Below are 57,232 nucleotides of genomic sequence, written 5' to 3' on the forward strand. Positions count from 1 at the left end.
CCGTACGCGACTTCGCAAGAGACTCCAGCAGTTCCCGCTGGCCGGGTTCGAGCACCAGTGGTGCGGCAGCACGTGTCACGTCTCGAGTCTACTCCAATGACTAGCTATTTACGAGACAGAACACTAGTATCTCGGGCGACCGAAGCCGGCAAGGCTGCCGACCGAGTCCATCCGCGCCATCTTGACCGGCTCACCGGCCGTGGAGGCGTGCACGATCCAGCCGTCGCCGACGTACATCCCGACGTGGCTGATCGGGGAGAAGTAGAAGACCAGGTCTCCGGGCTTCAGTTGGGAGCGGCTGACCCGGCTGGTGACGCTGTACTGCCGGGCGGCGTTGTGTGGCAGGGAGACGCCGGCCTGGGCCCACGACCGCAGGGTCAACCCGGAGCAGTCGTACGAGCCCGGTCCCTCGGCACCCCAGACGTACGGCTTGCCGATCTGGGCGCAGGCGTACTTGACCGCCGTACCCATGTCGCCGCCGGGGTAGGTCGCCGGACAGGGCGCGGGCCGCAGCGGGCCGCCGGCACCCCTGCCGTACGCCTCGATCCGCATCCGCTGCAGCTTGTCGATCTCGGAGTCGATCTGCTTCTTCTTCTTCGCCTGCTCGGCCTCGGTCTTGGTCAGCTCGGCGACCAGGGCGTCCAGCGGCGCCTTCTGCTCGGCCAACCGGTTCTTGAGGTCGATGACCGCCTGCACCTCGCGCTGCTCGCGGCGGGCGAACTGGTCGAGTACCGAGAGCTGGCCGATGAGCGTGCTCGGGGTCTTGTTGCTGAGCACGGCGTTCATCATCGAGGCGCGGTCACCCTTGTACGCCTCGACGGCGAACTCGCTGACCCGGTTCATCGCCGCGTCGATCTGCTTCTGCAGCGGGGCGATCTTGTCCTGCAGCTTCTTGGCCTGCTTCTTCTTCTTCGCCAGGTCCTCACGGGTGGCGTTGTGCTTTTCGATCAGCGGTTCGAGTTCGCGCCAGTTCTTGTCGATCTGGCTCTCGATCTCGGAGACCGACGGCTCGGCGACGGCGGGCGTCATGCCGACGAACAGCACGGCGACGCTGGCGATCGCGGCGAGTGTGGTGGTGAGGATGGACCGTCGCAAGCGGGTCTTCGTCGTCGGGGCGCCGGCCGGGGCCGGGCGCGGGGACGACGGCCGCGGGGCGGGGGCTGCCACCGGGGTCCGTACTCCTTCTTCCTCAAGTCCGCCTACCGGGTTAGCTGACGGGTTCGGGCGGGAAGAGATTCGCCCTACCGCTGACGCGCGGATTCACCCCATGGTGCCCGGGTCCCCGGTTCGTGTGAGTCGTTGATGTGTCGACGATTCGGCGGTGTCGAGACGTGGTCGCCGGACTGGCGGCCTGCCACCGCCTCGACGGTCCCCAACATTAGAGAAGCCTGTTATCCAAACGCAACCCGTGAAAGCAGCTAATTCGCACCGCATCGGCCCGGTCGCGGATTGTGCGGGGGGACGATCGACAATTCACCACGTCGTTACACAGCCGTGAAAGTTTCCTACAGGGCGACAAGCGCAGGTGGCAGCTATTGACGGCCACGGTGTCCCGGGTGGATGGTGATCATCAGCCATCCCCGGTGACAGGAGGTCCCATGCTCCGGACACGAAGGCCGCTGACCAGGAGAATCGCGATCGGCACCGCCGTACTCGGCGCCGCGGCGCTGGTCCCGGTCGGCGCCACCCCGGCGGCGGGCGCACCGCCCACACCCGGCCGACAACAGGAGTACGCCGCCGCGGCGGCCGAGTTCGGCGTACCGGAGAGCGTGCTGCTCGCCGTCTCCTATCTGGAATCCCGCTGGGACAGCAACGCCGGCACCCCGAGCACCAGTGGCGGCTACGGCCCGATGCACCTCACCGACCACCGCCACGTCCGCTCACTCGGCGGCGCCGAACCCGAGCATGGCGAGGACCGGCGCGGCGATCCCGCCCGACCGGGCCCGGTCACCGGCCAGGCCGCCCCCGACGCCACGAGCCGGCCGACGGTCCCCGGCCAACCCAGCCCGGCCACCGCCACGGCCCCGGACGACCCCAGCGCGGACAGCCCGGGCTCCCAGACCCTGGACACCGCAGCCGGGCTCACCGGCGCCACCGAGACCGCCCTGCGCACCGACCCGGCGGCGAACATCCGGGGCGGGGCGGCACTGCTCGCAACGTACCAGCGGGACCTGGCCGGGCCGACGGGGCGGGCCAGCGACCCGGCGGCCTGGTACGGCGCGGTGGCCCGGTACGCCGGCAGCGACCAGGCGGACGCCGCCGCGGCCTTCGCCGACGAGGTGTACCGGACCATCGTCGAGGGCGCCGCCCGGACCACCGACGACGGCCACCGGATCAGCCTCGCCGCCCACCCCGGCCTCGTCCCGCAGCGCTCCCGGCTGGACCGGCTCGGCCTCCGGACGCCGCCGACCCCGGCGACCGGGGCGGGGGCGGAGTGCCCACGCGACATCTCCTGCGAGTGGATCCCGGCGCCCTACGAGGCGTTCGGCGACGGCGACTACGGCAACCACGACCTCTCCGACCGGCCGGCCCGGCAGAAGATCGAGTACATCGTCATCCACGACACCGAGGAGACGTACGACAACACGCTCCGGCTGGTGCAGGACCCGACGTACGTGAGCTGGCACTACACCCTCCGTTCCGCCGACGGGCACATCGCGCAGCACGTCCGGGCGAAGGACGTCGCCTGGCACGCCGGCAACTGGTACGTCAACGCCAAGTCGATCGGCCTCGAACACGAGGGCTTCGCCGCCCAGGGCACCTGGTACACCGAGGCGATGTACCGGACCTCGGCCAAACTGGTCCGCCACCTCGCCGCCCGGTACGACATCCCGCTCGACCGGCAGCACATCATCGGCCACGACAACGTGCCAGGGGTGCTGCCCGGCAACGTCGCCGGCATGCACTGGGACCCGGGACCGTACTGGGACTGGTCGCACTACTTCGACCTGCTCCGGGCGCCGTTCTCCCGTACCGGCGGCCCGCGCACCGGCCTGGTCACCATCGACCCGGACGTGCGCACCAACCGGCCGGCCTTCACCGGCTGCGAGACCGCCGGCACGCCGTGCGCACCACACGGCTCCTCGGCGGTGGTCCTGCACAGCGCCCCGTCCGCCGACGCCCCGCTGGTCAACGACGTCGGGCTGCGGCCGGACGGCACCCCGAACACGATGCACATCGCCGACCACGGCGCCCGGGTCTCGGCCGGGCAGACGTACGCGGTCGCCGGCCGGCAGGGCGACTGGACGGCGATCTGGTACCTCGGACAGCGGGCCTGGTTCCACAACCCGGCCTCGAAGCCGACCGTGAAGTGGGCGACCGGCCTGGTCGCCACCCCGAAGCCGGGTCGCGCGACGATCCCGGTGTACGGGCGCGCGTACCCGGAGGCCGCCGCCTACCCGGCCGGGGTACCGGTGCAGGCGGTCACCCCGCTGCAGTACACCCTCGCCGCCGGTCAGCGCTACGCGGTCGGTGACGTGCTTCCCGGCGAGTACTACCGGGCCACCACCTTCGACGGCTCGTCCCCGGGTGACTGGACGGTGATTCGGGGCGACACCCGGTACGTCCAGATCCAGTTCGGCCACCGGATCATGTACGTCGACGCGGACGACGTACTGCTGCTGCCGTCCCCGGTCGGCGCGCCGCGCTGAACCCGGTCAGGTCGGGGTCGCCCGGTGCGACTCCGACCGGCCGGTCCGGTCGTCCCGCCGACCCGGCCGACCGCTCTGCTCCGGATCGGTCGGCGCGTCGACGACCGCGGTCAGCACGTCGTCGAGGGTGACCACGCCGAGCGGTACCCGGCCGTCGCTGACCAGCACCATGTGCCGGCGTTCCCGACGCATCGACAACAGCAGGTCGGCCAGGGTCCGGTCCGGGGGCACCGGGGCCAGTGGCCGGATCAGGTCGGCCGGCACCGGGGCCCGGCGCGCCGGGCCGGCGTACCCGAGAACGTCCTTCACGTGCACGAAGCCGAGCACCCGTCGGCCGGCCCGGGCGACCACCGGGAACCGGGACCGGCCGGTCCGGGTGGCCAGCACCTCCAGGGCGGCCGGCGAGACGTCCTCGGCGACCGTGGTGACCTCGGCCCACGGCCGCAACGCGTCGGCGGCGGTACGCCGGTGCAACGCCAGCGCCCCGGTGATCCGGGCGTGCTCCTCCGAGCCGAGCAGTCCCTCGGTACGCGCCTGCGAGACCAGCCCGGCGAGTTCCTCGGCGGTGAAGACGGTCTTCACCGCGTCGGCCGCCTCGATCCGCCACAACCGCAGGATCCGCGCCGAGATCCACTTCATCGCCAGCAGCAGTGGTTTGGTCGCCACGCAGAACGCCAGCATCGCCGGGCCGAGCCAGAGCGCCGACGGCTCCGGGCCGGCCAGGGTGATGTTCTTCGGCACCATCTCGCCGACCACGGTGTGCAGGAAGACGACCGCCGCGAGGGCGAGCACGAACGCGACCGGGTGCACCGCACCGTCCGGCATCCCGAGCGTGTGGAACGGCTCCTCCAGCAGGTGGGCGAGGGCCGGCTCGGCGATCGCGCCGAGGCCGAGCGAGCAGATGGTGATGCCGAGTTGGGCGCCGGCGATCATCAGCGGGATCTGGTTCATCGCCGACAGCGCCCAGCGGGCCCGCTTGGACCGGGTCGCGAGCGGCTCGATCACGGTACGTCTGGACGCGATCAGGGCGAACTCGCTGCCCACGAAGAAGGCGTTGCCGAGCAGCAGCAGCGCGGTGACCAGCAGATTGATCATCGCTGGTCCGGATCCTCCGGGCGGACCACCCGGACCTGCTCGATCCGGTGCCGTTCCACCTCGACGACGGTGAACTCGTACCCGGCCTCGGTCACCGTCTCCCCGGCGACCGGGATGTGGCCGAGCCGGGCCAGCAGGAAGCCGGCCAGGGTCTCGTACGGGCCGTCGGGCAGCCGGAATCCGCTCCGTTCGGCAAGCTCGTCGGCGCGCAGCACGCCGTCGAGCAGAGCCGTCCGGTCACCCCCCGGGGCGGTCAGCTCGACACCGGCGGCAGCGGCCGGCCCCGGAGCCGACCCGGCGACCGCGCCGGTCCCGCCGACGCCCGTACCACCGCCGGCGGCGGGCTGCTTCTGCCTCGGCACGGCGACCGGGTCGACGGCGTCGAACTCGTCGGCGATCTCTCCGACCAGTTCCTCCACCAGGTCCTCGACGGTGACCACCCCGTCGGTGCCGCCGTACTCGTCGACCACGATCGCCAGGTCGGCACCGGCCGCCCGGAGTGCGGCGAGCACCCCGTCGAGATCGAGGCTCTCCGGCACGTACACCGGTTCCCGGGCGATGCTGGCCACCGTCGTGCTCGCCCGCCGCGCCGGCGGTACGCCCAGCGCGTCGACCACCCCGGCCACCCCGGTCACCAGGTCGAGGGTCTCCTCGTAGACCGGGAACCGGCTCCGGCCGGACCGCCGGGCCAGGCCGAGCAGTTCGGCCACCGGGGCGGTGGCGCGCAGCGCGATCACGTCGACCCGGGGCGTCATCGCCTCGGCGGCCCGCTTGTCGCCGAACCGGATCGTCCGCTGTAACAGCATCGCGGTCTCCCGGGGCAGGGCGCCGGCCTGCGCCGAGATCGCCGCCAGCAGTCCCAGCTCCTCCGGCGACCGGGCGCTGGCCAACTCCTCCTGAGGCTCGACCCCGAGCCGGCGGACCAGCCAGTTCGCCGAGTTGTTCAGTCCACGGATCAGCCAGCCGAAGGTCCGGGAGAAGGCCCGCATCGGCCCGGCGGTGGCCAGCGCCGCCGGCATCGGCCGGGCGAGGGCCGCGTTCTTGGGCACCAGCTCGCCGAAGAGCATCGAGAGCAGGGTGGCCAGGGCCAGCGCCAGCAGCGGGGTCACCCGGTCGGTGTGTTCCCCGACGAGCGGCCGCAGCGCCGGGGCGAAGAGCTTGGCCAGCGCCGGCTCGGCGAGATAGCCGGTGAGCAGGGCGGTGATGGTGATACCGAGCTGCGCACCGGAGAGCTGGAAGGAGAGTTCCCGCAACGCGCGGTGGACCGTACGGGCCCGTCGGTCACCGTCGGCCACCCGGCGGTCCAGTTCCGCCCGGTCCACCGTGACCAACGCGAACTCGGCCGCGACAAAAAAGGCGTTTCCGCCGGTCAACAGGGCGAAGCCGAGCAGCGGTAGCAGCGTGGTCAGGAGTAGGGCGTCGATGGTCGGTTCACCTCTGCCGGAATTGCGGCCCGCCCGCGGTCACCAGCACACTACCGGCCCGCCCGGCTGGTCACCGCCCCGGTCACCGCCCCGGTCACCGCCCCGGTCACCGCCCCGGTCACCGCCCCGGTCAGCGTCCCGGTCGTCCCCGGTCAACGTCCATCGGCGCCGGTCAGCGCCGGTAGCAACGCCAACCGTGGGCGTCCCCCGGATCCGGGTTGTCCGGGAACGCGCCGTCGCCGTACGCGTCCCGGCAGGCGAGGTCCAGATCAACCCTTCGGGACGACAGCAGGAACCGGTCGCACTCCCAGCCGCCGTCGCCGCGGGGATCCGCCCAGCTCGCACCCCCGACGTGCCGGTCGCAGTACTGGTCGATCATCCGGGACAGCCCGCTCTGGTCGTCCGGACCGAGCAGCACCGGCGATGGTGGCGGGGCCGGGACCGCCGGCGGGGGCGGCCCGGCGGGGGCGCTGGTCGTACCGCCGGGGGTCGGGGTCGACGCGCCGCCCGCCCCGGACGGCCGGCTCGGGCTGGCCGACGGAGTGGCTGTCGCCCGGTCGTCCGGCTCGGTCGGAGTCGGGGACGGGGTACCGCTGGGCACCGCCCCGCTCGGCGTTTCCACCGGTACGACCGTCGGCGGCGGCAGCGACGGTGCTGGCGGCGGCTCGTTCCGACTTCCGTTCACCGGTACGCCGACCTGCGGTTCAGGCTCTCCCCAGATCAGCGGACGGACCGGGGTCGGCCCGAACGACACGGCGGCGGCCAGCACCACGACGCCGAGGCCGACCATCGAGAGCAGTCGGATCCGACCCCCGCCCCGCTCCCGGGTCACCGCGGCGCGCCGACCCGACCCGGCGGCCTGTCCCGCCGATCCCTGGGCGCGTCCCACCCGGTGCCGCCCCGTCGTATCCGCCTCCGTCGCGCCCGGTGCGTTAGCCGTCACCCGCCGCCAGCCTCCTCACAGTCCCGGGCCGTTCGTTCCCGTGGCCCCCGGTCGACGCCGGCCATCGGCCGCCGTCAGCACGTCCAACATCAACCTGTACGGCGGGACGCCGACTGCGGTTCACCACGCTGCGTGACCGCGGCCTCCGGAACGGCGTCGGGTGGCGATCCCCAGGTTTTGATCAGGTGCCGACGACTAGCGTCGAATTCGTGATCAGTCTCCTGGATTCGCCCGCTGACGAACCCACACCCCTGACCGGAATCGCCGGCTGGGCCACCGACCTGATGGATACGCTCGGTGCACCCGGAGCGGGTCTGGCGGTCGCGCTGGAGAACCTCTTCCCGCCGCTGCCGAGCGAGATCATCTTGCCACTCGCCGGTTTCGCCGCAAGTCGGGGCGAGATGAGCCTCGCCTCGGCGATCTTCTGGACCACCCTCGGTTCGGTGGTCGGCGCGGTCGCGCTCTACTACATCGGCGCACTGCTCGGCCGCGACCGGACCCGCGCCCTGGTCGCCCGGCTGCCGCTGGTCAAGCTCAGTGACGTCGACCGGACCGAGGCGTGGTTCGTCCGGCACGGCAAGGGCACGGTCTTCTTCGGCCGGATGATCCCGATCTTCCGTAGCCTGATCTCGATTCCGGCCGGAATCGAACGGATGCCGCTCGGCACGTTCCTGATCTGCACCGCGCTGGGCAGCCTGATCTGGAACTCCGTCTTCGTGTTCGCCGGGTACCTGCTCGGCGAGAACTGGCACGTGGTCGAGGGGTACGCCGGAATCCTGCAGAACGTGGTCATCGTGGCGGTGGTCCTCGGCATCGCCTGGTTCGTGATCTCCCGGTTGACCCGGCGCAACCGCCCGCCCCGGGGCCAGCACCGGGGCTGACCGGACCGACTGGTACGGCAGCCGGCCGGGACGACATCCCGGCCGGCTCTCAACTGCCCAGGTAGCGCAGTACGGCGAGCACCCGCCTGCTGTACGCGGTCGTCCGGGACAGGTCGAGTTTGTCGAAGATCGCGTTGACGTGTTTCTCCACCGCGCTCTGCGAGACGTGCAGCTGCTCGGCGATGCCGGCGTTCGTGTGCCCCTGCGCCATGTGGTCGAGAACCATCCGCTCGCGGGCGGTGAGCCGGCTCAGCGGGTCGGTGTGGCTGGTCCGGGCCAACAGTTGACGTACCACCTCCGGGTCGAAGGCGGCCCCGCCGGAACCGACCCGGAGCAGCGCGTCCAGGAACTCGCCGACCTGGGCCACCCGGTCCTTCAGCAGGTAGCCGACCCCGCCACCGGTGTCGGTCAGCAGTTCCACGGCGTAACGCTTCTCGACGTACTGGGACAGGACCAGGACCCCGACGGCGGGCCAGCGGCGGCGCAGCTCCAGCGCGGCGCGCAGCCCCTCGTCGGTGTGGGTCGGCGGCATCCGTACGTCGACCACCGCCACCTCCGGCGGGTCCACCGCGACCGCCGCGAGCAGCTCGTCTGCGTCCCCGACCGCAGCCGTGACCTGGTGCCCCTCCTCGGCCAGCAGCCGGACCAGGCCCTCCCGGAGCAGGATCGAGTCCTCGGCCAGGATCACCCGCACGGCAGCTCCGCCCTGATCCGGGTCGGCCCGCCGACCGGGCTGGTCACCGCGAACCGGCCGTCCACGGCGGCGACCCGCCGGGCCAGCCCGGAGAGTCCGCCGCCGGCCGGATCGGCACCGCCGACCCCGTCGTCGGTGATCGTCACCGTCAACCAGCCCTCCCTGTCTGTGACCTCCACGTCGACCCGACCGGCCCGGGAGTGCCGGGCGGCGTTGGTCACCGCCTCGGAGACCACGAAGTACGCCGCTGTCTCCACCGTCGGCGGCGGCCGGTCGGTCAACCGGCAGTCGACCTGGACCGGTAGCCCCGCCGATTCGGCGACCCGGGCCAGCGCGTCGGCGAGTCCCAGGTTGTCCAGCGCGGTGGGATGGACCCGCCAGGCCACCTCGCGCAGCTCGTCGAGGGCCCGCGCGGACTCCTCGTGTGCCTGCCGGAGCAGCTCCGCCGCCTTCGCCGGGTCCGTGCTGCGCCGGGCTCGCCCGACAAGCAGCCCGAGCGCCACCAGCCGCTGCTGTACGCCGTCGTGCAGGTCCCGCTCGATCCGTCGCCGTTCCGCGTCCACCGCCGCGACGATCCCGGCCCGGCTGCTGGTCAGTTCGGTGATCCGCCGTTCCAGCACCTCCCGGCCGCTCGGGCCGAGAAACCGTCGGGCCAGCCGACGGTCCAGCGCGGCGGTGCCGAGCCCGCCCTGCACCACCAGGAAGAGACCGACCAGCGCGAGCGCGAACTGGCCGAGGAGCAGCGGCAGACCGCTCTGTCCGTGCAGCGCCTCCCAGACCCAGATCCCGCCGGCCAGTACGCCCCAGCCGAACAGCAGCAGCACGGCGCCGCCGAGCAGTCCGACCACCCAGCGCGCCGCGAGGTAGCGTGCCGCCCGGCGGCCGCTGTAGTCGGCGGAGTTCTCGCTGTCGAGGAAGGTGGCCAGTCGCCACCGTTCGACCTCGGCGAGGTGCCGGGCGCCGAGCTCGACCCAGCCGACGACCCGGTGCCGGGTCTGCGGCGGGCCGTCGCCCCGTGCCCCGGCCGCGATCAGCAGCACCGAGCCGAGCCCGAGCAGGTACGTCAGCTCCAACACCCCGGTCAGCACACCGAGCAGCAGGCCGGTCCCGAGCCGGAGCCAGTGTCGGAGCAGGTCGCGCACCAGCGCCCCGGTTTCAGCTGCCGGTCTCGGCCGGGACCGGATCCGACGGCTTGTCCGGGTTGGTCGGCTTGACCGAGCGGAGCAGCACCGTCGCCACGTCGACGACCTCGACCTGGTCGGTGGCGCCCTTGCCGTTGACCCCGTCGTTGAGCATCGTCGAGCAGAACGGGCAGCCGACCGCGATGGTCCGGGCACCGGTGGAGATGGCCTCCTCGACCCGGTCCACGTTGATCCGCTTGCCGATCCGCTCCTCCATCCACATCCGGGCCCCGCCCGCGCCGCAGCAGAAGGAACGTTCCTGGTTGCGCGGCATCTCGGTGATCCCGTCGGCCGCCGCGCCGTCGGCCCGGCCGTCCTCGGCGCCACCCCGGATCGCGGCACCGAGCACCTCGCGGGGCGGGGTGAAGACCCGGTTGTGCCGGCCGAGGTAGCACGGGTCGTGGTAGGTCAGGCCGCCGTCGACCGGCTGGACCGGGGTGAGCCGGCCGGTGGCGACCAGGTGGGCCAGCAGCTGGGTGTGGTGTACGACCTCGAACTCGCCGCCGAGCTGGCCGTACTCGTTGCCGAGGGTGTTGAAGCAGTGCGGGCAGGTCGCCACGATCTTGCGCCTGCTCTTCTCACGGCCCTCGAACGCCTCGTTCAGCGTCTCGACGTTCTGCTGGGCGAGCGTCTGGAAGAGGAACTCGTTGCCGATCCGCCGGGCCGGGTCGCCGGTGCAGGTCTCGCCCTCGCCGAGGATGGCGAAGCTGACCCCGGCCTCGTGCAGCAGGGAGGCCACCGCCCGGGTGGTCTTCTTGGCCCGGTCCTCGAACGCTCCGGCGCAGCCGACCCAGAACAGGTACTCGAAGTCGTCGACCTCGCCGACCCGGGGCACCTCGAAGTCGAGTCCCTTGGTCCAGTCCTCCCGGGTGTTCGGCGGGGCGCCCCACGGGTTGCCCTTGTTCTCCAGGTTGCGCAGCATCACGCCGGCCTCGGCCGGGAAGCTCGACTCGATCAGCACCTGGTAGCGGCGCATGTCGACGATGTGGTCGACGTGCTCGATGTCGACCGGGCACTGCTCGACGCAGGCCCCGCAGGTGGTGCAGGACCAGAGCACGTCCGGGTCGATGATGCCGCCGTCTCCGGCGCCGCCGATCAGCGGCCGGTTCGCCTCGGCGAGCGCGAGGACGTCGACGTGGGCGAGCTGCGCCTCGGTCGCCTTCTCCTCGCCGGCCGCGTCCTTGCCGCCGCCGGCCAGCAGGTACGGCGCCTTGGCGTACGCGTGGTCGCGCAGCGACAGCACCAGCAGTTTCGGCGACAGCGGCTTGCCGGTGTTCCAGGCCGGGCACTGTGACTGGCACCGGCCGCACTCGGTGCAGGTGGTGAAGTCGAGCAGGCCCTTCCAGGTGAACTGCTCGACGTGCGCGACCCCGAACTGGTCGGCCTCCGGGTCGGCCTCCTCGAAGTCGAGCGGCTTGCCCTGGCTCATCATCGGCCGGAGCGCGCCGAGGCCGGAGCCGGCCCGGGCCGGCTCGCGCTTGAAGAAGATGTTGAAGAAGGCGGCGAAGCGGTGCCAGGCGACGCCCATCGTGACGTTCAGGGCGATGACGATGACCCAGGTCATCGAAATGGCGATCTTGACCAGGGCGACCACGCTGGTGCCGGCGTCCCAGTCCGGCAGCAGGCCGCCGACCGCGTGGCTGACCGGGGTGGCCCAGAACGGGAACTCGAAGTGGTCGGTGGCGACCTTGAAGCCCCGGATCAGGAATCCGCAGACCAGTACGGCGAGGACCACCGCCTCGACGAAGTAGCCCTGCCACATGGTCGACCCGGTGAAGCGGGACCGCCGTTCCGGGTTGCCCGGCCGGTTCGCCAGTCGGATCGTGATCAGCACCAGGATGCCGATCAGGCCGAGTACCCCGATCAGTTCGGTGACCAGGCCGTAGACCGCCCAGGAGCCGAGCACCGGCAGGCCGCCGGTGGGGGTCACGACCTCGAAGTACGCCTCCAGGACCAGCAGGGAGAGCACCACGAAGGCGACCATCACGAACCAGTGCGCGGCGCCGACCACGCCCCAGCGCAGCATCCGGGTGTGGCCGAGCGTCTCGACCAGCATGGTGCGGGCCCGGGTGCGGCGGTCGGTGAAGCGTTCCGGGTCGGGCTGGCCCAGCCGGACCACCGCCACCATCTTCCGCACCGCACGGGTCGCCAGCCACACCGCGACCGCGGTGATCGCGGCCGCGAGGACCGTGGTGACGATCTGGACGCTGCCCATGCCTTGCCCTCCCCGTCTGCTGCCCTGACCGGTCCGCTGCCCGGACGGACGGCGCATCGACCGTCGGCAGCGATGTGTGCAGCCTACGCGGGAAGGTTACTCGCCGGTAACGTGACCGTGGTCGCAGCCGACCCCATCGTCGCCTGCGCACACCTTAGGTCGGAACCCTGCCTGCCCAAACCGGGGCACCCGCCGGCGGAGGCCGGTCGGGGAGGGTCAGCGCCAGCGGGACAGCAGCCCCAGCGAACCGACCATGGCACCGAACCCGATCGCGAGGTTCCAGTAGCGCCAGGTGGCGACCGGGTACTCCATCTCAGAAAGGTAGAAAACGACCAGCCAGCCGATACCGAAGACGATCAACGACACCGCGGTGATCGGCAGCCAGACCGGGCTAGGCTTACGCGTCGCCGCCGTGGACGTCGGTCGTACGTCGGTCGGCGGTGTGTACACCTTCTTCTTACGAACCTGCGACTTGGGCACGGCGCTCTCCTGAGGGGGTGGTGATCCTCGTCCGGCCTACAACCGGACGCAAGGGCGACGGTCCATGGCCAATAATGTTCGACAGCTAGCGTAGTCGCGAGAACCCGTTCAGGCCACGGACCCCGGGCAGGTTGGATACGGCGACTGATCATACCGATCGTCGACCATATCCCTCCAGAACGGGACATAATCGACGAAACGACTGTACCCGGAGGGAGGGTCGGTGGAGTACACGACCGGCGGCGCCTCCTGGCAGAAAGCACTCCGTCGGGCCATCGCCGCACTGCTTCCCCGGCGGTCGAAATCACGCCGGACCGGCTGGTCGATCGGGGTGCCGGTGATCGCCCTCGCGGCCGGCCTGCTCTTCACCACCACGGCCACCACCGCCGGTGGCACCTCACTGCGCGAGGACCGCCGACCGAAACTCGCCCAACTCATCGAGGAGCGTCGGGAACAGGTCGCGGCGGGCCAGGAACAGGCCGCCGCCCTGCACGACGACGTCGAGAGTCAGACCGCCGCGCTCGGCGGCTCGGACAGCAGGGTCCGGGCCCAGCAGGACCGCGCGGCGGCGTACCGGGAGGCCGCCGGATTCACCGCGCTGAGCGGCCCCGGCGTCAGCGTCGAACTCAACGACGCACCCCAGCACGCCGACGGCAGCAAGCCGGCGGGCGCCAGCAACGACGACCTCGTGGTGCACCAGGGCGACGTACAGGCCGTGGTCAACGCGCTCTGGGCCGGCGGCGCCGAGGCGGTGGCAATCATGAATGTCCGGATCCTCTCCACCAGCGCGGTACGCTGCGTGGGAAACACCCTGCTGCTGCACGGCCGGGTGTACTCGCCACCCTTCCTGATCACCGCCATCGGCGACCCGGCCGCCCTGCAACGCGCCCTCGCCGCCTCCGAGGGGGTCCGGTTGTTCAAGGACGCCGTCGACCACTACCAACTCGGCTACCGGGAGACCGTGGAGCCGACAGTGACCGTACCCGCGTACGACGGTCCCGGCGGGCTGCGGTCCGCCAAGGTCATTCCGGAGTGAGCCCCATGTCTGGCGACCCGAATCCGGCGCGCAACGGTCGGCACCGTGCCTCGAACCACGACGACCCCACCATGATCATTCCCCGTCCGGTGGACAGCCCCCGCTCGGACCCGGAGGACACCATCGCGCTGCCCTCCGGGAGCCAGGGGCAGCGGCCGGCCGAAACCGGTCCGGTGACCCGGCCGGCCGGCACCGGACCCGTGGCGGGTGGGGCGGCTCCACCGACGTCACCGGCCGGGCCACGCCCGCGCGACACGCCGGACCGGGACGCCCGGCCACCCGCCGCCGGCGCCCAGTCCGAACAACGGCAACAGCCTCGGACCTCCCAGCAGCAGATGCCGCCCGGCCGGGCCGACCAGTGGACCACCCCACCCCGGACCGACCAGCAGCAGCTGCCGCCGCATCGGGTCGAGCAGCAGCGGCAGCCGACGGACCCCTATCGGGACAGCCCGCGCCAGGCCGGTTGGGATCCCGCACCCCGGGGCGCCCAGGACCGGTGGGAGCCGGCCCGCGCGACCGGCCCCGACCGCGACGACCGCGACCCCTGGCGGCCCACCCCGGCGCCCGACGCCGAGCGCTGGTCCCCCGCCGCCAGCCCCGAGTGGCGCCAGCCCGAGCCCGCCACCAGCCCCGAGTGGCGCCAGGCGGCACCCGGCGGGTCCGATCCGGCCGCCGGCCTCCGCCCGGCGCCGCACACGGGACAGATCCGGCCGTCCGGTCCGGATCTGCCGGACAACCACGGCCGTACGCCGCACGCTCAACCGTCGGCGCCGCCGCCCACCGGCGACCGCACCGGCACCGCACCGGCCGTCGACAGCCCGACCACCGTCATCCCGAAGATTCCGCCGACCCCGCACTCCGACCCGGCGGCCACCGCGCTGATCCCCGCCGTGTCCGCCCGGACCGGTGGAAGCGGCGGCACCGCCCGGGGGCAGCGGGAGGACATCGAGGCGACCGCACTCATCGGCGCCATCCCGCCCAGGCCCGCAACCAGCGACGAGCCGGACGACAACACCGGGGCGGCGGAGGCCGAACGCCGGCCACGCCGTGGCGAAAAGGTCGTCCGACTCCGCCCGGAGCAGGTCGGCGAGGGCTACAAGAGTGTCTACTCCGAACTGACCCGACCCACGCTCGGGTCCCGGATCCGCACCGGCGTACGGGCCACCGGCGAAGTGTTGATCACCTTCGGGCTGGTGGTGCTCCTCTTCGCCGCGTACGAGATCTGGGGCAAGTCGACAATCGTCAACGCCCACCAGGACGACCTCGGCCAGCAACTGGCCCAGCAGTGGGACGAGCCCGACCCGACGGTCTCCACCGGCCCGACCCCGACCGTCACCCCGTCCCCCGTCAAACCGGTCCAGGGCAAACCGATCGCCGGGCTCTACATCCCCAAGTTCGACAAGGAGTGGATCGTGGTCGAGGGGGTGACCCAGAAGGACATCCGGTACGCCCCCGGTCACTACCCGAAGAGCGCCCTGCCCGGCCAGGTCGGCAACTTCTCCGTCGCCGGCCACCGCAACCGTGCCACCTTCTGGCGTCTCGACGAACTGCGCAACGGCGACCCGATCGTCGTCGAGGCCAGGAACGCCTGGTACGTCTACCACGTCTCGCAGACCCGGATCGTCAAGCCGTCCCAGGTGGAGGTGGTCGCGCCGGTACCCGGTCAGCCCGGCGCCAAACCGAAGAAGGCGATGCTGACCCTGACCACCTGCAATCCCAAGTTCGACAACTACCAGCGCCTGATCATCCACGCCGAGCTGGTCCGGACCGATCCGAAGACACCGGGCAGCCCGCGCCCGGCCGAGTTGGGTGGCTGACCGTCATGTACGCCTGGATCTGGCGGAAGCTGCCGTTCGGCCTGCCGGGGAAGCTGCTCGGCTCACTCCTGATCACCGCGAGCCTGCTCGCCCTGCTCTGGTACGTCGTCTTCCCCTGGGCCGAGCCGCTGCTACCGTTCGACGACGTACAGGTCGAATCCGGTATCCCCGGGGACGACCCGGCCGGCGGCGAGGCGGGGGTCGACGGGGTCGGGGGAGAGCAGGACGCTCCGGGCGACGAACACGACATCCCGTACGACACCGAAGAGAACAACACTCCACCACCCAGCCCCACCAGGTAGGCGACCCGATGCGCGTCCTCGTGATCGACAACTACGACTCGTTCGTCTTCAACCTCGTGCAGTACCTCGGCCAGCTCGGCGCCGACTGCGAGGTACGCCGCAACGACGAGATCAGCGTGGCCGAGGTGGGCCGGCTCGACGTGGCCGGGGTGCTGCTGTCCCCGGGCCCCGGGGCGCCGGACCGGGCCGGGATCTGCCTCGACGTGATCCACGAGTACGCCGGCAAACTGCCGATCTTCGGCGTCTGCCTGGGGCACCAGGCGATCGGTGCCGCGTTCGGCGCCACCGTCACCCGGGCACCGGAGCTGCTGCACGGCAAGACGTCCGAGGTCCGACACCGGGGCGAGGGAGTCCTGGCCGGCCTGCCGGATCCGTTCACCGCGACCCGGTACCACTCGCTCGCCGTACCGTCGGAGACGCTGCCGGCGGAGATCGAGGTCACCGGCTGGACCGAGTCCGGGGTGGTGATGGCGATGCGGCACCGCACCCTGCCGATCGAGGGTGTGCAGTTCCACCCCGAGTCGGTGCTGACCGAGGGCGGTCACCTGCTGCTGGCCAACTGGCTGGCCGCCTGCGGTCTGCCCGCCGCCCTGGACCGGGCTCCGGCGCTGGCCGCCGAGGTAAACGCCCGGCGGCTGGCGGCCTTCGCCACCACCTGAGTCGCCGCCCCCGCTAGATTCCGGTCCGCGACCACGCCGGATCGTGACCACGGCCGGTCCGCGACCAAGGCCGGACCGGGGGCAGTCCCCGACCCGGCCGCGTCGTCAGCGGGTCCGCGGCGAACTGGTGAGCGGCGGCAGGATCCCGCCACCCCCGCCCGGCGGCTCGGTCGGCGGCGGGGTGGTCGGCGGCCCCGTCGGCGGGTTCTCGGGGAGCTGCTCTCCCGGCACCGTGACGGTGAGCACGATGGTCGTGCCGCGCTTGGTCGGCCTGGTGTGGCTCTGCTTCTCGACCTCCGGAACCTCGTCCGGGCCGACCTCCCTGCCGTCGGTCAGCCGGGACGGGAAGCCGGCCTCCCGCAGTCGGGCCTGCGCCGTCTCCGGCGAGAGTCCGACCACGTTCGGCACCGAGATGATGTTGCCCCGGGAGACCTCGACGACAACCTTGCTGCCCGGCTTCACCTTCTCGCCGGACCCAGGGCTGATCTTGACGACCTCACCCTCGGGTGCTTCGTTGTCGACGTCCTTGCGGTCGGCCTCCAGGTCCGCCTCTTTCAGCCGGGCCTCGACAAACTCGTACTTTCCGCCGACCAGGCCGAGCGGAACCTCGACGGTGCCCGGCCCGGTGCAGAGCACGATCTCGACCGTGGACTTCTCGGTGACCTGAGCACCGGCGGCGGGGGTCTGACCGGTGACCTGGCCCACCTCGCAGTCGTCGCTGGTGTCCGGCTGCCCGTTCTGCACCGTAAGCCCGGCCTGTTCCAGCCGCTGTGCGGCGACGTCGCGGCTGGCGCCGACCACGTCCGGCACCGGCACCTTCTGCGGCGACTCCCGCAGCACCAGGGCGGCGACCAGGGCGATCACGGCCAGCACGCCGAGCGCGCTCAGGGTGGCGATCACCCAGGCCGAGGAGCGGCGTCGACGGGCGTCGCCGACCCGGGCCGCCGGTGGCATCGGCCGCCCGCCACCGGAGACCGGGCGGGCCGGCGGCTGCTGCGCCATCCGGACCGTCTCGTCCTCCCGCAGCACCGGGGTCGCCATCACCGGGCGGCCCGCCGCCGCCCGGAGCAGGTCGGCGCGCATCTCGGCGGCGCTCTGGTAGCGGTTGAGCGGGTTCTTCGACAGCGCCTTCAGGACGATCGCGTCGATCGGCGGGGTGACGTCCGGGTTGATGTCGCTCGGCGACGGCGGGTCCTCCCGGACGTGCTGGTACGCGACGCTCACCGGGCTGTCGCCGACAAACGGCGGATGACCGCAGAGCAGTTCGAAGAGCACACAGCCGGCGGCGTAGACGTCGGACCGGGCGTCGACCGCCTCGCCCCGGGCCTGTTCCGGGGAGAGGTACTGGGCGGTCCCGATCACCGCGCTGGTCTGCGTCATCGTGGTCGCCCCGCTGGCCAGTGCCCGGGCGATACCGAAGTCCATGACCTTGACCTGGCCGGTCTGGGTCATCATCACGTTTCCGGGCTTGATGTCCCGGTGGATGATGTTGTGTCGGTGGCTGAACTCCAGGGCGGCGCAGACGTCGGCGGTGATCTCCAGCGCCCGGCGGGGCATCAGCCGCCCCTCGGCGGCGAGCACCTCCTTCAGCGTCCGGCCGTTGACGAACTCCATGACGATGAACGGCAGGGTCTCGCCGGTCGGGGCGATCTCCTCGCCGGTGTCGTAGACCGCGACGATCGCCGGGTGGTTCAGCGACGCGGCGTTCTGCGCCTCCCGGCGGAACCGCATCTGGAACGTGTCGTCCCGGGCAAGATCGGTACGGAGCATCTTGATCGCGACATCACGACCGAGTCGAAGGTCACGACCACGGTGCACCTCGGCCATGCCGCCGTACCCGAGCAGCTCGCCGACCTGGTACCTGCCTCCCAGCAGGCGGGCCTGCGCCGTCATCTCGTGTCTCGTCCTTCGCTCGTCTGGTAACCCGGCCAGGGATTGCCGGTCCGCTCCACCTGACGGTACGGCGCGTTCGGCGAATCGTCGCGTCCGCTTACCGACCAGGAGTCCGCTGCCGTCACCCTCGTCCCCGCCATCCCGCCGTTCAACTGTGCCTGTCGCCACTGATAGGCAATCACGCCCGAACAGATCAACACCATCAGGCCCAGTACGACGAAGAGCACGATCAGCAACGAGCGGTTTCCGGAGGGTGCGGTCGACGTCGGGCCGACCGGCCTCGCCGGGTAGGAGTAGGGGGCGTCGGCCCGGGGGCGGGGCGGCTGCGGCACCGCCGCCGCCCCACGGTTGTAACCGGCCGGACCGGGGGTCGCGCCGGCCGGCGGTCGGGGGGCCGGTACCGCCGGGTGCGGCGGGGCGGCCGGCGAGTGCGGCGGCGCCACCGGGGAGTGCGGTGCGACCGCCGGCGGGAAGTTCGGTGCCACCCGGGCGCTGTGCCCGGAGGTCGGCCGGGATGCGGGCGGGGTCGAGACCGGTCCCCGTGGCGGCGTGGGCGGACCCGGCTGCTGCGGGGGCATCGGGATCGCGACCACCGGTCGGGCGGGCTGGTGCGACGTACCGATGGTGGCGGCGGCCTGCCGGGAGACCGCGGCCAGCTCGGCGGCGCTCTGCCACCGGGTCGCCGGGTCCTTCGCCATCGACCGCTCGACGATCGCCCGGACCGCCGGCGGGATGTCACCGGGCAGCGGTCGCGGCTGGTCCCGGACGTGTTTCATGGCGATGTCGATCGGGGTGTTGCCCTCGAACGGCCGCCGGCCGGCAAGACACTGGTACGCCACCACGCCGAGCGCGTACACGTCGGAGGCGGGGGTGGCGACGGCGCCGGCCGCCTGCTCCGGCGAGATGTACGACGCGGTGCCCAGCACCGAGCCGGCGGCGGTGAGCTGGCCGACCATGTCCGAGCGGGCGATGCCGAAGTCGGTGAGGACCAGGGTGCCGTTCGGCCGGACCAGCAGGTTGCCGGGCTTGACGTCCCGGTGCACGATGCCCTTGTCGTGGGCGGCCTGCAGCGCGTCGGCCGCCTGGGCGACCAGGGCCATCGTCCGGGCCGGGGTGAGCCGGCCGACCCGGCTCAGCGTCCGGGACAGCGCGTCGCCCTCGACGTACTCCATGACCAGGAAGGCGATCTGCTGGTCGCTGCCGTAGTCGTAGACGTCGACCACCCCGGGGTGGTTGATGGTCGCCATGGTCCGGGCCTCGCCCCGGAACCGTTCGGCGAACCCCGGTTCGTCGAGCAGGGCCGGCAGCAGGATCTTGACCGCCACGGTCCGGCCGAGCACCTCGTCGGTGCCCCGCCAGACGTCGCCCATGCCGCCACCGGCGATCCGCTCGTCGAGGCGGTAGCGGTTGCCGAGCAGCACCCCGGGCTTGAGCATGTCACCGGCCTCCCCGGTCGGCGATGACGGCACGCATGATCTCGCCGCTGATCCGCGCCGCCTCGCCACTGCCGCCGGGGCCGGCGGCCTCCAGGAAGACGCAGACGGCGGAGATCGGCTCGCCCTTGTCGTTCAACGCGAAACCGATGAACCAACCGTGGTCGGGGGTGTTGCCGCCGTTCTCGGCGGTACCGGTCTTGCCGCCGACCCGGTAGCCGTTGATCCGGGCGTTCGTACCGGTGCCGTTCTGCACGACGCTGACCATCATGTCCTGCAGCGTCCGGGCCACGTCGCCGCTGACCGACTGGCGCAGCTGCTTCGGGGCCGCCTTGTAGTACTTGGTGGTGCGGTCCGGGCCGAGCAGCTGGTCCACCAGGTACGGCCGCATCTGCTGGCCGTTGTTGGCCACCGCGGCGGCGATCATGGCACCTTCGAGCGGGGTCATCCGGACGTTGTTCTGCCCGATCGAGGACTGGGCGACCGAGGGCGGGTCGTCCTGGCCGCCGGGGGCGACCATGTCGCCGGTACGGCTGGGCGCCACCGACTGGCCGCCCTCGTTCAGCCGGCCCACCGCGAGTTCCTCGTCCTCGAAGCCGAACTTCCGGGCCTCGTCCTTGATCTTCTGCGAGCCGAGCTTGACGCCGAGTTTGGCGAAGCCGGTGTTGCAGGATTCGGTGAGCGCGTCCTTCAACGTCACCTCGTCCTCCGGGCAGATGCTCGGCGCGGCGTTCCGGATCGGCTGGCCACCGGTCGGCGGCAGGTAGCTGGCACCGGCCGGGATGTTGGTGTTCGGGGTGTAGCCGTTCTCCAGGGCCGCCGCCGCCATGATGACCTTCATGGTCGAGCCGGGCGGGAAGACCTCGGAGAGCGCCCGGTTCTTCAGCGGGCCGTCCTTGTCCGCCAGCAGCTTGTCGTACGCCGCCTGGGCCTGCTTGGTGCTGGGGTCGACCAGCTCGTTCGGGTCGAAGCTCGGCATCGAGACCAGTGCCTGGATCGCCCCGGTACGCGGGTCGATCGCCACCGCGGCCCCCCTGGTCGCGCCGACCCGGTTCTCCGAGAGCTGCTTGAAGGCGGCCTCCTGGGCCCGGGGCGAGAGGGTGAGCAGCACGTCACCGCCGGCGGTCTGCTTGCCGGTGAACAGGTCCCGCAGCCGGTCGGCGAAGAGCTGGTCGCTGGTGCCGGCGAGGAACTCGTTCTCGCTCTTCTCGATCCCGGTGGCACCGAGGTTGACCGGCTTGTAGCCGAGCACGTGGGCGTAGACCTCGCCCTTCGGGTACGTCCGGAGGAACTTCAGCGTCCCGTCGGTCTCCCTGCTGGTCGCCAACGGGGTGCCGGCCGCCTCGATGATGCCACGCTTGCGCTGGTACTCGGCGACCTGGACCCGGCCGTTGTAGTCGCTGTTGCGGTAGTCGTCGGCCTTGAGGGCCTGCACGTAGTTGAGGTTGACGAAGAGCAGGCCGAACAGGACCATCACCACGACGCCTACCCGGCGCAGGGGCGCGTTCACGGTCGGATCACCTCCGTTGGGGCGCCGTGCAACTGGACCGGCGGTCCGGCGGGTGCCCCGCTCTGTCGTGGCGCGCCGCCGGACTCGACCGGTCGGCGGGCCGCGTCGGAGATCCGCAGCAGCGTCGCGATGAGCAGCCAGTTCGCCATCAGCGACGAACCACCGGCCGAGAGGAACGGGGTGGTCTGGCCGGTGAGCGGGATGAGCTTGCTGATCCCGCCGACGATGACGAAGACCTGCAGGCCCAGGGTGAAGGAGAGACCGCCGGCGAGCAGCTTGCCGAACGAGTCCCGGACGGCCAGCGCGGCCCGCAGCCCCCGCTGGACGACCAGCAGGTAGATCACCAGCAGCGCGGAGAGGCCGAAGAGGCCGATCTCCTCGCCCATGCCGGCGAAGATGAAGTCGTTGTGCACCTCGGGCACCAGGTCCGGCTGTCCACCGCCCGGCCCGGCGCCGAACAGGCCGCCGGTGCCGAGACCGAGCAGCCCCTGCACCAGTTGGTAGCCGGCGTTGTGCGGGTCGGCGAACGGGTCGAGCCAGATCTCGGCCCGGAGGTAGAAGTTGGCGAACGGCCCCCCGACGGTGCTGCCGAGGAAGTAGGCCAGGAACGCCCCGCCGAAGAAGAGCAGCAGACCGATGATCAGCCAGCTGACCCGCTCGGTGGCGATGTACAGGGTGACCACGAACATGCCGAAGTAGAGCAGTGAGGTGCCGAGGTCCTTCTCGAAGATCAGGACCAGCAGGCTGACCGCCCAGACCACCAGCACCGGGCCGAGGTCACGGCCGCGCGGAAAGTCGATGCCGAGGAAGCGCCGGCTGGCCAGCGACAGCACCTCACGCTTGCGGACCAGGTAGTAGGCGAAGAAGACCAGCAGGGCCAGCTTGGCGAACTCACCGGGCTGGATCTGGCCGAGGCCGGGGATGATGACCCAGAGCTTGGCGCCGTTGATCTCGGAGAACCTGCGCGGCAGCACCGCCGGCAGCATCACCAGGACGATACCGGCCAACCCCAGGGTGTACGAGTACCGGGAGATCGCCCGGTGGTCGCGCATCAGGACCAGCAGGACGGCGGCGAGCACCACCGCGGCCAGGGTCCAGGCGAGCTGTCGGCCACCGATACCGGCGAAGATCGGGAAGTCGGCCCGGTCCTGCGGCGCGAGTTCGGAGTCGACCAGGTCGAGCCGGCGCAGGAAGGCCACGCCGAGCCCGTTGAGCAGGGCGACCGCCGGCATCAGCACCGGGTCGGCGTACGGTGCCCGCCACCGGACCACCACGTGCAGGGCGAGGAAGACCACGGTGAGCGCGGCGGTCGGCACCCAGAAGTCGAGCGTCACCGTCTGGAGCAGGGTCGCCTCGACCGTCGCCGCGTACGCCGCCACCAGGGCCATGGCGAACAGCAGCAGCGCCAGTTCGGCGTTGCGTCTGGCCGTGGTCGACCGGACGCGCGGCAGCTCGCCCGTCGGCGCGGGCGTGGCTACCGATCCAGGCGGGGCGGTCACGATGAATCCCTCGGGTCGTCGGAGCTGACGCTCACTCGATCGACCGGCACTCCGCCGGGTCGCTGGCCGGCGGAAGCGGGTCGGACGGTGGGGCGTCGGGCGAGTCCGCCGGGGTGGCGGAGGCCTGCACGGATCGGCCGGGGGTGGGGGTGGGGGTACCGGCCCGCGGCGAGGACGGGGCGGAGGCACTCGGGGTGGCGGTGGCGGTGGCGGTGGCGCCCGGCGCGACGGAGGCGGAAACGCCCGGCGCGGGGGTCGACGGGCAGATCGGCTTCAGGTTGGGGTTGTTCGGGTCCTCGTTGGTCAGCTCGGCGAGCCGCCGCTCGGCGTCGGGCGCGTCCTTGGCCACGATGCCCTGCCGGACCTGCTCCTGCGCGGCGACGGTCAGGTCGTCGAGTTCGGTGGAGCTGAGCTGGTGCACGGTGTTGAGCTCGAGGCCGGCGATCCGTCCCTGTACGCCCTGGAAGACCGCGAGCTGGCCGTCGTCGGTGGCGCCGACGTAGTACTGCCGCTGGGTGTAGGTCCAGCCGCCCCAGAGGCCGCCGCCCACCACCGCGAGCAGAGCGACCACCAGCAACGCGGTCCGCAACGGCCGTCGGCGGGGCCGGTTGTTCTCCTCGTCGCCGTCGTCGGTGTTGTCGGTCTCGGTCTGCTCCGGGCTCGGCGGGCGGGGCGGGGAGAGCGCCGAGGCGCGGGCGGCCGGGGTGGAACTGTCGGCCGAGGTCGCCATGCCCCGGTCCCGGGACGCCGCACCGCCGACGATCGGTGCCGCCTCCAGGATGTCCTGGTCACTCGCGTCGGCGATGATCACCGTGATGTTGTCCGGTCCGCCGCCGCGCAGGGCGAGCTGGACCAGCCGCTCGACGCAGTGCTGCGGGTCGGGGTACTCCCGCAGGGTGTCCCCGATCGTCTCGGCGCTGACCACCCCGGAGAGACCGTCGCTGCAGATCAGGTAACGGTCACCGGGCAGCACCTGGCGTACGGAGTACTCGGGGTCGATGTCCCGGCCGTCCAGGGCCCGGGTGAGCAGCGACCGCTGCGGGTGGCTGCTCGCCTCCTCCAGGCTGATCCGGCCCTCGTCGACCAGCATCTGGACGTACGTGTCGTCCTTGGTGATCTGGTTGAACTCGCCGTTGCGGAGCAGGTAGGCGCGCGAGTCGCCGATGTGCACCATGCCGATCTTGCTGCCCGAGAAGAGCAGGGCGGTCAGCGTGGTGCCCATCCCCTCCAGGTGTGGATTGGCGTCCACGGTGTCGCGCAACTGTTGGTTGGCGGTGTCCACGGCCGAACGCAACGCGTCGACGAGGGCGTCACCTGGGACGTCCTCGTCGAGCGGCGCCATGGCACCGATGACGATGTTGCTGGCGACGTCACCGGCGGCCATCCCGCCCATACCGTCGGCGACGGCGAGAAGCCGTGGCCCGGCATAGACGGAATCCTGGTTGCCGTCTCGGATCAGCCCACGGTCGCTGTGCGCCGCATAACGCAGGGTCAGAGTCATGGCCGTAATTCGAGTGAAGTGCGGCCGATCCGGATCGGCACGCCGAGGGGGACGGGGGTAGGTCCGGTGACCTTAGCGCGATCGAGGTAGGTCCCGTTAGTCGAACCGAGATCTTCGACGTACCACTGCCCGGCCCGGGGCACGAGTCGGGCGTGCCGCGCCGAGGCGTAGTCGTCGGTGATCACCAGGGTCGAGTCCTCCGCCCGGCCGATGGTGATCTGGGCTTCGCCGAGGGTTATCCGGGTGCCGGCCAGCTGGCCCCCGGTGACGACCAGCTGATGCGCCGCCCGGCCCCGCTTGACCTTCGCCGGCTTGTTCTGCCCCAGCGCGGCCCCCACCCCGCGCGGCGCGGCGACGAGGCGGCTGGAGCGCGCTCCGGCGAAGAGGTCTCGACGGATCACGCCGACCACGGTGAACACGAAGATCCACAGCAGGACGATGAACCCGATTCTGGCGACGGTCAGGACGAATGGGGGCAAGGTTTCAACCGTCCACGCGGAACGTCAGGGTGGTCGTACCGAGCTGGATCATGTCTCCGGGGTTGAGCGCGACGGCCGAGATCCGCTGGCCGTTCACCATCGTCCCGTTGGTGGAGCCGAGGTCGGTGAGGACCACCTGGGCACCGTCGAAGTCGAGCCGCGCGTGCCGACGGGAGATCCCGACGTCGGGCAGCCGGAGGTTGGCCTGGTCGCCCCGGCCGATCACGGTGGAACCCATCTGCAGCGGATAGGTCCGGCCGTCGCCGGAGACCAGCCGGATGTTGCGGCCACCCTGCCCGTGCCCGGGCGGCGGGCCGTAGCCGCCACCCTGGTCGTACGGGGGGTAGGCGGGCTGGCCGGGCGCGTCGTACGGGGACTGGTGCACCGGCGCCACGTCACCGCCGGTGTAGACCTCGGCGGTGACCCGGAACATGCCGGTGTCCAGGCCGTCGCCGCGCTCGATCTCGACGATGACGTCGCCGTAGACCGTCCACGCCTGCTCGCCGATGAACTCCGCCTGCGACTGCGCCAGCTCCTGGGCGAGCGCGGCGGCGTACGGCGCCAACCGGCTGTGGTCGTACGGGGAGAGATCGATCACGTAGCGGTTCGGCACGAGGGTGCGCCCGCCAGCGAGGATCGCCTTGTGCGCCTCGGCCTCCCGCTGCATCGCGTTGAGGATCTCGACGGGGTGCACGACCCCTTTGAACACCTTTGCGAAGGCCCCCTCGACCAGGCCCTCCAGACGCTTCTCAAAGCGTTGCAGCACGCTCACCGGCTCCTCCTCGGGTTCCGAGGACATGATGGTATCCGGCCGCCGCACGTACAGCTCGTACGCCGCTCGGCCGCCTGCAGCCGGCCTCTCCTCAGGGGCCGGGTCTGGTCGTGCTACTCTTCCATCCGCCGCGAGCGGTAACGCCCGTGGCGGCAACAGGGACAGCGTAGTATGTCCCGGCACATGCCGAAGAGTGGGCTCCGGACAGATCGTTACCGTCCTGTGGCGCGCTCGAGGTGGAGCCGGTTTGGTTCGAAGCCCGTCCAGGGCTTAGGGTCTTCAGGGCTCACGCCTCGCAAGGGGAAGTGGCGGAATGGCAGACGCGCACGGTTCAGGTCCGTGTGCCCGAAAGGGCGTGGGGGTTCAACTCCCCCCTTCCCCACCGCTGAAGGGGCTCCGTGGTATCACGGAGCCCCTTCGTCATATCGGGGCAAAGCCGGCACCGCGCTATGCTCCGGTGGTTTCCGACCCTCAGAGCAGGAGTGGCATGTGAGTGTCGCGTTGGTGACCGGATCCGGAGGCCTGATCGGATCCGAGGCGGTCCGGCACTTCGCCGGACTCGGTCTGGACGTGGTCGGTATCGACAACGACATGCGCCGACAGTTCTTCGGTGCCGAGGCGTCGACCGCCTGGAACGTGCTACGGCTCACCAGTGACCTCGGTGACGCGTACACCCATCACGACGCCGACATCCGCGACCGGGACGCGCTGGCGGCGATCTTCAGGCGGTACGGCCGCGACATCGCCGTGGTGGTGCACACCGCCGCGCAGCCGTCGCACGACTGGGCGGTGCGTGACCCGTACACCGACTTCGACGTGAACGCCGGCGGCACGCTGAACGTCCTGCAGAACGTCCGCGAGCACTGCGTCGACACCCCGGTCATCCACTGCTCGACCAACAAGGTCTACGGCGACCGGCCGAACAGCCTGCCGCTGGTCGAGCAGGAGACCCGGTGGGAACTCGCCGCCGACCACCCGTACTTCGACGGGATCAAGGAGGACATGTCGATCGACGCCACCCTGCACTCGGTCTTCGGCGCCTCCAAGGTCGCCGCCGACGTGATGGTGCAGGAGTACGGGCGCTACTTCGACATGAAGACCGCCTGCTTCCGGGGCGGCACGCTGACCGGTCCGGCGCACTCCGCCACCGAACTGCACGGCTTCCTCGGCTACGTGATGCGGGCCAACATGGAACGCCGGACGTACAAGATCTTCGGTTACCGGGGCAAGCAGGTCCGGGACGCCATCCACAGCCACGACGTGGTCGCCGCCTTCGAGGCGTTCTTCCGCAACCCGCGTTCGGCGGCGGTCTACAACCTCGGCGGCGGTCGGCACTCCAACACCTCCATGCGGGAGGCGTTCACGCTGGCCGAGCGGATCACCGGGCAGGAGATGGTCACCGAGTACGTCGAGGCGAACCGGGTCGGCGACCACCAGTGGTGGATCGGCTCGAACGCCGCCTTCCAGGCCGACTACCCGGACTGGAAGCAGGTGTACGACGTACCGATGATCCTGCAGGAGATCTACGAGGCGAACGTCGACAAGTGGGTGCCGCAGGCTGGGGAGCGGTCGTGATCTCTCGGGGTAAGCGCAACATCCTCGGTGTCCTCGTCGACGCGATCGACTACGAGGCGGCGACCGAGCAGGTGGTGACCGCCGGCCGGGAGCGTCGCCCGCTGGCGCTGACCGCGCTGGCCGTGCACGGGGTGATGACCGGGGTGCTGGATCCGGCGCACAACGCCCGGCTCAACGCCTTCGACGTGGTCACCCCGGACGGGCAGCCGGTCCGCTGGGCACTGAACCTGCTGCACCGCGCCGCGCTGGCCGAGCGGGTCTACGGCCCGGACCTGACGCTGAGCGTGCTGGCCCGGTTCGCCGACGAGGGTCTGCCGGTCTACCTGTACGGCTCGACCGACGCCACGCTCGCCCGGCTGGTGCCGGAGCTGGAGCGGATGTTCCCGGCGCTGAAGATCGCCGGGGTGGAGGCATCGAAGTTCCGCCCGGTGCAGCCCGGTGAGGACGCGGAGATCGCCGACCGGATCCGCGCCTCCGGGGCCCGGCTGGTCCTGGTCGGGCTCGGCTGCCCGCGCCAGGAGGTCTTCACGTACGACATGCGGCCGCTGCTCGACATGCCGCTGATGGCGGTCGGCGCCGCCTTCGACTACCACGCCGGCCTGCTCCGTAAGCCGCCGCCGTGGATGCAGCGGGTCGGCCTGGAGTGGCTGTGGCGGTTCGGTCTGGAGCCGAAGCGGCTCTTCCACCGCTACATGGTGCTCAACCCGGCGTACGTCGGGCGGCTGACCGCGCAGAAGCTCGGCTGGTGGAAGGCGACCCCGCCGCCCCCCGCGACCGAGCGTCCGGCCAGCTTCGCGGTCTGACCCGCGCCGCGCGGCCCACACCTGATCCACCGTCGGGACCCCTCGGGTACGTACCCGGGGGGTCCCGACGTTTTCCGGCCTGCCCTCACCCGCCCCTGTCGTTTGGGCAAGCGCTTTCCTATGCTGGTCCGATGATGAGGATCGACCAGGAGCTGACCCCCGCCGCCCTGCTACCCAGGATCGGCCGGCTGTGGGAGGTCTCCGCGCAGAAGATCGACTCGATCGAGCAGAGCTGCCCGCCCGGCTCGCCGTCGCCGGTGTTCACCGTCGAGGGCCGGTACACCGCGCGCGGCTGGACCGAGTGGACCCAGGGCTTCCAGTACGGCTCGGCGCTCCTGCAGTACGACGCCACCGGTGACCAGCGGTTCCTCGACCTCGGCCGGGACCGGACCGTGGCGGTGATGGCCAGCCACGTCAGCCACATCGGGGTGCACGACCACGGCTTCAACAACGTCAGCACGTACGGCAACCTGTGGCGGCTGATGCGGGAAGGGCGGATCCCCACCGACCACGCCGAGCGGAACTTCTACGAGTTGGCACTCAAGGTGAGCGGCGCCGTCCAGGCCAGCCGCTGGCGGACCACCTCGGACGGGACCGGTTACATCTACTCGTTCAACGGTCCACAGTCGCTCTTCGTCGACACCATTCGGTCCTGCCGGGCGCTGGCCGTGGCACACCAGCTCGGCCACGTCCTGATGGGTGAACGGGACGAGCGGATCTCACTGCTCGGCCGGCTCGTCGAGCACGCCACCAACACCGCCCGGTGGAACGTCTTCTACGGCGACGGGCGGGACAGCTACGACGTACCCGGGCGGACCGCCCACGAGTCGATCTTCAACGTGAACGACGGCAGCTACCGGTGCCCGAGCACCCAGCAGGGCTACTCCCCGTTCAGCACCTGGACCCGGGGACTCGCCTGGGCCATGCTCGGCTTCCCCGAGCAGCTGGAGTTCGTCGCCACCCTCGCCGACGAGGAACTGGAGCCGTACGGCGGGCGGGCCGAGATCGAGGCGACGCTGCTCCGGGCCGCCACCGCCACCTGCGACTTCTACCTGGCGCACAGCCCGACCGACGGGATCCCGTACTGGGACACCGGTGCGCCGGGGCTGGCCCGGCTCGGCGACCACCTGGACCGCCCGGCCGACCCGTACAACCCGGAGGAGCCGGTGGACTCGTCGGCGGCGGCGATCGGAGCGCAGGGGCTGCTCCGACTCGGTCGCCACCTGACCGGACTCGGCCGAACCGAGGAGGGGGCACGATACCGGCAGGCCGGACTCACCGTCGCCGGCACCCTCTTCGACGAGCCCTACCTCAGCACCGACCCCGGACACCAGGGACTGATCCTGCACTCGGTCTACCACCGCCCGAACGGCTGGGACCACGTACCCGCCGGGCAGCGGGTGCCGAACGGCGAGTCCAGCATGTGGGGTGACTACCACGCCCGGGAGCTGGCGCTCTACCTGCAGCGGGTGGCCCGGGACGAGCCGTACCTGACGTTCTTCGGCGCGACCGAGCCGACCCTCGCCGCCGCCGGGACCCCGGCGTGACCCGGTCGGACGGGCCGCAGACCGGTCCGACCGGGCGACCGGCGGCGGTCGTCACCGGCGGCTCCCGCGGCATCGGTCGCGGCATCGTGCTGGCCCTGGCCGGAGCCGGGTACGACGTGGTGGTCAACTACGCCAGCAACGCGGAGGCGGCGGCCGAGGTCGGCAAGGAGGTCGAGGCGCTCGGCGGCCGGGCTCACCTGGTCCGGGCCGACGTCTCCGTCGAGGCCGACCGCCAGCACCTGATCGACGAGGCGACCGCCGCGTTCGGCCGACTCGACCTGCTGGTGAGCAATGCCGGGGTGGCGCCGAACGTCCGGGCCGACCTGCTGGAGGCCGGCGAGGAGTCGTTCGACCGGCTGGTCGGGATCAACCTGAAGGGGCCGTACTTCCTGATCCAGCTCGCCGCGAAGACGATGATCTCGCAGCAGGCGGCCGGCCGGGTCGACCGACCGAAGATCGTCATCATCTCGTCGATCAGCGCCTACACCGCCAGCGTCAACCGGGGCGACTACTGCGTGGCGAAGGCGGGGCTGGCGATGACCGCGCAGCTCTACGCCGCCCGGCTGGCCGAGCACGGCATCAACGTGTACGAGATCCGGCCCGGCATCATCGAAACCGACATGACCGGCCCGGTCAAGGCCCGGTACGACGACCTCATCCTCCACCAGGGCCTGACCCCGATCCGGCGCTGGGGCCAGCCGGACGACGTCGGCCGGGCCGTGGTGGCGGTCGCCACCGACCTGCTGCCGTTCAGCACCGGTCAGGTGATCGACGTGGACGGCGGGTTCCACCTGCGCACCCTGTGACCGCGCCCGAAGGGGCCCCCTGCGGAGAACGATCGCAGGGGGCCCCGTCCCGCGCTCAGAGCGTCAGGCTCCAGGAGTTGAGGTAGCCGGTGTCGCCGGAGTAGACGTCCCGGACCCGCAGTTGCCAGGTGCCGTTCGCCGCCTCCGAGGAGAGGTTGCCGGTGTACGTGGTGTTGATGTTGTCGGTGCCGTCGATGATGCTGCTGTTCTTCACCCGGTAGACGGTGCCGTCCGGGGCGACCAGGTCAAGGACGATGTCACCCCGGTAGGTGTGCACGATGTTCACGCCCACCTGCGACGTCGACGAGGCGTTCCGGTTGCAGCCGGCGATGGTGATGCTGCTGCTCACCGTGGCGCCGGTGTCCGGGATCGACACGTCGGTGCCGTTGCTGCCCGAGCAGCCGCCCCCGGTCCCGGTCACGGTCAGGCTGAAGGTCGCCGTCCGGGTCGCCGAGGCGCCGGTGCCGGTCACCGTCACCGGATAGGTGCCGGACGGGGTGCTCGCCGAGGTGGCGATGGTGAGCGTCGACGAGCCGCCCGAGGTGACCGTGCTCGGGCTGAACGTGGCGGTGGCGCCGGACGGCAGACCGCTCGCCGACAGGCTCACCGACTGGGCCGAGCCGGCGGTGGTCGCCGTCGACACGGTCGCCGTGACCGATCCGCCCGGCGCGGTCGACCCGGAGGTCGGGGAGACCGAGACCGAGAAGTCGTTGGTCGGCGGCGGGGTGCCGTCGTTGACGACGTACAGCAGCCGGTTCGGGGTGCCGGTGCCGACGTTGCTGACCACGTCCGGGGTGGCGTTGTTGACCAGGTAGTCCCGGACCTGCTGCGGGCTCCAGGTCGGGTTCGCCGACAGCACCAGGGCGGCGGCGCCGGCGACGTGCGGTGACGCCATCGACGTACCGCTGATGGTGTTGGTGGCGGTGTTGCTGGTGTACCAGGCGGAGGTGATGCCGACCCCCGGCGCCAGGATGTCGACGCAGGTGCCGAAGTTGGAGAAGCTCGCCGCCGCGTCGTTGTTCTGGGTCGCGCCGACGGTGATCGCGTTCGGCACCCGGGCCGGCGAGTAGTTGCAGGCGTTCTGGCGTACCCCGAGGGCGTTGCCGTTGCCGGCCGCGACCACGTAGGTGATGCCCGCGTTGATCGAGTTGTTCACCGCGGTGTCGATCGCCGTGTTGGCGCCGCCGCCGAGGCTCATGTTCGCCACCGCCGGGCGCACCGCGTTCGCGGTGACCCAGTCGATGCCGCCGACGACCTGGGCGTTCGTGCCGCTGCCGGAGCAGTTGAGCACGCGTACGCCGTAGATGCGGGCGCCCTTCGCGACCCCGTACGACGTACCGGCGACGGTGCCGGCGACGTGCGTGCCGTGGCCGTTGCAGTCGTCGGCCGACCCGCCGTCGACCGCGTCGTACCCGCTGACCGCCCGACCACCGAAGTCGTTGTGGTTGAAGTTGATCCCGGTGTCGATGACGTACGTGTTCACGTTGCTGGCCGTGGTCGGGTACGTGTACGAGCTGTTCAGCGGCAGGTTCCGCTGGTCGATCCGGTCCAGGCCCCAGGACGGCGGGTTCGGCTGGGTGGCCATGGTGTGCACGGTGTGGTTCTGTTCGACGTACGCCACGCTCGGGTCGGCCGCGATCCGGGCCGCCGCCTTCGCGGAGGCGCTGATCTCGAAGCCGCGCAGTGCGGCGGAGTAGGTGCGCGCCACCGCGCCACCGTGCTTGCCGGCCAGGCCCTTGGCCGCCGTCGCGACGTTGCTCCGGCTGACCGAACTGTCCTTGAAGACCACGATGTAGCTGTCCGGAACGGCGGTGGCCCCGCCCGCGCTGCGGATGGGTCCCTCCGGTTCGGCCGCCACGGCCGGGGTGGCCACCATGGCAAGCATGGCCAGGGTTGTGACTCCGACGACAACGGACCTACGCGGGAGATTCATCTCCCTCCTCCCTCCGATCGGCACGAACCGTCCACCCGCTCGTGGTGGGGGATCAGCGGGCCGATCGTGCTGAGGTTAAGCGGCCGGGACGGATAGCGGCAGATGTCGAATCTTCTATATCTCCGAAGGGATGACCCCTACGGGTGAGACCGAAAAATCCTGGATTCCGACGCCGTCTTCTCCGGGTGACGGCCGGGACGGACCCGGATTCGCCCGGCGGCGAAACGGGCAAGCATCAATACCATGGACACCGACCTCGCCATCCTGCTCGCGATCGCCGCCGTCTGGCTGGCCGCCGGGTTCGTCGCCGACGGGCTGCCGGGCTTGCGGACCGCGCGGGCGCTGCGTCGGCGCGCCGGGCTGCTCTTCGGGCTCGCCGCGCTCGGCCTCGCCGGGCTCGGCGGCGTGCTGCTGGCCGGCCTGGTCGAGTCCGGGCCGACGTTGGTCGACCGGACCGCCGCCGGGCTCGCGCTGCCGCTCGGTTCCGCCGGCTTCGTCGCCCTGTTGACGGTACGGCGGATACGTCGGCTCCGGCTCCGCGCCGGCGCCTTCGCCGCCGCACCCCGGACCCCGGCCCCGCCGCGGCTACGGGCCGCGGCCGCTCATCCGATGGTCGTGTTGCCGGTGCAGGTCACCGGGCTGGTGATGGTGCCGGTCCTGGTCGACGCCACCGGTCTGGTGCCGTTGACCGGCCCGGGCAAACTCGGCGTGGTGCTCACCGTCGCGGTGCTCGCGGTCGGCACGATCGGCGTCCGGCACGCGCTGCGGCACAGCAGCCTGGCGGAGCGCGCGGTCACCCGCCGCTCACCCTCATCGGGTACGCGAGTCCTGCACGTATAGCAGTTCGAGGATCGCCCGGGCCGCCTCGAACCACCGGTCGAGCCAGACCGAGCCGGGGATCGTCCCCTTCGGTGGCAGTTCCAACAACAGGCCACGGAGCAGCGGGTGGTCCACCAGCGGCTCGGAGCGGGGCAGGTCGGGCCAGCCCGCCGGGGGGAAGACCGGCTCGGTCAGCCCGCCCATGTCCAGCGACGGCAGGGTCGGCCCCCGGTCCGTCGTGGCGCTGCCGGCCAGTTCCGGCGGCACTTCGGGTGGCCGCTCGGCGGCGGTCGCCTCGACCGGGCCGAGATCGGCGCCGGCCGACGACTCCTCGACCGTGGTACCGCCGTCCCGGCGCGCACCCCGGTACTTGCCGACGAACCGGTCCGACTTGCCCGAACCGTTGCCCAGATTTTCCGACCCGATCGCCATCTGTCTCGCCTGCCTCGCTCGGTCGCGAACCCCTCGGCGGGCCGCGGTCGCGGACCCTCCGGCGGGTTGGCCCGGCCCCCGCCGCACCCACTGGTACAACGACCCGGGCCGGCGCTGGCGACGGCGGGACCAGGGATTATCCCAGGTGGAGGGGGTGTCGGTGGGTGGAGACGGAGAGCGCGGCCACCCGGCAACTGATCGCTGCCCGGTGACCGCGCCGCTGTTGGCCGCCGGCCGTGGTGGCCGTCAGGCCAGGTCGAACTCGCCGTCCCTGGCACCGCCGAGGAAGGCGTCCCACTCGTCCGGCGTGAAGATCAGGGCAGGGCCGGTCGGGTTCTTCGAGTCACGAACCGCGATCGCGCCACCCGCGAAGGCCACCTCGACGCAGTTGTCGCAGCTCGGTCCACTACGCGAACTCTTGAACCAGGCTGCCCCGCTCAGGTCGACGCGGTACCCCTTTGTCTCCACTTCCACAATGGCTCCTCTGCCATCTTCGCGATCAGAGCTACGGACTCCTCCGGGCGCATTGCCGCTGCTCGGATGTGGTCGAAGATGAAAATGTATGTCTGTAGTTCATCCCGCTTCTCCAGAAACAACCCGCCCGTGGCGTTTTCGGCGTACACCACGTCCGGATCGCCCGGTTCAGGAAAGCCGAGGATGGCGAAAGTGCCGTCCATGCCGGCATGCGCGCCGGCGTCGAACGGCAGGACCTGGAGCGTGACGTTCGGTAGGTCAGCGGCTTCCACCAGCCGCTCCAACTGGGCCCGCATGACCGCGTCGCCGCCCACCGGTCGGCTGATCACCGCCTCATCAAGCACCACCCAGAGTTCGATCGGATCGTCCTGGCTCAGTAACGACTGACGACCCAACCGGACACGGACCCGCTGTTCGACTTCTTCCGGAGTGAAGTCCGGACGGGCGGAGCGGATCATCGCCTTCGCGTAGTCCTCGGTCTGCAGCAGCCCGGGCACGGTCTGCTGCTCGTACGCCCGGACGGAGCCGGCGGCGGCCTCGAGCCCGACGTACGCCCCGGCCAGCACCGGGCTGTAGGGATGCCACCAGCCCTTCTGCCGGGCCTCCCGGGCGATCTGGATCAGTTCCTCGCACTCGGCACCGGTCACGCCGTAGATGCCGAGCATGTCCCGGACGTCGCGGACGGTGGCGGTGGTGTGGCCGGTCTCGATCCGGGAGACCTTGGAGGCGGAGCATTCCAGGATGTCGGCGACGCCCTCGATGGTCACCCCCGCCTTCTCCCGGCGTTGGCGGAGTTCGGCCCCGAGACGGCGGCGGCGAATGGTCGGGCTCCGGCGCTCGGTCACCGGGTCACCTCCGAGTTGATCATTATGGGGCGAGTGATCATGACAAGATCCGGATTTCGTGCCGCGTGGACGGCCACGGAAATCAGGCCATTGGCGGGGGACTTCGCGGCGGTCAGAGTCCCGATCGGCGGCAGCGGGCCGAAACCGGGTCCAGTCTGCCGCTTCGACGCAAGGGGCAGCAAGCGCCGTACGGACCACTATCGCCGTCATGCCGCAAAGGGCAAAGTGCAACTTGCATTGATCATGTTCTTGATGCACCCTGTGCGTATGGCTCGGGCTACGCAGCGTTCCCGTCCGGTCAGGCGATCCAATGCTCCCCCATTCTCGCCTGCCCGGGACGGCGGCCGTGCCAGCGGTACGGCGAGAAGCCCCGCTCCGGGGTAAGAGCCCCCGCCGCTGTATGCCAGGGCCGCTACGGCGGCTGGCGCGTCCCGGAGTCGACAGGTGTCGGTCGGGGTGGCGTGACGGGCTCGACCCACACGTCACCTCGGCCGACATCCCAGTTCCGCACCGCCCGCCCGTACGCACACCGCGTCGCCGACCACCTCCAGACCCCCGCCCGCCTCTCTCGCCGGTCCGCGTGCCGGCCAGACGGACAGGAGCTGATGTTGCTTCTTCCCCGCTCCGGTGATGTGCTCCACGTGACGCGTACGGCGAGCGTCCAGTTCGCCGATCCCATCTACTTCCGGGTGATCCGGGTACACGACTGGCCCACGTACCACGGCTGGGTCTGGCTCGACGGCTACGAGCTCAACTCCAGCGGCGACGCGGTGGAGCGACGCTCGATATTCGTGCAGCCCAACGGGCTGCGAACGCTGCACACCAACCCGGTACGCCGCAACCACCTGCCGGTGCAGCGACCGATACGGACCAACTCCACGGCAGTCGGCCAGCGGGTCCGGGTCGGCTGACCCAGCGCCGGTGTCACGGACCCGACAGCTGCGGTCCCGACACCGTCCGGCCTGACCGGACGCGCCGCTCGTCAGCCGTTCGGCGTGGGGTTGGGTGATGCGGTGGGTGCGCCGCCCGTGGTCGCCGGCGGGGTCGACGGGGCCGGCTCGGCGATGACAAGTACCACCACGTCGCCCGGGGTCAGCTCGGCGCCCTCCTCCGGTTCCGTCGCCAGCACGGTTCCGGCCGGCTCGTCGGAGGCCTCGAACCGGAGTTCGGGGACCAGCCCCAACTGCTCCAGCAGCCCGGTCGCCGCCGACTCCGACAACCCGACCAGCGGCGGGACCGCGACCGCCGCCGGGGTGGTGCCCGGAGTGGTCGGGACGGCGCTCGTCGGGGCCGCGGAGGTCGGTGCCGACGTGACCGCCGAGGCGGCGCCGGACGGGGTGGCCGGCGGCGGGGCGGGCGTGCCACGCCGTACCGAGTCGGCGATCACCCACCCGGCGACGAGCAGCACCGCCAACAGGACCAGGCCGATCACCGCCACCAGGATCGGCATCCACCAGCGGCGGCCGTCCTGCTCCTCGGCGTACGCCCAGTCCGTCGGCACCTGCGTGCCGGGGTCGTACGCCGGTCGGACCGGCACCTCGGCCCGGCCGGCCCAGGTCGGCTCCCGAACCGGTGCGGGCCGGGGGATCTCCGCCGGGCCCGGCGGGATCACCTGGGTCTCCGACGGGCCGGGAGGGACCGCCCGGGGCTCCGCCGGACCCGGTGGGATCGGTCGGGTCTCCGCCGCGCCGCCCGCCGCGTCCGGCCCGTTGTCGTCCGGCCCGTTGTCGTCCGGCCCGTTGTCGTCCGGCCCGTTGTCGTCCGGCTCCGGAGTGCCCCGGAACCTCTGCGGGTCGTCGGCCATGGCACGTCCTCTCGGCGCCGATGCGAGCGGGGCCAACCTCCTTCAACCTAGCCGGCCCACGCACGTCCGGCCCGCCGCGAACGCCTCCGGCGTGTCCCGGCCGGTGTCCTCAGTGGGTCGGCGTCCTCAGTAGGTCGGCGTGCCGGTCGGCGCGACGGCCTTTCCGCAGTGCAGCCGTACCTGGTCGTTCCAGTTCAGCGTGCCGCCCGCCGGCGGGTCCTGTTCGCGCACCTCGCCACTCTCGCCGCTCGGATACCGGGGATAGAGGCCGTCGTCCACCAGCCGTCGGGCGGCCTGCCGGCAGGACTGCCCGACGACATCGGGTACGACCACCGACGGCGGCCCACCCACCACATAGATCTTGACCGTGATACCCCGCTTCACGGGGGTGCCACCCGGCGGCACGGTCCGGTGCACGCTGGAGTCACTGCCGGAGGCGCCGAACACCACCTCCACCCCGAGGCCACGGTCCCGCAGTTCCAGCCGAGCCTCCCTGAAGTCCTGGCCGAGCACGTCGGGCAGGAGCAGACCGTCGATCGGCGGGGCCGTCGTCGGCGGGCGACTGGTCTGGGACCGGGTGGGGGTGCCCGCCCGGGAGGTCTTCGTCGCCGACGGCGCCGCACTCGTCGCGACCGGTCCGGCGCCCTGGTCCGACCCGCCCGTGTCGTCGCCGGCCAGCAGGTACCCGCCGAAGGCACCGACCACGGCACAGAGCACCAGGCCGACGGCCCCGCCCGCGACCAACCCCGCCCGGCTGGAATGTCCTGCTCCGGAGCCCGTCTCGGGTCGCCCCGTCATGTCCAGATCCGTCATCTGTTCTCTGCCCACCATCCCGCGTCGGGGAACACGCCGACCTTCCACAGCCAACCGTGGAAGTGTGCCGCAAGCCGGGAGCGACGGCCCGCCGCGGGGAGGCTCGGGGACGACCGCCCGCCACGGCGAGGCCCGGACCGGCGGACGCCACGGCGAGGCCCGGACCGGCGGACGCCCCCGCGGGGATGCCCGGCTCGACGGACGCCCGCCACGCACTCGCCCCGGAGGCGGGTGGACGCTACGCTGCCCGGCATGGCCGTACGGGGCTGGGGAGGATCACTCGCGACGGCGGTCGGCGTAGCGGCCGGCGCCGGTGCGGCTCAACTGGGCCTCGGCTACGGGCTCGGCATCATCGCCTGGCTGCCGTCGACCGATCCGAGCGGCGAGGCCGCCTGGTTGGCGAGCCTGACCTGGGCGGTCTGGATCGCCGCCACCTCCACGGTCGTCGGCGCGATCTGCGCGGTACGGCTCGGGTCCGCCGCCGAGCCGGTCGACGGGTCCGTCGACGCGACCCCGGTGTCCTCGCCGTCGGCCACCGGCCTGTGGCGCGCCTCGTTGGCGGTCGCCGCCGCGATCGGTGGACTGGTCACCGTCGTACTGGTGGCCGTACCCGCCCGGACCGCCACCGGGGTCGACGACCTTTCCCCGCAGACCGTCGCCGCCGGGTACGCGGTCGTCGGTGTCCTGGTCGGACTGCTGGTGGCGATCTGGGCGACATCCTCGCCGGCGGTGGCCGGCAACGTGCTCGGCACGAGCGCCTGGATCTGGTCGCTCGCCGTGGCGGCGGTGGTGCACGACGTCCTGTCCGACGGCGGACCACTCACCGCGCGGCTCGGTGTCTGGCAGACCACCACCGACGACGGGCGCGACTGGCTCCGTGATCCTCTGCCCTGGCCCGCGATCACCCTGGCGCTCGGTTCGGCGCTGCTGATCGGGGTGCTCGCCGGCCGGTCCGCCGCCCGGCGACCGGCTACCCGGGTGGGCGCGGCGATCTCCGGGATGGCCGGCCCGGCGCTGGTGGCGGCCGGCTACTTCGGGGTGGCACCCCGGCTGGCGGACGCCGACTCCGCGCAGGTGTCGGCCCATCTGATCGCCCCGTACGCGGTGGTCGCCGGGGTGGCCGGGTCCGCGCTGGTCGCCGCGCTCGCCCAGCGTGCCGAGGCGCTCGCCGGACCGACCCGGACCGGTCGGTCCGGGAGACCGGCCGCGCTCCCCGCCGCGACCCCGGCGGAATCCGGGTCCCCGGCAGCCGGCGTACGGGTGCCGAGCCAACCGACCGCCGGGCGCCGGGACGGCGGCTCCGCGGGCGGGCCGTCCAGCGTGGAGAAGGGTCCGGCCGGTGACGCCGGGCCGGCGACCGGGGATGAGCCGGTTGGTGCGACCGGGGACCGTGGAACCGGCGACAGTGGGACCGGGGATGGCCGGGCCGGCGGAACCGGGGACGCCGGGGCCGGCGGGGAACCGTCCGCCGGGGACGAGCCGACGGTGGCCGGGGAGCCGGCCGACGACGGGAAGCCGACAGGCCGGCTGCGCCGGTTCGGTCGCCGTCCTCGCTGACCGCTGTCAGCCCTCCACCGGCCAGATGTGCACCGGTTCGTTGGTCCGCTGCAGTTCGCCGTAGCGCCGCAGCATGTGGTGCAGGGCCTGGGAACGGTTCATGCCCCGGCCACGTTCGGCTGCCCGTACCGCCTCGACCTGCCAGACCGAGCCGTTACGTCCGGTACGACAGCGTTCCTCGATGATGCCGAGCAGTCGGTCCCGGTGCGCGGCGCCGACGCCGAACCGGTCCAGTCCGGCGGCCGCCCGGGGCAGCAGTACGTCCCGTACCAGGTCGGTGACGCGTACCTCGCCGAGCCGGGGCCAGGTGATCACCGCGTCGATGCCGCGGCGTGCCGCCGCGTGGAAGTTCTCCTCGGCGGCGCTGAAGGTGAGCTGGCTCCAGATCGGCCGGTCACCTTCGGCCAGGTCGCAGACCAGCCCGAAGTAGAAGGCGGCGTTGGCGAGCATGTCGATCACGGTCGGGCCGGCGGGCAGCACCCGGTTCTCCACCCGCAGGTGGGGCCGGCCGTTCATGATGTCGTAGACCGGGCGGTTCCAGCGGTAGACGGTGCCGTTGTGCAGCCGCAACTCGGCCAGTTTGGGCACCCCGCCCGCGTGCAGCACCGCCACCGGGTCCTCGTCGTCGCAGATCGGCAACAGCGGCGGGAAGTAGCGGACGTTCTCCTCGAAGAGGTCGAAGATCGAGCTGATCCAGCGTTCACCGAACCAGACGCGGGGTCGTACGCCCTGCGCCTTGAGCTCGTCGGGCCGGGTGTCGGTGGCCTGCTCGAAGAGGGCGACCCGGGTCTCGGCCCAGAGGTGCCGGCCGTGGAGGAACGGCGAGTTGGCGCCGAGCGCGACCTGGACTCCGGCGATCGCCTGCGAGGCGTTCCAGTAGTTCGCGAAGTTGTCCGGCGAGACCTGCAGATGGAACTGCACGCTGGTGCAGGCGGCCTCGGAGGCGATCGAGTCGGTGTGCGTCTGCAGTCGCTCCACGCCCCGGATGTCGAGTTCGATGTCCTCGCCCCGGGCCGCCACGATCGAGTCGTTGAGCACCCGGTAGCGCTCGTTGGTGGAGAGGTTGTCGAGCACCAGGTGCCGGGGGGTGAGGGTGGGCAGGATGCCGATCAGGATGATCGTCGCGTCGGACTTCACCGCGAGTTCCTCGGCCCGGCCCAGACTCTCCCGGAGGTCCGCTTCGTAGTCGGCGAAGCCGTCCCCCTCGATCAGCCGGGGGGCCGCGTTGAGTTCGAGGTTGAACTGACCGAGTTCGGTCTGGAAGGTCGGGTCGGCCAGGTTCTCCAGCACCTCGGCGTTGCGCATCGCCGGCTCCGCGTCGGCATCGACCAGGTTCAGTTCGATCTCCAGGCCGGTGGTCGGCCGGTCGGCGTCGAAGCCGAGGTCGTCGAGCATGAGCGCGAAGACGTCCAGGCAGCGGCGGACCTTCTGCCGGTAACGGACCCGGTCCTCCCGGGAGAAGAGGACCTGCGAGACGTCCTGGCCCATGAGCCCTCCCCGCCACGAGGCGTTGTCGACGCCGTCCGGTCGCCCGTACGCCGGAGGCGTGTCCGATCTATCACCGTAGGAGCGCTGAGCGTGCGCGACCACAAGCGGCCACTGGCGCTGAGTAAGCGATCAGCGGCGCTGGGTCCAACAATCGCACACGATCGTGACACCCCTTCCACCGGGCGCATTACCCAGCGAGGCGCCCCGGTCACCAGTAAACAGGTCACCGGGGCGTCTCGGTTCGGCTGTCGGTCCGGCCGGAACCGACCGGCCGGCGCACGGGTCAGGCCTGGCGGACGGCCTCGCCCTCGATCTCGATCTTGATCTTCTTGCTGACCAGCACGCCGCCGGTCTCCAGGGCGACGTTCCAGGTCAGGCCGAACTCCTCACGGTCGATCTCGGTGCTCGCGGTGAAGCCGAAGATGTCCTGGCCGAAGGGGCTACGTCCGACACCCTCGAACTCGACCTCCAGCTCGACCTGCCGGGTCACGTCCTTGATGGTGAGCTCACCGGTGAGCACGAACTCGTTGCCGTGGTGCGACTTCACGCCGGTGCTGCGGAACTCCAGGGTCGGGTACTTCTCGGCCTCGAGGAAGTCACCGCTGCGCAGGTGGGCGTCGCGGTCGGGCTGGTTGGTGTCGATGCTGTCGGCCTGGATGGTCGCGGTCACCGAGGACTCCAGCGGGTTCTCCGCCACCGTGATGGTCGCCTCCGCGGTACGGAACTCGCCGCGCACCTTGCTCACCATCATGTGCCGGGCCACGAACCCGACGCGCTTGTGCGCCTGGTCGAGCGCGTACGTGCCGGCGGTCGGGATGGTCAGGTTCTCCCAGTTGCGGGTGGTGGATTCCGGGCTGCTGGTCATGGTGCTGCCTTCCCAGGAGGATAGGGGTGCGGATGGATGTCTGACGCAGCAACTATAGACGCGGCAATATTCCCCATGTCAAGTACTGGTACGATGTCACCGTGACCGAGAACCTCCACGATCCCCGCCTCACCGCCATAGGCCTGTTCATGGAGGTGCACGCCGGACTCGCCGCCCGGTTCGCCGCCCAGTTCGAGGAGCACGGGCTCTCGACGGTGGAGTTCGAGGTGCTGATGCGACTGGCGCGCTCGCCCGAGCACCGGCTCCGGATGACCGACCTCTCCACCCAGACCTCGCTGTCGACCAGTGGGGTGACCCGGGTCGTCGACCGGATGGAGCGCGACGGGCTACTCGCCCGCAGCGCCTGTCCCTCCGACCGGCGCAGCGCGTTCGCGGTGGTCACCGAGGCCGGTCTGGCCCGACTCACGGAGACCCTGCCCGGACACGTCCAACTGATCGAGGACTGGTTCGTCGGCCAGCTCGATCCCGCGGCGCTGCGGGTTCTGCTCGACGGGCTCCGGACCATCCGCGACGCGGTGCATCCGGGTGCGACCGCCGGCAGCGACCGACCAAACGGCGACTGCTGACCCGCGACTCCCGACCTGGTCGCCGGCGCCACCGTCGGCGCCGCCCGGGAGCGCTCCCGTCGCTGGTCGGCGGGATACCGGAAGGGCGGTCGGAAACCGGCAGAAAGACCGGCAGAAGTCACTCGAAGTTCCGGACACGACCGGCCTAAGGAATATTCCGGACTCGGCTACTGGATACTGTTCAGCGAGCCGGGGGGCTCTGGGGGATGTGGCGCGGGCGGGGGCTAGCGAGGGGCTCCGTCGGGGGGCTGTTCCGCCCGCGCCACGCCCCCACAGCGGCCGCCGGGCAGCGCACACATGCGGCGGGGCGGCCGGGCGACACACCCAGCGGGGTCGCCGACACCGCCCCGCCAGCGGACACCTGGCTGCGGTCAGTCCACCGAGTCGAGCATCGCCCGCTCCCGGGGCAGCAGGGTGATGCCACCCTCCAGGCACACCTGGTCGAGCAGCTTCCGCGCGTTTGCCCGGGCCGCCGGATCGTCCGTCGTCGCCACCACCCCGACCAACGCCTCGGCGACATCCCTCAGGTCACGCGCGCCGGCCGACGACTGCGCCGCCGCCGCGTACCACTCCGCCGCCCACTCGCGGTCTCCCCGCTGCACCGCCAGGACCGCCTCGATCAGGGCGCAGATCCCCTCGTCCGGTGGTGTCGGCTCCTCCGCCGGTCGGCCGACTATCAGCTCCGGCGTACCCGGGCCGCCGTCCGGATCCTTCCGTGCCCGGAGTTCGGCGAGCACCGCCCCCGCCTCGTCGATCCGACCGTCCTCGGCGAGGGCCAGGCCGACCGTACCGAGCGCCCGGCGGCGGTGCCCCGGATCACCGAGGTCGGCCAGGGCCTGTACCGCCCGCCGGCCCTGCCGGACCGCGTCCGCGTACCGGCCCTCCAGGCGGGCCACCTCGGCGAGATTCGCCCTGGCCAGGACCCGTAGCCGCTCCTCACCACACTGGCCCGCGAGCCGGTCGACGGCGGCCAGCCGGCGGCGGGCGGCCACCAGGTCACCGCGTCGGATCTCGTGCCAGGTCAGGTTGTTCTGGGCCACCGCCATGTCCCGTACCCGACCGCTCCGGGTGGCCAGCGCCAACGCCGCCTCGCCGTGCCGGCGCGCCGCGTCGTGGCCGCCGAGCGCCGTCCAGAGTCCACAGAGCACACTCCGGGCGGCGAGTTCACCGACGACGTCGCCCAGGCGCTCGAACTCCGCCAACGCGTGCTCGGCGGCGGGCATCTCCGCCGGACCCGCCCCGTGCTCCTGGGCAAGCTGGGCGATGCCCACCTCCGCCCAGGCCCGGATCGTCGGATCCGCGTCGGCGGTACGCGGATCGTCCAGCAACCGTCGCAGCCACTGCCGTCCCGCGACGTCCCGCCCCCGGTAGCGCCACCAACGGCTCAACTGGGCGGCGAGCCGCAGCGCGGTGTGCGGGTCGTCGTTCGCGGAGTGGGCCAGCGCCGCCCACAGGTCGGCGGTGATCTCGTCGAAGACCCCGACCGCCTCCAGGAACCGGCCACCGGTGAGGTCCGCCGCGACCCGGACGGCGAGGTCGGCGAGGACCGAGGCGTGCCGGCGGCGGATCGCGGCCAGTTCACCCGTGGCCACCGCGTGCTCCATGGCGAAGTCGCGTACCACGTCGAGCAGGCGGAACCGGAGCGGGCCGGTGCCCCGGGACGAGATCAGCCCCAGCGCCATCAGCCGGTCGAGCAGCGGGACCGGGTCACCGTCGACCAACTCCGCCCCGGTACGGTCCGACGACTCCAGACCGTTCCCGGCCGACGACTCCACACCCTCCCCAACCGCCGGCCAGCCGGTCAGCATCCGCTCGGCCAACTCCACCGACCAGCGGTTGCGCAGCACCGACAGCCGTCGTAGCGCCGCCTGCTCGGTCGGCCCGAGCAGACGAAAACTCGCCGCCACCGCGTCCCGCAGACTCACCCCGAGCGCGGCCCGGGTCACCGGCGGCGTGGCCAGGTCGAGCACCCGGTTGCCGTACCGGTCGAGAATCTCGTTGAGGTCCAGCAGACGACCGTGGGCCGCGGCGAGTTCGATCGCCAGCGGCAGGCCACCGAGCCGACGTACCAGTTCGACCAGCGCGGCCACCTCGTCGGGGCGCGGCGGCTCACGGCGGACCTGTCGCAGCCGGGCCAGGAAAAGCTCCACCGCCGGATAGCCGGCGACCGCGTCGAGGTCGGCCGGCACCGCCGCGGCCGGAACCTCCAGCGGCGTCACCGGCCACACCCGCTCACCGGGCAGCCCCACCGGATGCCGTCCGGTGGCCAGGATCCGCAGGCTCGGCGCGATGGCCGCGAGCCGGTCCAGCGCCCCGGCCGCCGCCCCCGGGGCCCGCTCGACCGCGTCGACCAGCAGCAACGACGGCGCCTCCGGAAGCCGCCCGGCGAGGTCACTCGCCCGCCCAACGCCGAAGACCGCAGCGACCACGGACAGTACGTCGCTTTCGGTCGACCCCTCGGTCAGCACGATCCCGTTGGTCCCGCCCGGATGCCGGTCCCGCATCCGCCGGGCGATCTTGAGGGCGAGCGCGGTCTTGCCGACCCCGGCGAGGCCGACCAGGCTGACCACGCCCCGGGCCAGTCGGGGACCGGGGGTCAACATGGCGGTCAACTCGGCGACGTCGTGATCACGGCCGGTCAACTCGGCCGGCTCGGGCAGCCCGAGACCGGTACCGGGCCGGCTGCGCCCCGCGGGACGGGTGTCGCCGGCCGACACTCTGCCCGGATCGGTGAACGGGGCCAGGGCCACCACCGGGCCGGCCGGGCGCCGGGCGGCCGCCAAGAATTCGGTACGGCCCGGGCCGTCGAGATCCAGCGCCGTGGCGAGCAGCTCCACCGTCGTACGTTGTGGACGGGACGACCGCCCACGCTCGAGATCGCGGACGGTCCGGACCCCGACGGCGGCCCGCTCGGCCAGTTCGATCTGGGTCAGGCCCGCCGCGAGCCGGTACCGGCGCAGCAACTCGGCGAAGTTGCCCGAGACTCGATCGGAGCCATGATCCGGAGTCATGGGCAGGAAGACTACGCACCGGGGAGAGGGAACATCAGCTATTCGTCGCCCTGCCGACGGAGATGGTCACCAATATCCGACACTTCCGAACAGCGGGGACCGAAACGGTCAACGATCGGCCGCCACCGGCGCCGGGTGGGTCGGCACCGGCGCGTTGACCGACCGCTCCGCATCGCCGGAGAACCGGTCGTACAGCCGGCGCAGCGGTCCGGGTGCCCACCAGTTCCATTCGCCGAGCAGACTCATCACCGCCGGCAGCAACAACCCTCGGACCACGGTGACGTCGAGCAGCACCGCCACCACCATGCCAAAACCGATCTCCTTCACCGCGGTCAGCTCACCGAGCAGGAAACCCAGGAACACGATGCTGATGCAGACCGCCGCGGCCGTGACCACCGGACCGCTACGGGTGATCCCGACCAGCACCGCCTGTTCACCCGTCTGGAGCCCGACGGACGAAGCGCCCGACAGCGGCCGGGCCGGCCGGGCACCCGGTCCCGACGCCGGCCGGGCACCGGGCGACGACCCGGCACCCGGTCCCGACGCCGGCCGGGCGGCGGACCGGCGCCGCCACTCCTCCCGGATCCGGGCCAGCAGGAACACCTCGTAGTCCATCGACAGGCCGAAGACGAAGACGAAGAGCAGCACCGGGGTGGTCAGGTCGATCGCCCCCCACGGCTCGACGCCGAGCAGTCCGGCCCCCACCCCCCACTGGAAGACCACCACCAGCACACCGAGGGTGGCGAGCAAAGTCAGCGCGTTCATCACCAACGCCTTGACCGGAATGAGCAACGAGCCGGTCAGCGCGAACAGCAGCACCCCGGTGACCAGCAGCAGCACCAGTACGGCGAGCGGCAGCCGGGACGCCACCGACTCCTGGTAGTCCACCAGTTCGGCGGCCGCGCCACCGACCAGCAGCGGCAGCGGCTGCTCCAGGTCCCGGACCGCGCGGACCAGCTCCCGGGACTCCGGCCCGCCGGTCACGCCACGGGGCGTCAGGTCGATCACCACCGCGTCGCCGGGCACGTCCGGCCGGGGCTGCATCCGGATCACCTGGGGCAACGTGTTGAGCTGGTTCATCAGGTCGCGTACCTCGCCGCTGGCCGGGTCGGCCGTGACCACCACGGTCACCGGCCCCGCCCGGCCCGCCTCGAAATCCCGGAGCAGGACGTCGTGCACCTGACGGGCCTCCATCGAGGCCGGCAGCGCCCGGGCGTCGGAGTTGGCCAGGTTGGCCCCGGCGAGGAAGGGCAGCGCGAGCAGCAGCAGCCCAGCGGAGACGGTGAACGCGACCGGACCCGGCCTGGCCTGGGCGTACCGGGCGAGCCGACCGAGCAGTCCGCCGCCGCTGCCGCCGCCGGATCGGCCGCCGCCAATCGGTCGGGCTGTGCTGCCGCCGCCGGATCGGCCGCCGCCGGCAACCGGGCGGGCCGATCCGCCCGTCGGACGGATCCGGCGGTACGGGGCGTCGACAGCGGCCCGGACCCGGTCGACCCAGGTCACGGCGTCGGGTTCCGGGATGCGCCGGTGGAGGACCGCGATCAGGGCCGGTACCAGGGTCAGTCCGGCGGCGGTGGCCAGCACCACGGCGAGCGCGCCGCCGAGGGCCATCGCGGCGAGCAGCGGCTCGGCGAAGACGTACAGGCCGGTCATCGCCGCCGCGACCGCGAGGCCGGAGACGAGTACGGCCCGACCGGCGGTGCTCATCGTCCGGGCCAGCGCGGCGGCCGGGTCCGCCCCCTCCGGGACCGCTCTGCCGTCCGGTGCCGTCCGGTGCCCCGACGCCGCCCGTTCCTCGCGGAACCGGGCGAGCACCAGCAGCGCGTAGTCGACGGTCAGCCCGATGCCGAGCAGGCTGACCACGTTCACGGTGAACTCGCTGACCCCGGTCAGGGTGCTGAGCCCGTACAGGCCGAGCAGGGTGGCGGCGACCGCGGCCAGCGCGGCGAGCAGCGGAATCATCCCGGAGAGCAGGCCGCCGAGGATCACCACGAGTGCGACCAGGAGTACGCCGAGCGCGATCGACTCACCGACCGCCGCGTCCTCGACCGCCTGCTCGGCGAACGCCCGCTCGGCCAGTTTCTCGCCGCCGACCAGCACCTCGGGCGCGTCGATGCTCCGCAGCAACCCGGCGACCCGGTCCTCGGTCCGTTCCCGTTGTGCCTCCGGCAGCCCCTCGGCGAGTTCGACCCGGACCAGGGTGCTGCGGTTGTCGGCGCCGATCCGTCCGCCGGCCGCGTTGTAGAGGTCCTCGACCTCGACGACTCCGGGTACGGCGACCAGTTCGGTCCGGACCCGGTTGACGCTGGCGACCAGGCCCGGGTCGTACGGGTCCCGGTCGCGGAGCACGGCGACGACCACCGGTCCCTCCGGCAGCAGTACGTCGATCCGCCGCTGTGCCTGCTCCGACTCGGCGTCCGGGCGGAGGTTGTCGGTGCTGACGAGACGGTCGAAGACCGGCCCGCCGAGCAGCGCCCCGGCGACCACGAGTCCGAGCCAGCCGACGATCACCGGCCAGCGCCACCGCCACATCGACCGCCCGAGCGCTCCGAACATGCCTCGCGACCTCCCGACCCGCCGGCTCCGAGGTACGACGGTCGATCGTCGCCCTCGGCGCACATGCAAGCACCCTGAGCAGTCGTACGTCAGCCTCCTTTCCGGCAGTTCATGGGATCAACAGGCCAGTTGCCACCGTGGGTGATACTCGCCCGATGGGTGAACGTGCCGAGGATCAGGCTGTGGACAAGGCCGGCGCCGCGGTGGACCCGTCCGGGCCGCCGTGCCCGGAGTGCGGGCGGCCCGGCGTACCGGTGCTCTACGGTCTGCCCGGGCCCGAGGCCGGTGAGGCCGCCGCGGAAGGAAAGCTGAGACTCGCCGGCTGTCTCCTGCCCCAGACGTTCGACCACTGGGCCTGTACGGGTGGCGGCCACCGGTGGCGGGATACGCCGGCCGGTGCCGCCCGGCCGCGCCGGCGCTGTCGGCACTGTTACCAGTCCTGGTCGGGCTGAGGCGCCCTGCTCAGGGTTCGGCTGGTAGCGGAATCGCGGTCAGCGGAATCGGCGGTGTGCGGTCGCCGGCCCGGGTCGGTGCGGCGGATGCTGGGCCGGTGACGATCTTCTCCCTTCAGGCCACTCCCAAACTCGGCGACGACTGGCTCGACCTGGCACGGCGGTGCGAGGCGGCCGGATTCGACTCGCTGCTGGTCGCCGACCACCCGGGCAGCGCCGCGTCGCCGTTCGTGGCGCTGGCCGCCGCGTCGGCGGTGACCTCGACGCTCGGGCTCGGCTCGAACGTCTCCAACGCCGGCGTACGGGAGCCGGTCCTGCTCGCCGCCGACGTCGCCACCCTCGACCTGGTCTCCAACGGGCGGGCCCGGCTCGGCATCGGCGCCGGCCACACCCCGGCCGAGTGGCGGGCCGTCGGTCGGGAACGTCCCGACGTCGCCGGCCGGGTACGCCGCTGCCTCGCCGTCGTCCAGGCGGTCCAAAACCTGCTCGACGGCGCGGAGGTCACCGTCGACACCCCGGAACTCGTCGCGCACGCGGCCGCCCTGACCGCGCCCAGGCCGGTACAGCGGCGGATCCCGTTGACCGTCGGCACCGCCAACTCGCACCTGCTGCGCTGGGCGGGGGCACACGCCGACATCGTCGGGCTGACCGGGTTCGGGCGTACCCTCGCCGACGGGCACAATCACCGGGCGCGCTGGCGGACCGACCAGATCGACGCGCAGTTGGCGCAGGTCGCCGCGGGTGCGGCCGGCCGGGACGAGCCGCCCCACCTCGAAGCACTGGTGCAGCGGTTTGTCGTCACCGACGACGCGGAGGCGGCCGCCAAGGAGACCGCCGAGCAGCTCGGGCTGACCGTCAGCGAGCTTCTCGCCGCCCCGTTCGTGCTGATCGGCACCGAGGACGAGATTGTCTCGGCGATCGCCGAGCACGAACGCCGCTGGGGCATCACCCGGTACGTCGTACGCCGGGACGCGCTCGACGCGGCGCCGAGCCTGCTGGGCCGCCTCGGCTCCACCGGCTGACCGGCCGCCCACGCCGACTCGGCGCCGGCGGCTGACCTACTGGGCGCGATCCGGCACCCGTACGGATTACGTCGGTTACTCTCCGGAGTATGGGGCGGGGAAAACTGATACTGAGGGTAGCCGTCGTAGCGCTGTTGCTCTCCGGACCCGCCCCGAGCGGTAAACACACCGCCGCCCCGCCCGCGTCGGCACCGGCGCCGGGCGTCGGTGGCGTGGTCGGGCGGGTTGCGCCCCGGGCGTGTCCGGCACCGAAGCCACCGGTGGCCCGGCCGACCCGGCCCGCCGCGCCGACGCCCGCCCCGGTCCAGCGGGAGGTCGGCGGCACGGCGCTGGGCACTGCCGGGCTGGTGGTCCCGCCCGGCGCCCCGGAGCCGCCCCGGCTCACCGCGACCTCGTGGCTGGTCGCCGACCTGACCACCGGCAGCGTGCTCGGCGGCTGCGGCCCGCACGAGTACGCGGTTCCGGCGAGTGTGCAGAAACTGCTGCTCGCGGCGGCGGTGCTGCCGCAGCTCGACCCGACCCAGGTGGTCGAGGTGACCGAGGACGACCTCGACTTCGAGCCGGGCAGTTCGGCGGTCGGCCTGGTCCGGGGCGGCCGGTACTCCGTCGAGACCCTCTGGTTGGGGCTGCTGCTCAACTCCGGCAACGACGCGGCGAATGTCCTGGCCCGGATCGGTGGCGGTCCGGCCGGCCGGGCGGGCGGCCTGGCCGCGATGAACCGCGAGGCGCGGGCGCTCGGCGCACTGCAGACCCACGCCGCCACCCCGTCCGGCCTGGACGGTCCCGGCCAGTACACCAGCGCGTACGACCTGGCGCTGATCGCCCGGGCCTGTTTCGCCCGGGAGGACTTCCGCCGGTACGCCGGCACCCGCCTCGGTCAGGTGCCGGCCCAGCCGGGCGCCAAGGGCTTCCCGATCTGGAACGACAACCAGCTGCTGCACCAGTACCCGGGGGCGTTGGGTGGCAAGACCGGCTACACCGACCTGGCCCGGCACACCTTCGTCGGGGCGGCGCAGCGTGGCGGCCGTACCCTGCTGGTCACCCTGCTCGGCGCGGAGTCGCAGCCGCTGAGGGGCTGGCAGCAGGGTGCCGCGCTGCTCGACTGGGGATTCGGGCTGCCCACCAACGCGGCCGTCGGCCAGCTCGTCGCCCGGGGTGAACTGGACAGCCCCACCCCGGTCCCGTCGCCGGCAGCGGGGATCAGCGACGCCCGGACGGACGACGGCCGGCCGGTGAGCCGGTGGCTGTTCCTGGTCGGCGGGGTGGTGGTCGCCGTCCTCGGTGTGGTGCTGTTGCTGGTCGTGTCGACGCGACGGCGGGTCAGGACTCCGAGCGGACGGTCCGGGTGAGGAACGGGACCTACAACCCCAAATCCCGCGCGATGATCATCCGCTGCACCTCGGAGGTGCCCTCGCCGATCTCCAGGATCTTCGAGTCCCGCCAGAACCGGGCCACCGGGAACTCGTTCATGAAGCCGTACCCGCCGTGGATCTGGGTGGCGTCCCGGGCGTTGTCGACCGCGCACTCGCTGGCGTGCAGTTTGGCGACCGCCGCCTGCCGCTTGAAGTCCTCCCCGGCCAGCATCCGGGCCGCCGCGTCGTAGTACGCCAGCCGTGAGGTGTACGCCCGCCGCTCCATCTCGGCGATCTTGAACTGGATGGCCTGGAAGTTGCCGATCGGCTGGCCGAACGCGTGCCGGTCCTTCGCGTACCGGACCGACTCGTCGACGCAGCCCTGGGCGAGCCCGACCGAGAGCGCGGCGATCGCGATCCGCCCCTCGTCGAGGATGCGCAGGAACTGGGCGAAGCCCCGGCCGCGCTGGCCGAGCAGGTTCTCCGCCGGCACCCGGCAGTCGTCGAAGTGCAGCTCGTGGGTGTCGGAGGCGCACCAGCCGACCTTGGAGTAGCCGGGCGCGACGGTGAAGCCCGGGGTGCCGGACGGCACGATGATGGTGGACAGTTCCTTCGATCCGTCGGGGTTCGTCCCGGTGACCGCGGTGACGGTGACCAGGCTGGTGATGTCGGTGCCGGAGTTGGTGATGAAGGCCTTCGCGCCGTTGATCACCCACTCGTCGCCGTCCAGCACCGCCCGGGTGGTGGTGCCGCCAGCGTCCGACCCGGTCCCCGGCTCGGTCAGCCCGAACCCGGCCAGCGCCTCGCCCCGGACCAGTTTCGGCAGCCAGCGGCCCTTCTGTTCGGCGGTGCCGAACCGGTGGATCGGCATCGCGCCGAGTGAGACCGCCGCCTCCAGGGTGATCGCCACGCTGGAGTCGACCCGGGCCAGTTCCTCCAGGGCGAGGCAGAGCGCGAAGTAGTCGCCGCCCATGCCGCCGTACTCCTCGGGGAACGGCAGTCCGAAGAGGCCGAGCTTGCCCATCTGGGCGACCACCTCGTACGGGAAGGTGTGCTGCTCGTAGTGCTCGGCGATCACCGGGGCGACCACCTCGCGGGCGAAGGACCGCACGCTGTCCCGCAGTGCCTCGTACTCCTCGGAGAGTCGGAAGTCCATGGGTGATCCTCCAGTTGGTTCGGCCCGCCGGTGGCTTGTGACCCCCGGCCTGGTCGGTGGTCTGCTCAGACCGGGGTGACGCCGTGCCGTCGTCGGGAGAAGTGCCGGTCCTTGCCCCGGGCGGCGGCGAACCGCCGGACCAGTTCGGTGCGCAGGTCGGCCGGCTCGACGACGGTGTCGACGACAAGTTCGCTGGCCAGCCGGACGAGGTTGATGTCCTGCTCGTACTCGGCGCGGCGGGCGACGACGAAGGCCGCGCGTTCGTCCGGGTCGGCGATCGCGTTGATCTTGTTGGCGTAGACCGCGTTCACCGCCGCCTCGGCGCCCATCACCGCGATCTTCGCGGTGGGCAGCGCGATCGTCGCGTCCGGCTCGAAGCCGGGGCCGGCCATCGCGTAGAGACCCGCGCCGTACGCCTTGCGGACCACCACGCAGATCTTCGGTACGGTCGCCTCGCTGATCGCCGTGATCATCTTGGCGCCGTGCCGGATGATGCCCTGCTTCTCCACCGCCGTACCGACCATGAACCCGGGCACGTCGGCGAGGAAGAGCAGCGGCACGTTGAACGCGTCGCAGAGCTGCACGAACCGGGTCGCCTTGTCGGCGGAGTCGACGAAGAGCACCCCGCCCTTGAACATCGAGTTGTTCGCCACCACGCCGACGACCTCGCCGTTCAGCCGTCCGAAGCCGATTGTCAGCTCCTTCGCCCAGAGCGGCTGGATCTCGAGGAAGGAGTCGGCGTCGAGCAGGCCCTTCACGTACCGGCGCATGTCGAACGCCTGCCGCTCGCTCGCCGGCACCAACGCGGCCAGGTCGACGTTGCCGGGCGGGTCGGCCGGGGCGACCGCCGGCGGCGCCTGCGTCCAGTTCGCCGGCAGGTACGACAGGTAGCGGCGGACCACGTCGAGCGCCTCCGCCTCGGTCTTGCAGAGGAAGTGCCCGACCCCGGACTCGGTGTTGTGCACCCGGGCCCCGCCCATCGCCTCCAGGGTGGTCTTCTCCCCGGTGACCATCTCGACCATCCGGTCGGAACCGAGGTACATGCTGGCGTTGCCGTCCACCATCGCCACCACGTCACAGAACGCCGGGATGTACGCCCCACCGGCGGCACTCGGCCCGAACAGCGCGCAGACCTGCGGGATCGAGCCGGACGCGCGTACCTGGTTCCAGAAGATCTTTCCGGCGCCGCGCCGGCCGGGGAAGAGGTCGACCTGGTCGGTGATCCGGGCCCCGGCCGAGTCGACCAGGTAGACCATCGGCAGCCCGGCCGCGTACGCCCGCTCGATGATCCGGATGATCTTCTCGACGGTCCGGGCTCCCCAGCTGCCGGCCTTGACCGTCGAGTCGTTCGCCATCAGACAGACCGGCCGGCCGTCGATGGTGGCCTGGCCGGTCACCACCCCGTCGGCGGGCAGCCCGTCGGCGAGCGCGTTGGCGTAGAGCCCGTCCTCGACGAACGAGTCGGGGTCGACGAGCTGGTCGATCCGCTCCCGGGCGAAGAGCTTGCCCTTCGCCGCGTTGGCGGCATGGTATTTCTCCGTGCCACCGGCCCGGACCCGCTTGCCGAGCTGTTCCAGTTCGGTCGCGCCGTGCCGCCCGTCCGGCTCGGTCACATCCCGCTGCCCGGACATCCTGTCGTCGAGTGCCACGCCGACCTCCTCGCCCACCCCGACCTCGCCCGGGTCTTCCTGAACGATCGTTAGGCTACTTCATCGTACGACGCCGGGCCAGCCGACCGACTTCCATACCGAATGCCCACGTACCAGAGAAGGATGTTGAAATGCATCAATCTCTGTACTTAGGCTCCTGGCACCCCCGTACCCTCCCGGACTCGGAGAGTGAGCCATGACCTCACGAATCAGCCGGCTCGTGGTCGCGTTCGTCGCGACGGCGGGTGCCACCCTCGGCGTCACCGTCGCCAACCCCACACCCGCCTCCGCCGCCATGACCATCTGCTACAACACCAGCCAGGCGGGCAGCTTCGTCAGCGTCGCCAACCAGGCCGCCACGATCTGGAACAACGCGACGTCGAACCTGACGCTCTCGGCGAACTGCGGCTCGAACCTGCGGATCTACTCCATCACCGGCGGCGGCTCGTACGCGGTCCGCACCAGCCTCGGCAACGGCCGGGTCTACATCGACACCCAGCAGGCCCAGCAGTACAGCCCGCTACGGATCATGAGCCACGAGATCGGCCACATCCTCGGCCTGCCGGACAACTACAACGGCAACTGCTCCCTGCTGATGTCCGGTGGCAGCGCCGGCACCAGCTGCACCAACCCGTACCCGAGCAGTGCCGAGGCGACCCGGGTGACCAACCTCTTCGCCGGCACCCGCAGCGGAGCCGAGCGCGGCAGCGCCGTCGACAGCGTGGTCTTCCAGGACAGCTGGCCCGCGGTACTCGCCCCGATCGGCTGAGCGGCTCCCGCCCGGCGGGCAAGCCCTCGCCCGCGGGCGGACCGACCCGCAACGGCCCGCCGCCGGACGGGACCGGGTGACCCCGGTCCCGTCCGGCCGGGCCGTTCGACGACTCAGGCCGGACCGACGGCGACCGGTTCGGACGTACCCCCGGGGTCACCGCGCCGCGCCTCCCGTTCCCGGGCGTCCGCCGCGCGACCCCACCGGGTCCGACCCCACGGCTTCACCACCGACAGGATGGTGGCAGCCCAGAGCGCGACGGTGAACCCGGCCAGACAGACGGTCAGCGCGACACCCGTGCCGCCCGGCGTCGCCGCCGGATCGACCGTACGCAGCGCGAGTTCGTCCGCCAGCGCGCTCTCCACGGTGCCGGCGACCAGCGGGATGCTCACCGAGATGACAAACTTGGTGAGCACCCACCAGTGCCGGACCAGGCCCCACCTGGTGCCGAGCGAGAGCACCAGTCCGGTGATGATCGACAGGAACATGGACGGGATCGCGGCGGCCAGGTCGACGACGTGCAGCAGTTCGTAGGCGCCGTGCCGGACCGGGTGGGAGTCCGCGTTCAGGGCGGTGATCGCCAGCACGGTCATGGTGAACGCGACCCCGAGCCACCCGGCGCTCACCCCCACGTGCAGAACCAACCAGACCTTGCGGGTCCGGGTCGACATCCGGGGAAACCGTGGCCGGCTCAACGCCAGGATCGTCACCGACAGCGGTATGCCGAGCAGCGCGAGTGTGACCGGGATGCTGAAGACGAACTGGAGGACCGCCATCGTGAGGTGCACGACGATCGTGATCCGACGCCCGCGCTCCGGTCCGCGTAGCACGGCGACCACCGACAACACCACCGCCGTCGAGTAGCCGACCAGGGCCGTCACCCGCAGCGGCAGGACGTCGGAGCCGCTCGGCAGCAAGATCAGGTTCACCCCGGCGAAGCCGACGAACAGCCACTGGAGCCAGACCAGGGCGGGCGAGGTACCGCCGGGCACGGTCGGGCGGTTACCGCCGGGCACGGCCCCCCGGGCGGTGGGCGGAGCAGGATTCCGGGCGCCCGAAGCGCCGGCGATCCCGGATCGGATCTCGGAAGGCATGGCCCGACCCTAGGTTTCCCAAAACCGCACGGCATCGGTCAAGATGATTCGGTCCGCCGGTCGATGGTCGCCGGTCGGCGCGCCGGGCCGCTACGAACGGATGAGTCCGACGACGGACGCGGCGGCGCGGCCCGGCTGCCTAGACTCCCGACATGTGGCACGGTCGGCAGCACCTGGTCCTGGCCACCCCGCTGGTCGCGACCTGCGTGTTGGCCGGGATCTGGGACGGTTTCCAGTCCGGCCTGTTCAACGGCTCGCCCATCGTCGACCGTCCGGCACCGCTGGTCGTCGACGCGACGCTCGGCGTGGCGGCCGGCCTCGCCGTCCTGGTGCGGCGCGACCGACCCCGGCTGCTGTACGTCACGGCCCTGCTGTCCTGGGGCGTCACCGGCGCCTACCCGGCCCTGCTGATCGCACAGTTCGCGATCGGCGCCCACCTGCGTTCCGGCAGGCAGCAGATCCTGCTCACCGCGGTCATGCTGGCCGCCGTCTCCGGCCCCCTGTGGATGGTGAGTGGCGGCGACGGAGCGGTGCCGGTCAGCTTCGTGCTCTGCGTGGTGCCGGTGCTTGTCGGCCTCTACCTGACCTCCCGGCGCGAGCTGATGGCCAACCTGCGCGACCGGGCCCGCCGCAACGAGCGCGAGGAGCGGCTGCGGATCGAGCAGGCGCGCGCCGAGGAACGGGCCCAGATCGCCCGGGACATGCACGACGTGGTGACCCACCGGGTGTCGCTGATGGTGCTGCACGCCACCGCGCTGGAATCGACGCAGGGGCGGGACGCCGTGGCGATCGCGAGCCAGATCCAGAGCATCGGCCGGGCCGCGCTGGAGGAACTGCGTACCCTGGTCGGGGTGCTCCGGGACGGCGCCGCCGCCCCGCTGCGTCCCCAGCCCGGGCTCGCCGACCTCGACGAACTGGTCGCCTCCTCCCGGGCGCTCGGCCTGACCGTCGAACTCGCCGTCGAGGACGGACTGCGTACCCCGGCCCTGGTCGAGCACGCGGTCTACCGGGTGGTGCAGGAGGCGCTGACAAACGTGCACAAGCATGCCCACGACGCCCGGACCGTGGTTTCGGTCCGGGCGGTCCCGGACGGCGTACGGGTGGTGGTCCGGGACAGCGGCGGCTCGCTGGCCCCGACCGTGGCCACCGGCGGCGGACACGGGCTGCTCGGGATCTCCGAACGGGTCCGGCTGGTCGGCGGCACGCTGCGTACCCACCGGCCTCCGGGGGGCGGGTTCGAGATCTGCGCCGACCTGCCGGCGGCGCGGCTGGCGGAGGAGGAGGACGGAGCGTGATCCGCCTACTGGTCGTGGACGACGAGTGGATGGTCCGCGCGATGCTTCGCACCATCATGGAGGCCTATCCCGACATCGAGGTGGTCGGCGAGGCCGGCGACGGGGAGGAAGCGGTACGGCAGGCTCGGGCGCTCCGGCCCGACGTGGTCCTGCTGGACATCCGGATGCCGCGCAGCGACGGCCTCGCGGCCACGGCGGCACTGGCCCGGTTCGCGGCACCGCCGAAGGTCGTTGTACTGACCACGTTCGACCTCGACGAGTACGTCCAGACGGCGCTTCGGCACGGGGCGGTGGGGTTCCTGCTCAAGGACGCCGACGCCGACCAGATGGCGGCGGCGGTGCGCAGTGCGGCGGCCGGCGACGCGATACTCTCCCCGCAGGTCACCCGCAGGCTGCTGCACCGGTTCGCCGAACCGGCCAGCCCGCACCGGGCCGACGCCGTACGGCGGCTCGCCGTCCTCACGGACAAGGAGCGGGAGGTGCTGGCGGCGCTCGGCGAAGGGCTGACGAACAGCGACATCGGCCGTCGGCTGCACCTCAGCGAGGCCACGGTGAAGAGTCACGTCAGCCGGCTGCTCGCCAAACTGCAACTGACGAACCGGGTACAGGCGGCGATCCTGGCCCACCACGCCGGTCTGGTCGACTGATCGGCGGTCAGAAGGTGTGGATGTCGAAGCGGGTCGCGCGGGCGTTCACCGGCCCCCGGGCGGTCTCGTTGCCGTCGATGTCGAGCCCACGGTACGTACCCTCGCTGACCAGCGTGTCCCCGGAGACCCGGGCGTGGTGCAGGGCCCGGACCTCGCCGTTGTAGCGGTGCGGCAGGCCCCGCAGGTCGTCCGGCAGCACCTGCCACAGGGTGAAGGTGGCGGTACGTGGCCCGGTCGCCTCCCACCGCCCGGTGGCCAGGTGGATGCCCTGGGCGAAGGAGAGGAAGAAGCCTCCGGGCAGGAACGTGAAGAGCGCCACCTCCTCCTCGTGCGGCAAGGTCACGACACCGCGCCAGGTGCCGAGGAACCGGCTGCCCCCGGCTCGCCGGTCGCCCGACGGGGCGGCCTCGGCCGGGG

Annotated in this window: 47 protein-coding genes, 1 tRNA gene, 2 pseudogenes and 1 riboswitch (1 of these 51 cut by a window edge); of the genes and pseudogenes, 21 read left to right on the forward strand and 29 right to left on the reverse strand. The window is 71.8% G+C overall.

Going from position 1 to position 57,232, the window contains the following annotated elements; translation table 11 throughout:
• Positions 1–123: 123 nt before the first annotated feature.
• The gene (locus tag ABGB21_RS00005) at positions 124–1,095 is read right to left on the reverse strand and encodes an NlpC/P60 family protein (protein WP_347675843.1); all 972 of its coding nucleotides are present in this window, start codon (positions 1,093–1,095) and stop codon (positions 124–126) included.
• An 86-nt stretch (positions 1,096–1,181) separates the two neighbouring features.
• Positions 1,182–1,331: riboswitch (cyclic di-AMP (ydaO/yuaA leader) on the reverse strand.
• 267 nt (positions 1,332–1,598) lie between these two features.
• On the opposite strand from ABGB21_RS00005, the gene ABGB21_RS00010 reads away from it, so the two are divergent.
• On the forward strand, positions 1,599–3,650 hold the full coding sequence (locus ABGB21_RS00010) for an N-acetylmuramoyl-L-alanine amidase (RefSeq protein WP_347675845.1): 2,052 nt from the start codon (positions 1,599–1,601) through the stop codon (positions 3,648–3,650).
• Between the two features lie 6 nt (positions 3,651–3,656).
• On the opposite strand, the gene ABGB21_RS00015 is transcribed toward ABGB21_RS00010, so the two are convergent.
• The 3 genes from ABGB21_RS00015 to ABGB21_RS00025 all read right to left on the reverse strand — a co-directional run bounded on the left by ABGB21_RS00015 (position 3,657) and on the right by ABGB21_RS00025 (position 7,112).
• The gene (locus tag ABGB21_RS00015) at positions 3,657–4,745 is read right to left on the reverse strand and encodes a hemolysin family protein (RefSeq protein ID WP_347675847.1); all 1,089 of its coding nucleotides are present in this window, start codon (positions 4,743–4,745) and stop codon (positions 3,657–3,659) included.
• On the reverse strand, positions 4,742–6,169 hold the full coding sequence (locus ABGB21_RS00020) for a hemolysin family protein (RefSeq protein WP_347656202.1): 1,428 nt from the start codon (positions 6,167–6,169) through the stop codon (positions 4,742–4,744). Before ABGB21_RS00020 ends, ABGB21_RS00015 begins: the two co-directional genes overlap by 4 nt.
• A gap of 172 nt (positions 6,170–6,341) precedes the next feature.
• Complete coding sequence (locus ABGB21_RS00025) at positions 6,342–7,112, reverse strand: hypothetical protein (protein ID WP_347675849.1); 771 nt, start codon at positions 7,110–7,112, stop codon at positions 6,342–6,344.
• Positions 7,113–7,333: 221 nt separating this feature from the next.
• Here ABGB21_RS00025 and ABGB21_RS00030 point away from each other — a divergent pair.
• Positions 7,334–7,966: pseudogene (locus ABGB21_RS00030) on the forward strand (DedA family protein); the annotation flags it as partial.
• Positions 7,967–8,042: 76 nt separating this feature from the next.
• On the opposite strand, the gene ABGB21_RS00035 reads toward ABGB21_RS00030, so the two are convergent.
• The 4 genes from ABGB21_RS00035 to ABGB21_RS00050 all read right to left on the reverse strand — a co-directional run bounded on the left by ABGB21_RS00035 (position 8,043) and on the right by ABGB21_RS00050 (position 12,563).
• Positions 8,043–8,687, reverse strand: a complete 645-nt coding sequence (locus tag ABGB21_RS00035) for a response regulator transcription factor (RefSeq protein WP_347656102.1) — start codon at positions 8,685–8,687, stop codon at positions 8,043–8,045.
• On the reverse strand, positions 8,678–9,829 hold the full coding sequence (locus tag ABGB21_RS00040; protein ID WP_347675851.1) for a sensor histidine kinase: 1,152 nt from the start codon (positions 9,827–9,829) through the stop codon (positions 8,678–8,680). The genes ABGB21_RS00035 and ABGB21_RS00040 overlap by 10 nt, the downstream gene beginning before the upstream one ends.
• A 13-nt stretch (positions 9,830–9,842) precedes the next feature.
• On the reverse strand, positions 9,843–12,083 hold the full coding sequence (locus tag ABGB21_RS00045) for a (Fe-S)-binding protein (RefSeq protein ID WP_347675853.1): 2,241 nt from the start codon (positions 12,081–12,083) through the stop codon (positions 9,843–9,845).
• A 216-nt stretch (positions 12,084–12,299) separates the two neighbouring features.
• The gene (locus ABGB21_RS00050; protein WP_347656107.1) at positions 12,300–12,563 is read right to left on the reverse strand and encodes a cell division protein CrgA; all 264 of its coding nucleotides are present in this window, start codon (positions 12,561–12,563) and stop codon (positions 12,300–12,302) included.
• A gap of 223 nt (positions 12,564–12,786) precedes the next feature.
• Between ABGB21_RS00050 and ABGB21_RS00055 the strand changes: the two genes are divergently transcribed.
• From ABGB21_RS00055 to ABGB21_RS00070, 4 genes are read left to right on the forward strand one after another with little or no spacing between them, the layout of a single operon-like run.
• Entirely contained in the window at positions 12,787–13,599 is an 813-nt protein-coding gene (locus ABGB21_RS00055) for a DUF881 domain-containing protein (RefSeq protein ID WP_347656109.1), read from the forward strand.
• Between the two features lie 5 nt (positions 13,600–13,604).
• Positions 13,605–15,416: a class E sortase gene (locus ABGB21_RS00060; RefSeq protein WP_347656204.1), complete on the forward strand. Its 1,812-nt coding sequence runs from the start codon at positions 13,605–13,607 to the stop codon at positions 15,414–15,416.
• Between the two features lie 5 nt (positions 15,417–15,421).
• Complete coding sequence (locus ABGB21_RS00065) at positions 15,422–15,718, forward strand: hypothetical protein (protein ID WP_347656110.1); 297 nt, start codon at positions 15,422–15,424, stop codon at positions 15,716–15,718.
• 8 nt (positions 15,719–15,726) lie between these two features.
• Complete coding sequence (locus tag ABGB21_RS00070; protein WP_347656111.1) at positions 15,727–16,377, forward strand: aminodeoxychorismate/anthranilate synthase component II; 651 nt, start codon at positions 15,727–15,729, stop codon at positions 16,375–16,377.
• A gap of 105 nt (positions 16,378–16,482) precedes the next feature.
• On the opposite strand, the gene pknB is transcribed toward ABGB21_RS00070, so the two are convergent.
• The 7 genes from pknB to ABGB21_RS00105 form a co-directional block, all read right to left on the reverse strand.
• A complete protein-coding gene (gene pknB, locus ABGB21_RS00075; RefSeq protein WP_347675855.1) occupies positions 16,483–18,270 on the reverse strand; it encodes a Stk1 family PASTA domain-containing Ser/Thr kinase in 1,788 nt (595 codons plus the stop codon).
• Entirely contained in the window at positions 18,267–19,706 is a 1,440-nt protein-coding gene (locus ABGB21_RS00080; RefSeq protein WP_347675857.1) for a protein kinase, read from the reverse strand. Before ABGB21_RS00080 ends, pknB begins: the two co-directional genes overlap by 4 nt.
• A gap of 1 nt (position 19,707) precedes the next feature.
• Entirely contained in the window at positions 19,708–21,213 is a 1,506-nt protein-coding gene (locus ABGB21_RS00085; RefSeq protein ID WP_347656117.1) for a penicillin-binding protein 2, read from the reverse strand.
• Positions 21,210–22,601, reverse strand: a complete 1,392-nt coding sequence (locus ABGB21_RS00090) for an FtsW/RodA/SpoVE family cell cycle protein (RefSeq protein ID WP_347656205.1) — start codon at positions 22,599–22,601, stop codon at positions 21,210–21,212. The genes ABGB21_RS00085 and ABGB21_RS00090 overlap by 4 nt, the downstream gene beginning before the upstream one ends.
• A gap of 142 nt (positions 22,602–22,743) precedes the next feature.
• Positions 22,744–24,213: a PP2C family serine/threonine-protein phosphatase gene (locus ABGB21_RS00095; RefSeq protein WP_347675859.1), complete on the reverse strand. Its 1,470-nt coding sequence runs from the start codon at positions 24,211–24,213 to the stop codon at positions 22,744–22,746.
• Positions 24,210–24,692, reverse strand: coding sequence for an FHA domain-containing protein (locus tag ABGB21_RS00100; RefSeq protein ID WP_347656121.1), 483 nt, complete (start codon positions 24,690–24,692; stop codon positions 24,210–24,212). The genes ABGB21_RS00095 and ABGB21_RS00100 overlap by 4 nt, the downstream gene beginning before the upstream one ends.
• Positions 24,693–24,696: 4 nt before the next feature.
• On the reverse strand, positions 24,697–25,491 hold the full coding sequence (locus tag ABGB21_RS00105; protein ID WP_347656122.1) for a DUF3662 and FHA domain-containing protein: 795 nt from the start codon (positions 25,489–25,491) through the stop codon (positions 24,697–24,699).
• 272 nt (positions 25,492–25,763) lie between these two features.
• On the opposite strand from ABGB21_RS00105, the gene ABGB21_RS00110 reads away from it, so the two are divergent.
• From ABGB21_RS00110 to ABGB21_RS00130, 5 genes are all read left to right on the forward strand, one after another.
• Positions 25,764–25,846: transfer RNA gene (locus tag ABGB21_RS00110), tRNA-Leu, on the forward strand.
• Between the two features lie 107 nt (positions 25,847–25,953).
• On the forward strand, positions 25,954–27,039 hold the full coding sequence (locus ABGB21_RS00115) for an NAD-dependent epimerase/dehydratase family protein (protein ID WP_347656124.1): 1,086 nt from the start codon (positions 25,954–25,956) through the stop codon (positions 27,037–27,039).
• Positions 27,036–27,842: a WecB/TagA/CpsF family glycosyltransferase gene (locus tag ABGB21_RS00120; RefSeq protein WP_347675861.1), complete on the forward strand. Its 807-nt coding sequence runs from the start codon at positions 27,036–27,038 to the stop codon at positions 27,840–27,842. The genes ABGB21_RS00115 and ABGB21_RS00120 overlap by 4 nt, the downstream gene beginning before the upstream one ends.
• A gap of 131 nt (positions 27,843–27,973) precedes the next feature.
• Entirely contained in the window at positions 27,974–29,389 is a 1,416-nt protein-coding gene (locus tag ABGB21_RS00125) for a hypothetical protein (protein WP_347675863.1), read from the forward strand.
• Positions 29,386–30,195 carry a 3-ketoacyl-ACP reductase gene (locus ABGB21_RS00130; RefSeq protein WP_347675865.1) on the forward strand — a complete coding sequence of 270 codons (810 nt, stop codon included), beginning with the start codon at positions 29,386–29,388 and terminating at the stop codon, positions 30,193–30,195. The genes ABGB21_RS00125 and ABGB21_RS00130 overlap by 4 nt, the downstream gene beginning before the upstream one ends.
• A gap of 55 nt (positions 30,196–30,250) precedes the next feature.
• Here the strand turns inward: ABGB21_RS00130 and ABGB21_RS00135 are convergent, their stop codons facing one another.
• Positions 30,251–32,128 carry a S8 family serine peptidase gene (locus tag ABGB21_RS00135; protein ID WP_347656130.1) on the reverse strand — a complete coding sequence of 626 codons (1,878 nt, stop codon included), beginning with the start codon at positions 32,126–32,128 and terminating at the stop codon, positions 30,251–30,253.
• A gap of 243 nt (positions 32,129–32,371) precedes the next feature.
• Between ABGB21_RS00135 and ABGB21_RS00140 the strand changes: the two genes are divergently transcribed.
• The gene (locus ABGB21_RS00140) at positions 32,372–32,968 is read left to right on the forward strand and encodes a hypothetical protein (RefSeq protein ID WP_347656132.1); all 597 of its coding nucleotides are present in this window, start codon (positions 32,372–32,374) and stop codon (positions 32,966–32,968) included.
• On the opposite strand, the gene ABGB21_RS00145 is transcribed toward ABGB21_RS00140, so the two are convergent.
• From ABGB21_RS00145 to ABGB21_RS00155, 3 genes are all read right to left on the reverse strand, one after another.
• Positions 32,939–33,379 (reverse strand): hypothetical protein, encoded by a 441-nt coding sequence (locus ABGB21_RS00145; RefSeq protein ID WP_347656134.1) that lies wholly within the window; start codon positions 33,377–33,379, stop codon positions 32,939–32,941. The genes ABGB21_RS00140 and ABGB21_RS00145 overlap by 30 nt on opposite strands.
• Before the next feature lie 246 nt (positions 33,380–33,625).
• Entirely contained in the window at positions 33,626–33,847 is a 222-nt protein-coding gene (locus ABGB21_RS00150; RefSeq protein WP_331213822.1) for a DUF397 domain-containing protein, read from the reverse strand.
• Complete coding sequence (locus tag ABGB21_RS00155) at positions 33,817–34,698, reverse strand: helix-turn-helix transcriptional regulator (RefSeq protein WP_347656206.1); 882 nt, start codon at positions 34,696–34,698, stop codon at positions 33,817–33,819. Before ABGB21_RS00155 ends, ABGB21_RS00150 begins: the two co-directional genes overlap by 31 nt.
• Before the next feature lie 605 nt (positions 34,699–35,303).
• On the opposite strand from ABGB21_RS00155, the gene ABGB21_RS00160 reads away from it, so the two are divergent.
• Entirely contained in the window at positions 35,304–35,609 is a 306-nt protein-coding gene (locus tag ABGB21_RS00160; RefSeq protein WP_347656135.1) for a hypothetical protein, read from the forward strand.
• Positions 35,610–35,680: 71 nt separating this feature from the next.
• On the opposite strand, the gene ABGB21_RS00165 is transcribed toward ABGB21_RS00160, so the two are convergent.
• A complete protein-coding gene (locus tag ABGB21_RS00165) occupies positions 35,681–36,502 on the reverse strand; it encodes a PASTA domain-containing protein (protein WP_347675867.1) in 822 nt (273 codons plus the stop codon).
• A 126-nt stretch (positions 36,503–36,628) separates the two neighbouring features.
• Positions 36,629–37,300, reverse strand: coding sequence for a PASTA domain-containing protein (locus ABGB21_RS00170; RefSeq protein WP_347675869.1), 672 nt, complete (start codon positions 37,298–37,300; stop codon positions 36,629–36,631).
• Positions 37,301–37,567: 267 nt separating this feature from the next.
• Between ABGB21_RS00170 and ABGB21_RS00175 the strand changes: the two genes are divergently transcribed.
• Positions 37,568–38,872, forward strand: coding sequence for a hypothetical protein (locus ABGB21_RS00175; RefSeq protein WP_347675871.1), 1,305 nt, complete (start codon positions 37,568–37,570; stop codon positions 38,870–38,872).
• A 6-nt stretch (positions 38,873–38,878) separates the two neighbouring features.
• Here the strand turns inward: ABGB21_RS00175 and ABGB21_RS00180 are convergent, their stop codons facing one another.
• Both ABGB21_RS00180 and ABGB21_RS00185 read right to left on the reverse strand, forming a co-directional pair.
• On the reverse strand, positions 38,879–40,360 hold the full coding sequence (locus tag ABGB21_RS00180; protein ID WP_347675873.1) for a glutamate-cysteine ligase family protein: 1,482 nt from the start codon (positions 40,358–40,360) through the stop codon (positions 38,879–38,881).
• 283 nt (positions 40,361–40,643) lie between these two features.
• Positions 40,644–41,225, reverse strand: a complete 582-nt coding sequence (locus ABGB21_RS00185; RefSeq protein WP_347656144.1) for a YceI family protein — start codon at positions 41,223–41,225, stop codon at positions 40,644–40,646.
• A gap of 101 nt (positions 41,226–41,326) precedes the next feature.
• On the opposite strand from ABGB21_RS00185, the gene ABGB21_RS00190 reads away from it, so the two are divergent.
• On the forward strand, positions 41,327–41,812 hold the full coding sequence (locus ABGB21_RS00190; RefSeq protein ID WP_347656146.1) for a MarR family transcriptional regulator: 486 nt from the start codon (positions 41,327–41,329) through the stop codon (positions 41,810–41,812).
• Between the two features lie 371 nt (positions 41,813–42,183).
• Here ABGB21_RS00190 and ABGB21_RS00195 read toward each other — a convergent pair whose 3' ends face one another.
• Complete coding sequence (locus ABGB21_RS00195; RefSeq protein WP_347656148.1) at positions 42,184–44,823, reverse strand: helix-turn-helix domain-containing protein; 2,640 nt, start codon at positions 44,821–44,823, stop codon at positions 42,184–42,186.
• Positions 44,824–44,931: 108 nt separating this feature from the next.
• Positions 44,932–47,379 carry an efflux RND transporter permease subunit gene (locus ABGB21_RS00200; RefSeq protein ID WP_347675875.1) on the reverse strand — a complete coding sequence of 816 codons (2,448 nt, stop codon included), beginning with the start codon at positions 47,377–47,379 and terminating at the stop codon, positions 44,932–44,934.
• A gap of 155 nt (positions 47,380–47,534) precedes the next feature.
• Between ABGB21_RS00200 and ABGB21_RS00205 the strand changes: the two genes are divergently transcribed.
• The 3 genes and pseudogenes from ABGB21_RS00205 to ABGB21_RS00215 form a co-directional block, all read left to right on the forward strand.
• On the forward strand, positions 47,535–47,831 hold the full coding sequence (locus ABGB21_RS00205; protein WP_347675877.1) for a hypothetical protein: 297 nt from the start codon (positions 47,535–47,537) through the stop codon (positions 47,829–47,831).
• Positions 47,832–47,929: 98 nt separating this feature from the next.
• Positions 47,930–48,853 (forward strand): LLM class flavin-dependent oxidoreductase, encoded by a 924-nt coding sequence (locus tag ABGB21_RS00210; protein WP_347656153.1) that lies wholly within the window; start codon positions 47,930–47,932, stop codon positions 48,851–48,853.
• Positions 48,854–49,110: 257 nt separating this feature from the next.
• A pseudogene (locus ABGB21_RS00215) lies at positions 49,111–50,202 on the forward strand (serine hydrolase); the annotation flags it as partial.
• Positions 50,203–50,212: 10 nt separating this feature from the next.
• Here the strand turns inward: ABGB21_RS00215 and ABGB21_RS00220 are convergent.
• A complete protein-coding gene (locus ABGB21_RS00220) occupies positions 50,213–51,361 on the reverse strand; it encodes an acyl-CoA dehydrogenase family protein (RefSeq protein ID WP_347675879.1) in 1,149 nt (382 codons plus the stop codon).
• Positions 51,362–51,426: 65 nt separating this feature from the next.
• Positions 51,427–52,992 (reverse strand): acyl-CoA carboxylase subunit beta, encoded by a 1,566-nt coding sequence (locus tag ABGB21_RS00225; RefSeq protein ID WP_347656207.1) that lies wholly within the window; start codon positions 52,990–52,992, stop codon positions 51,427–51,429.
• Positions 52,993–53,206: 214 nt separating this feature from the next.
• On the opposite strand from ABGB21_RS00225, the gene ABGB21_RS00230 reads away from it, so the two are divergent.
• The gene (locus ABGB21_RS00230; protein ID WP_347675881.1) at positions 53,207–53,779 is read left to right on the forward strand and encodes a snapalysin family zinc-dependent metalloprotease; all 573 of its coding nucleotides are present in this window, start codon (positions 53,207–53,209) and stop codon (positions 53,777–53,779) included.
• Positions 53,780–53,892: 113 nt separating this feature from the next.
• Here ABGB21_RS00230 and ABGB21_RS00235 read toward each other — a convergent pair whose 3' ends face one another.
• Positions 53,893–54,873 (reverse strand): hypothetical protein, encoded by a 981-nt coding sequence (locus ABGB21_RS00235; RefSeq protein ID WP_347675883.1) that lies wholly within the window; start codon positions 54,871–54,873, stop codon positions 53,893–53,895.
• A 152-nt stretch (positions 54,874–55,025) separates the two neighbouring features.
• On the opposite strand from ABGB21_RS00235, the gene ABGB21_RS00240 reads away from it, so the two are divergent.
• Both ABGB21_RS00240 and ABGB21_RS00245 read left to right on the forward strand, forming a co-directional pair.
• A complete protein-coding gene (locus tag ABGB21_RS00240; RefSeq protein WP_347675885.1) occupies positions 55,026–56,168 on the forward strand; it encodes a histidine kinase in 1,143 nt (380 codons plus the stop codon).
• The gene (locus tag ABGB21_RS00245) at positions 56,165–56,815 is read left to right on the forward strand and encodes a response regulator transcription factor (protein WP_347656162.1); all 651 of its coding nucleotides are present in this window, start codon (positions 56,165–56,167) and stop codon (positions 56,813–56,815) included. The genes ABGB21_RS00240 and ABGB21_RS00245 overlap by 4 nt, the downstream gene beginning before the upstream one ends.
• Positions 56,816–56,822: 7 nt before the next feature.
• On the opposite strand, the gene ABGB21_RS00250 is transcribed toward ABGB21_RS00245, so the two are convergent.
• Positions 56,823–57,232, reverse strand: partial view of a hypothetical protein gene (locus tag ABGB21_RS00250; RefSeq protein ID WP_347656164.1) — the 3' portion only. The gene runs 103 nt beyond the window's last position; 410 of the gene's 513 nt are visible here — the last part of the coding sequence; its start codon lies beyond the right edge, outside the window; its stop codon occupies positions 56,823–56,825.

The sequence above is a fragment of the Plantactinospora sp. B24E8 genome, from assembly GCF_039871735.1.
Lineage (GTDB): Bacteria > Actinomycetota > Actinomycetes > Mycobacteriales > Micromonosporaceae > Plantactinospora.

Excerpts from the sequence above, each read along its gene's own strand:
- ABGB21_RS00010 (WP_347675845.1), top strand. The coding sequence starts at position 1,599 with ATGCTCCGGACACGAAGGCCGCTGACCAGGAGAATCGCGATCGGCACC.
- ABGB21_RS00015 (WP_347675847.1), bottom strand. The coding sequence starts at position 4,745 with ATGATCAATCTGCTGGTCACCGCGCTGCTGCTGCTCGGCAACGCCTTC.
- ABGB21_RS00045 (WP_347675853.1), bottom strand. The coding sequence starts at position 12,083 with ATGGGCAGCGTCCAGATCGTCACCACGGTCCTCGCGGCCGCGATCACC.
- ABGB21_RS00060 (WP_347656204.1), top strand. The coding sequence starts at position 13,605 with ATGTCTGGCGACCCGAATCCGGCGCGCAACGGTCGGCACCGTGCCTCG.
- ABGB21_RS00065 (WP_347656110.1), top strand. The coding sequence starts at position 15,422 with ATGTACGCCTGGATCTGGCGGAAGCTGCCGTTCGGCCTGCCGGGGAAG.
- ABGB21_RS00070 (WP_347656111.1), top strand. The coding sequence starts at position 15,727 with ATGCGCGTCCTCGTGATCGACAACTACGACTCGTTCGTCTTCAACCTC.
- pknB (WP_347675855.1), bottom strand. The coding sequence starts at position 18,270 with ATGACGGCGCAGGCCCGCCTGCTGGGAGGCAGGTACCAGGTCGGCGAG.
- ABGB21_RS00080 (WP_347675857.1), bottom strand. The coding sequence starts at position 19,706 with ATGCTCAAGCCCGGGGTGCTGCTCGGCAACCGCTACCGCCTCGACGAG.
- ABGB21_RS00090 (WP_347656205.1), bottom strand. The coding sequence starts at position 22,601 with ATGGCCCTGGTGGCGGCGTACGCGGCGACGGTCGAGGCGACCCTGCTC.
- ABGB21_RS00095 (WP_347675859.1), bottom strand. The coding sequence starts at position 24,213 with ATGACTCTGACCCTGCGTTATGCGGCGCACAGCGACCGTGGGCTGATC.
- ABGB21_RS00105 (WP_347656122.1), bottom strand. The coding sequence starts at position 25,491 with ATGTCCTCGGAACCCGAGGAGGAGCCGGTGAGCGTGCTGCAACGCTTT.
- ABGB21_RS00125 (WP_347675863.1), top strand. The coding sequence starts at position 27,974 with ATGATGAGGATCGACCAGGAGCTGACCCCCGCCGCCCTGCTACCCAGG.
- ABGB21_RS00135 (WP_347656130.1), bottom strand. The coding sequence starts at position 32,128 with ATGAATCTCCCGCGTAGGTCCGTTGTCGTCGGAGTCACAACCCTGGCC.
- ABGB21_RS00140 (WP_347656132.1), top strand. The coding sequence starts at position 32,372 with ATGGACACCGACCTCGCCATCCTGCTCGCGATCGCCGCCGTCTGGCTG.
- ABGB21_RS00145 (WP_347656134.1), bottom strand. The coding sequence starts at position 33,379 with ATGGCGATCGGGTCGGAAAATCTGGGCAACGGTTCGGGCAAGTCGGAC.
- ABGB21_RS00160 (WP_347656135.1), top strand. The coding sequence starts at position 35,304 with ATGTTGCTTCTTCCCCGCTCCGGTGATGTGCTCCACGTGACGCGTACG.
- ABGB21_RS00165 (WP_347675867.1), bottom strand. The coding sequence starts at position 36,502 with ATGGCCGACGACCCGCAGAGGTTCCGGGGCACTCCGGAGCCGGACGAC.
- ABGB21_RS00170 (WP_347675869.1), bottom strand. The coding sequence starts at position 37,300 with ATGACGGGGCGACCCGAGACGGGCTCCGGAGCAGGACATTCCAGCCGG.
- ABGB21_RS00175 (WP_347675871.1), top strand. The coding sequence starts at position 37,568 with ATGGCCGTACGGGGCTGGGGAGGATCACTCGCGACGGCGGTCGGCGTA.
- ABGB21_RS00180 (WP_347675873.1), bottom strand. The coding sequence starts at position 40,360 with ATGGGCCAGGACGTCTCGCAGGTCCTCTTCTCCCGGGAGGACCGGGTC.
- ABGB21_RS00185 (WP_347656144.1), bottom strand. The coding sequence starts at position 41,225 with ATGACCAGCAGCCCGGAATCCACCACCCGCAACTGGGAGAACCTGACC.
- ABGB21_RS00195 (WP_347656148.1), bottom strand. The coding sequence starts at position 44,823 with ATGACTCCGGATCATGGCTCCGATCGAGTCTCGGGCAACTTCGCCGAG.
- ABGB21_RS00200 (WP_347675875.1), bottom strand. The coding sequence starts at position 47,379 with ATGTTCGGAGCGCTCGGGCGGTCGATGTGGCGGTGGCGCTGGCCGGTG.
- ABGB21_RS00205 (WP_347675877.1), top strand. The coding sequence starts at position 47,535 with ATGGGTGAACGTGCCGAGGATCAGGCTGTGGACAAGGCCGGCGCCGCG.
- ABGB21_RS00220 (WP_347675879.1), bottom strand. The coding sequence starts at position 51,361 with ATGGACTTCCGACTCTCCGAGGAGTACGAGGCACTGCGGGACAGCGTG.
- ABGB21_RS00225 (WP_347656207.1), bottom strand. The coding sequence starts at position 52,992 with ATGTCCGGGCAGCGGGATGTGACCGAGCCGGACGGGCGGCACGGCGCG.
- ABGB21_RS00230 (WP_347675881.1), top strand. The coding sequence starts at position 53,207 with ATGACCTCACGAATCAGCCGGCTCGTGGTCGCGTTCGTCGCGACGGCG.
- ABGB21_RS00235 (WP_347675883.1), bottom strand. The coding sequence starts at position 54,873 with ATGCCTTCCGAGATCCGATCCGGGATCGCCGGCGCTTCGGGCGCCCGG.
- ABGB21_RS00240 (WP_347675885.1), top strand. The coding sequence starts at position 55,026 with ATGTGGCACGGTCGGCAGCACCTGGTCCTGGCCACCCCGCTGGTCGCG.